General features: G+C 71.3%; 53 protein-coding genes, 1 tRNA gene, 1 pseudogene and 1 riboswitch (2 of these 56 running past the window's edge). Of the genes and pseudogenes, 31 read left to right on the top strand and 24 right to left on the bottom strand.

Annotation, left to right across the window (positions count from 1 at the left end; genetic code table 11):
• A protein-coding gene (locus ABTY59_RS06775; RefSeq protein ID WP_352017808.1) for a Strvi_7410 family MBL fold metallo-hydrolase crosses the window boundary here: on the top strand, positions 1-453 show its end. Its footprint begins 585 nt before the window's first position; the window shows 453 of its 1,038 coding nt (coding positions 586-1,038); its start codon lies off the left edge, out of view; it ends in the stop codon at positions 451-453.
• Positions 454-462: 9 nt separating this feature from the next.
• On the opposite strand, the gene ABTY59_RS06770 is transcribed toward ABTY59_RS06775, so the two are convergent.
• Positions 463-2,088: a protein kinase domain-containing protein gene (locus tag ABTY59_RS06770; RefSeq protein ID WP_502995335.1), complete on the bottom strand. Its 1,626-nt coding sequence runs from the start codon at positions 2,086-2,088 to the stop codon at positions 463-465.
• Between the two features lie 179 nt (positions 2,089-2,267).
• Positions 2,268-2,344, top strand: a riboswitch (cobalamin riboswitch).
• 95 nt (positions 2,345-2,439) lie between these two features.
• Here ABTY59_RS06770 and ABTY59_RS06765 point away from each other — a divergent pair.
• The 6 genes from ABTY59_RS06765 to ABTY59_RS06740 all read left to right on the top strand — a co-directional run bounded on the left by ABTY59_RS06765 (position 2,440) and on the right by ABTY59_RS06740 (position 9,032).
• Positions 2,440-3,690, top strand: coding sequence for an SCO2321 family membrane protein (locus ABTY59_RS06765; protein WP_352017806.1), 1,251 nt, complete (start codon positions 2,440-2,442; stop codon positions 3,688-3,690).
• A gap of 41 nt (positions 3,691-3,731) precedes the next feature.
• Positions 3,732-4,358, top strand: a complete 627-nt coding sequence (locus ABTY59_RS06760; protein ID WP_502995339.1) for an SCO2322 family protein — start codon at positions 3,732-3,734, stop codon at positions 4,356-4,358.
• 320 nt (positions 4,359-4,678) lie between these two features.
• On the top strand, positions 4,679-5,788 hold the full coding sequence (locus tag ABTY59_RS06755; RefSeq protein ID WP_352017804.1) for an energy-coupling factor transporter transmembrane protein EcfT: 1,110 nt from the start codon (positions 4,679-4,681) through the stop codon (positions 5,786-5,788).
• A complete protein-coding gene (locus ABTY59_RS06750; RefSeq protein ID WP_352017803.1) occupies positions 5,785-7,482 on the top strand; it encodes an ABC transporter ATP-binding protein in 1,698 nt (565 codons plus the stop codon). Before ABTY59_RS06755 ends, ABTY59_RS06750 begins: the two co-directional genes overlap by 4 nt.
• Complete coding sequence (locus ABTY59_RS06745; protein ID WP_352017802.1) at positions 7,479-8,345, top strand: ECF transporter S component; 867 nt, start codon at positions 7,479-7,481, stop codon at positions 8,343-8,345. Before ABTY59_RS06750 ends, ABTY59_RS06745 begins: the two co-directional genes overlap by 4 nt.
• A gap of 285 nt (positions 8,346-8,630) precedes the next feature.
• A complete protein-coding gene (locus ABTY59_RS06740; RefSeq protein WP_352017801.1) occupies positions 8,631-9,032 on the top strand; it encodes an aggregation-promoting factor C-terminal-like domain-containing protein in 402 nt (133 codons plus the stop codon).
• A 93-nt stretch (positions 9,033-9,125) separates the two neighbouring features.
• On the opposite strand, the gene ABTY59_RS06735 is transcribed toward ABTY59_RS06740, so the two are convergent.
• The gene (locus tag ABTY59_RS06735) at positions 9,126-10,295 is read right to left on the bottom strand and encodes a steroid 3-ketoacyl-CoA thiolase (protein ID WP_352017800.1); all 1,170 of its coding nucleotides are present in this window, start codon (positions 10,293-10,295) and stop codon (positions 9,126-9,128) included.
• 228 nt (positions 10,296-10,523) lie between these two features.
• On the opposite strand from ABTY59_RS06735, the gene ABTY59_RS06730 reads away from it, so the two are divergent.
• Genes ABTY59_RS06730 through ABTY59_RS06720 form a run of 3 tightly spaced genes read left to right on the top strand, consistent with a single transcriptional unit; the run spans position 10,524 to position 13,613 of the window.
• Positions 10,524-11,810, top strand: a complete 1,287-nt coding sequence (locus ABTY59_RS06730; RefSeq protein ID WP_352017799.1) for a cytochrome P450 — start codon at positions 10,524-10,526, stop codon at positions 11,808-11,810.
• 46 nt (positions 11,811-11,856) lie between these two features.
• Positions 11,857-12,948 carry a DUF2330 domain-containing protein gene (locus ABTY59_RS06725; RefSeq protein WP_352017798.1) on the top strand — a complete coding sequence of 364 codons (1,092 nt, stop codon included), beginning with the start codon at positions 11,857-11,859 and terminating at the stop codon, positions 12,946-12,948.
• The gene (locus ABTY59_RS06720; RefSeq protein ID WP_352017797.1) at positions 12,945-13,613 is read left to right on the top strand and encodes an O-methyltransferase; all 669 of its coding nucleotides are present in this window, start codon (positions 12,945-12,947) and stop codon (positions 13,611-13,613) included. The genes ABTY59_RS06725 and ABTY59_RS06720 overlap by 4 nt, the downstream gene beginning before the upstream one ends.
• 3 nt (positions 13,614-13,616) lie before the next feature.
• Here ABTY59_RS06720 and ABTY59_RS06715 read toward each other — a convergent pair whose 3' ends face one another.
• Positions 13,617-14,021 carry a hypothetical protein gene (locus tag ABTY59_RS06715; protein ID WP_352017796.1) on the bottom strand — a complete coding sequence of 135 codons (405 nt, stop codon included), beginning with the start codon at positions 14,019-14,021 and terminating at the stop codon, positions 13,617-13,619.
• Between the two features lie 103 nt (positions 14,022-14,124).
• Here ABTY59_RS06715 and ABTY59_RS06710 point away from each other — a divergent pair, with 103 nt between their 5' ends.
• Positions 14,125-14,445, top strand: a complete 321-nt coding sequence (locus ABTY59_RS06710; protein ID WP_352017795.1) for an antibiotic biosynthesis monooxygenase family protein — start codon at positions 14,125-14,127, stop codon at positions 14,443-14,445.
• Positions 14,446-14,501: 56 nt separating this feature from the next.
• Positions 14,502-14,987: a GNAT family N-acetyltransferase gene (locus ABTY59_RS06705; protein ID WP_352017794.1), complete on the top strand. Its 486-nt coding sequence runs from the start codon at positions 14,502-14,504 to the stop codon at positions 14,985-14,987.
• 12 nt (positions 14,988-14,999) lie between these two features.
• On the opposite strand, the gene ABTY59_RS06700 is transcribed toward ABTY59_RS06705, so the two are convergent.
• Positions 15,000-17,060 (bottom strand): MDR family MFS transporter, encoded by a 2,061-nt coding sequence (locus ABTY59_RS06700; RefSeq protein ID WP_352017793.1) that lies wholly within the window; start codon positions 17,058-17,060, stop codon positions 15,000-15,002.
• Between the two features lie 151 nt (positions 17,061-17,211).
• Between ABTY59_RS06700 and ABTY59_RS06695 the strand changes: the two genes are divergently transcribed.
• The 5 genes from ABTY59_RS06695 (at position 17,212) to ABTY59_RS06675 (ending at position 21,811) form a co-directional block, all read left to right on the top strand.
• Positions 17,212-18,276 carry a peptidoglycan-binding domain-containing protein gene (locus tag ABTY59_RS06695; RefSeq protein WP_352017792.1) on the top strand — a complete coding sequence of 355 codons (1,065 nt, stop codon included), beginning with the start codon at positions 17,212-17,214 and terminating at the stop codon, positions 18,274-18,276.
• Positions 18,277-18,410: 134 nt separating this feature from the next.
• Positions 18,411-19,079, top strand: coding sequence for an HAD-IA family hydrolase (locus ABTY59_RS06690; protein ID WP_352017791.1), 669 nt, complete (start codon positions 18,411-18,413; stop codon positions 19,077-19,079).
• 397 nt (positions 19,080-19,476) lie between these two features.
• Positions 19,477-20,121, top strand: a complete 645-nt coding sequence (locus ABTY59_RS06685; protein WP_352017932.1) for an HNH endonuclease family protein — start codon at positions 19,477-19,479, stop codon at positions 20,119-20,121.
• 213 nt (positions 20,122-20,334) lie between these two features.
• Positions 20,335-20,844 (top strand): DoxX family protein, encoded by a 510-nt coding sequence (locus ABTY59_RS06680; protein WP_352017790.1) that lies wholly within the window; start codon positions 20,335-20,337, stop codon positions 20,842-20,844.
• 337 nt (positions 20,845-21,181) lie between these two features.
• A complete protein-coding gene (locus ABTY59_RS06675) occupies positions 21,182-21,811 on the top strand; it encodes a DedA family protein (protein ID WP_403533286.1) in 630 nt (209 codons plus the stop codon).
• Here ABTY59_RS06675 and ABTY59_RS06670 read toward each other — a convergent pair.
• Both ABTY59_RS06670 and ABTY59_RS06665 read right to left on the bottom strand, forming a co-directional pair.
• Positions 21,771-22,034: a DUF2277 domain-containing protein gene (locus tag ABTY59_RS06670; protein ID WP_352017789.1), complete on the bottom strand. Its 264-nt coding sequence runs from the start codon at positions 22,032-22,034 to the stop codon at positions 21,771-21,773. The two genes, ABTY59_RS06675 and ABTY59_RS06670, sit on opposite strands and share 41 nt — an antisense overlap.
• Before the next feature lie 159 nt (positions 22,035-22,193).
• Positions 22,194-22,424 carry a hypothetical protein gene (locus tag ABTY59_RS06665; protein WP_352017788.1) on the bottom strand — a complete coding sequence of 77 codons (231 nt, stop codon included), beginning with the start codon at positions 22,422-22,424 and terminating at the stop codon, positions 22,194-22,196.
• Positions 22,425-22,613: 189 nt separating this feature from the next.
• On the opposite strand from ABTY59_RS06665, the gene ABTY59_RS06660 reads away from it, so the two are divergent.
• Positions 22,614-23,372: a GntR family transcriptional regulator gene (locus ABTY59_RS06660; protein ID WP_352017787.1), complete on the top strand. Its 759-nt coding sequence runs from the start codon at positions 22,614-22,616 to the stop codon at positions 23,370-23,372.
• A 71-nt stretch (positions 23,373-23,443) separates the two neighbouring features.
• On the opposite strand, the gene ABTY59_RS06655 is transcribed toward ABTY59_RS06660, so the two are convergent.
• Complete coding sequence (locus tag ABTY59_RS06655) at positions 23,444-24,211, bottom strand: MBL fold metallo-hydrolase (RefSeq protein ID WP_352017786.1); 768 nt, start codon at positions 24,209-24,211, stop codon at positions 23,444-23,446.
• A 127-nt stretch (positions 24,212-24,338) separates the two neighbouring features.
• On the opposite strand from ABTY59_RS06655, the gene ABTY59_RS06650 reads away from it, so the two are divergent.
• Positions 24,339-24,788, top strand: coding sequence for a lamin tail domain-containing protein (locus tag ABTY59_RS06650; RefSeq protein ID WP_352017785.1), 450 nt, complete (start codon positions 24,339-24,341; stop codon positions 24,786-24,788).
• 97 nt (positions 24,789-24,885) lie between these two features.
• On the opposite strand, the gene ABTY59_RS06645 is transcribed toward ABTY59_RS06650, so the two are convergent.
• The 5 genes from ABTY59_RS06645 to ABTY59_RS06625 form a co-directional block, all read right to left on the bottom strand.
• Positions 24,886-25,431 carry a DUF4231 domain-containing protein gene (locus ABTY59_RS06645; RefSeq protein WP_352017784.1) on the bottom strand — a complete coding sequence of 182 codons (546 nt, stop codon included), beginning with the start codon at positions 25,429-25,431 and terminating at the stop codon, positions 24,886-24,888.
• A gap of 55 nt (positions 25,432-25,486) precedes the next feature.
• Positions 25,487-25,951: a plasmid transfer protein KilB gene (kilB, locus tag ABTY59_RS06640; protein ID WP_352017783.1), complete on the bottom strand. Its 465-nt coding sequence runs from the start codon at positions 25,949-25,951 to the stop codon at positions 25,487-25,489.
• 39 nt (positions 25,952-25,990) lie between these two features.
• Positions 25,991-26,530, bottom strand: a complete 540-nt coding sequence (locus tag ABTY59_RS06635; protein ID WP_352017782.1) for a flavoprotein — start codon at positions 26,528-26,530, stop codon at positions 25,991-25,993.
• A 359-nt stretch (positions 26,531-26,889) separates the two neighbouring features.
• The gene (locus ABTY59_RS06630) at positions 26,890-27,138 is read right to left on the bottom strand and encodes a hypothetical protein (protein ID WP_352017781.1); all 249 of its coding nucleotides are present in this window, start codon (positions 27,136-27,138) and stop codon (positions 26,890-26,892) included.
• 139 nt (positions 27,139-27,277) lie between these two features.
• Complete coding sequence (locus ABTY59_RS06625) at positions 27,278-27,880, bottom strand: hypothetical protein (RefSeq protein WP_352017780.1); 603 nt, start codon at positions 27,878-27,880, stop codon at positions 27,278-27,280.
• Positions 27,881-30,438: 2,558 nt separating this feature from the next.
• Between ABTY59_RS06625 and ABTY59_RS06620 the strand changes: the two are divergent.
• Positions 30,439-31,523, top strand: a pseudogene (locus tag ABTY59_RS06620) (tyrosine-type recombinase/integrase).
• A gap of 119 nt (positions 31,524-31,642) precedes the next feature.
• On the top strand, positions 31,643-33,406 hold the full coding sequence (locus ABTY59_RS06615; RefSeq protein ID WP_352017779.1) for a DUF4209 domain-containing protein: 1,764 nt from the start codon (positions 31,643-31,645) through the stop codon (positions 33,404-33,406).
• 79 nt (positions 33,407-33,485) lie between these two features.
• Here the strand turns inward: ABTY59_RS06615 and ABTY59_RS06610 are convergent.
• Positions 33,486-33,560 (bottom strand) — tRNA-Val (locus ABTY59_RS06610).
• 163 nt (positions 33,561-33,723) lie between these two features.
• Here ABTY59_RS06610 and ABTY59_RS06605 point away from each other — a divergent pair.
• The 3 genes from ABTY59_RS06605 to ABTY59_RS06595 all read left to right on the top strand — a co-directional run bounded on the left by ABTY59_RS06605 (position 33,724) and on the right by ABTY59_RS06595 (position 36,164).
• Positions 33,724-34,482 (top strand): DUF4097 family beta strand repeat-containing protein, encoded by a 759-nt coding sequence (locus ABTY59_RS06605; RefSeq protein ID WP_352017778.1) that lies wholly within the window; start codon positions 33,724-33,726, stop codon positions 34,480-34,482.
• Positions 34,483-34,599: 117 nt separating this feature from the next.
• Positions 34,600-35,916, top strand: a complete 1,317-nt coding sequence (locus ABTY59_RS06600; protein ID WP_352017930.1) for a hypothetical protein — start codon at positions 34,600-34,602, stop codon at positions 35,914-35,916.
• A gap of 32 nt (positions 35,917-35,948) precedes the next feature.
• Complete coding sequence (locus tag ABTY59_RS06595; RefSeq protein WP_352017777.1) at positions 35,949-36,164, top strand: FmdB family zinc ribbon protein; 216 nt, start codon at positions 35,949-35,951, stop codon at positions 36,162-36,164.
• 20 nt (positions 36,165-36,184) lie between these two features.
• Here the strand turns inward: ABTY59_RS06595 and ABTY59_RS06590 are convergent, their stop codons facing one another.
• Genes ABTY59_RS06590 through ABTY59_RS06580 form a run of 3 tightly spaced genes read right to left on the bottom strand, consistent with a single transcriptional unit; the run spans position 36,185 to position 40,740 of the window.
• Entirely contained in the window at positions 36,185-37,009 is an 825-nt protein-coding gene (locus ABTY59_RS06590) for an HAD family hydrolase (protein WP_352017776.1), read from the bottom strand.
• Positions 37,006-39,459 carry a phosphoribosyltransferase gene (locus ABTY59_RS06585; protein ID WP_352017775.1) on the bottom strand — a complete coding sequence of 818 codons (2,454 nt, stop codon included), beginning with the start codon at positions 39,457-39,459 and terminating at the stop codon, positions 37,006-37,008. The genes ABTY59_RS06590 and ABTY59_RS06585 overlap by 4 nt, the downstream gene beginning before the upstream one ends.
• An 18-nt stretch (positions 39,460-39,477) precedes the next feature.
• A complete protein-coding gene (locus ABTY59_RS06580; RefSeq protein WP_352017774.1) occupies positions 39,478-40,740 on the bottom strand; it encodes an HpcH/HpaI aldolase/citrate lyase family protein in 1,263 nt (420 codons plus the stop codon).
• Positions 40,741-40,926: 186 nt separating this feature from the next.
• Here ABTY59_RS06580 and ABTY59_RS06575 point away from each other — a divergent pair, with 186 nt between their 5' ends.
• Positions 40,927-41,832, top strand: coding sequence for a TerD family protein (locus tag ABTY59_RS06575; protein ID WP_502995334.1), 906 nt, complete (start codon positions 40,927-40,929; stop codon positions 41,830-41,832).
• A 21-nt stretch (positions 41,833-41,853) separates the two neighbouring features.
• On the opposite strand, the gene ABTY59_RS06570 is transcribed toward ABTY59_RS06575, so the two are convergent.
• The 6 genes from ABTY59_RS06570 to ABTY59_RS06545 form a co-directional block, all read right to left on the bottom strand.
• Entirely contained in the window at positions 41,854-42,591 is a 738-nt protein-coding gene (locus tag ABTY59_RS06570; RefSeq protein ID WP_352017773.1) for a TerD family protein, read from the bottom strand.
• A gap of 103 nt (positions 42,592-42,694) precedes the next feature.
• The gene (locus ABTY59_RS06565) at positions 42,695-43,837 is read right to left on the bottom strand and encodes a DUF475 domain-containing protein (RefSeq protein WP_352017772.1); all 1,143 of its coding nucleotides are present in this window, start codon (positions 43,835-43,837) and stop codon (positions 42,695-42,697) included.
• A 29-nt stretch (positions 43,838-43,866) separates the two neighbouring features.
• Positions 43,867-44,442 (bottom strand): TerD family protein, encoded by a 576-nt coding sequence (locus ABTY59_RS06560; protein WP_352017771.1) that lies wholly within the window; start codon positions 44,440-44,442, stop codon positions 43,867-43,869.
• Between the two features lie 82 nt (positions 44,443-44,524).
• On the bottom strand, positions 44,525-45,100 hold the full coding sequence (locus ABTY59_RS06555) for a TerD family protein (protein WP_352017770.1): 576 nt from the start codon (positions 45,098-45,100) through the stop codon (positions 44,525-44,527).
• A 138-nt stretch (positions 45,101-45,238) separates the two neighbouring features.
• Positions 45,239-45,697, bottom strand: a complete 459-nt coding sequence (locus ABTY59_RS06550; RefSeq protein ID WP_352017769.1) for a peroxiredoxin — start codon at positions 45,695-45,697, stop codon at positions 45,239-45,241.
• 130 nt (positions 45,698-45,827) lie between these two features.
• Positions 45,828-46,250, bottom strand: coding sequence for a DUF3052 domain-containing protein (locus ABTY59_RS06545; RefSeq protein WP_093876287.1), 423 nt, complete (start codon positions 46,248-46,250; stop codon positions 45,828-45,830).
• 431 nt (positions 46,251-46,681) lie between these two features.
• Between ABTY59_RS06545 and aceE the strand changes: the two genes are divergently transcribed.
• Together aceE and ABTY59_RS06535 are read left to right on the top strand one after the other, a co-directional pair.
• Positions 46,682-49,414 carry a pyruvate dehydrogenase (acetyl-transferring), homodimeric type gene (gene aceE / locus ABTY59_RS06540; RefSeq protein WP_352017768.1) on the top strand — a complete coding sequence of 911 codons (2,733 nt, stop codon included), beginning with the start codon at positions 46,682-46,684 and terminating at the stop codon, positions 49,412-49,414.
• A 209-nt stretch (positions 49,415-49,623) separates the two neighbouring features.
• Positions 49,624-50,403 carry a potassium channel family protein gene (locus tag ABTY59_RS06535; protein WP_469535645.1) on the top strand — a complete coding sequence of 260 codons (780 nt, stop codon included), beginning with the start codon at positions 49,624-49,626 and terminating at the stop codon, positions 50,401-50,403.
• Here the strand turns inward: ABTY59_RS06535 and ABTY59_RS06530 are convergent.
• Both ABTY59_RS06530 and ABTY59_RS06525 read right to left on the bottom strand, forming a co-directional pair.
• Entirely contained in the window at positions 50,384-50,854 is a 471-nt protein-coding gene (locus ABTY59_RS06530) for a peptidase inhibitor family I36 protein (protein ID WP_352017766.1), read from the bottom strand. The two genes, ABTY59_RS06535 and ABTY59_RS06530, sit on opposite strands and share 20 nt — an antisense overlap.
• Before the next feature lie 131 nt (positions 50,855-50,985).
• Positions 50,986-52,608 (bottom strand): MFS transporter, encoded by a 1,623-nt coding sequence (locus ABTY59_RS06525; protein ID WP_352017765.1) that lies wholly within the window; start codon positions 52,606-52,608, stop codon positions 50,986-50,988.
• A gap of 117 nt (positions 52,609-52,725) precedes the next feature.
• Between ABTY59_RS06525 and ABTY59_RS06520 the strand changes: the two genes are divergently transcribed.
• The 4 genes from ABTY59_RS06520 to ABTY59_RS06505 all read left to right on the top strand — a co-directional run.
• Entirely contained in the window at positions 52,726-53,385 is a 660-nt protein-coding gene (locus tag ABTY59_RS06520; RefSeq protein WP_352017764.1) for a TetR family transcriptional regulator, read from the top strand.
• A 35-nt stretch (positions 53,386-53,420) separates the two neighbouring features.
• Complete coding sequence (locus ABTY59_RS06515) at positions 53,421-54,632, top strand: alpha/beta hydrolase (protein WP_352017763.1); 1,212 nt, start codon at positions 53,421-53,423, stop codon at positions 54,630-54,632.
• A 74-nt stretch (positions 54,633-54,706) separates the two neighbouring features.
• Positions 54,707-55,660, top strand: a complete 954-nt coding sequence (locus ABTY59_RS06510; RefSeq protein ID WP_352017762.1) for a DUF4429 domain-containing protein — start codon at positions 54,707-54,709, stop codon at positions 55,658-55,660.
• A gap of 104 nt (positions 55,661-55,764) precedes the next feature.
• On the top strand, positions 55,765-55,869 hold the start of the coding sequence (locus ABTY59_RS06505) for a sensor histidine kinase (RefSeq protein WP_403533338.1). It continues 1,224 nt past the right edge of the window; 105 of the gene's 1,329 nt are visible here — the first part of the coding sequence; its start codon is at positions 55,765-55,767; its stop codon lies beyond the right edge, outside the window.

The following is a 55,869-nucleotide window of genomic DNA, read 5'->3' as shown; positions in this document are numbered from 1 at the left end:
TCCCGGCTGCCCGGTCACGGCCGGCTCTTCTCCGGCGACCACCTGCTGCCCGGGATCTCCCCGCACATCGGACTGTACGAGGACCCCGACGAAGCCACCGAGACCGACCCGCTCGGCGACTACCTGGACTCCCTCGAACGGATCGGCCGGCTGGGCGTCGCCGAGGTCCTCCCCGCCCACCAGTACGCCTTCACCGACGCCGCCGGACGCGTCCGCGAACTCCTCGACCACCACGAGGAGCGCCTCACCGGCCTCCTCGGCCTCCTCGCCGTCCCGCTCACCCCGTGGCAGCTCGCCGAGCGCATGGAGTGGAACCGCCCCTGGGAGCAGATCCCGTACGGCTCCCGCAACATCGCCGTCAGCGAGGCCGAGGCCCATCTCCGCCGCCTGGTGAAGCTCGGCCGCGCCGAACCGGTGCCGGGCACGGACCCCGTCACGTACCTCGCGGTGTGAGGGCCCGCCTCAGGCCTTGAACAGCCGGACGAGGGACATGACCAGGACCAGCGGGGAGATGCCGCCGCCGAGCACCATCACCGGGATCGCCACCCACCACAGCCAGTGCTGACCACCGTGCTCGTAGGAGTCGTAGCCGTTGTGGACGAACAGGAACCAGAGGAGGTGCAGGGTCAGCACGGCGATCAGGGCGATCCAGTAGAGGGCGACCCCGGCCGACCACAGCCGGACCCGGCCGGGCCGGACCGTGAGCAGCCGCCCCCGGTAGCCGTGGAGGCCGACCGTCGCGGCGACCAGGAGCAGCGTGGCGGGGAAGCGCCACCAGTCGTCCATCGCCCACTGGTAGGGGCCCTGCGCCTGGTCGGAGAGGGACGGGTACGTCTGCGCCCGGTCCAGGAGGTCGACCCCGCCCACGAGGAAGGCCACCATCGGCACCAGGTAGAACAAGCCGAACAGGGGCCTGCCCAGACCCGTGGTCAGCGTCCGCACGGCGCGCTCCCGCGCGGTCGGCACCGCCGTCGAGCGGGCGCGGGCCCGCGGCTCGGCGGCCGGCCCCCGGACGGCGGCCCGGCTGCGGGGCGCTTCGGACGGCCGCGCGGGCGCGGGCACGGACGGCCGCGCGGCGGGTTTCGGGGCCGGCTTCGGGGCGGTCCCCAGGTCCTGCTCCTGCGGGGGCAGGACGGCCGTCGGGGGCGGGGCGGTGGGCGGCAGGGCGACGGTGACGGCGGTCGCCGGGGTCGGCGTCGGCTCCGGTTCGAGTTCCGCCTCCGCGTTGAGCAGCTCCTCCGCCTTCTGCGCGATGGCCGCGACCACGGGCGCCGGCAGCCAGCTGCCCGACTCCTCCCGGTGGGCGTCCGCCGTCGCGGCCAGCTCCGCCACCGGCGGGCGGTCGTCCGGCCGCTTGGCCAGGCAGCGCCGTACGAGCTCCGCGAACGGCCCCTCGACCCCGGTGAGGTCGGGCTCGTGGTGGACGAGCCGGTACAGCAGCTCCGCCACCGAGCCGCCGCCGAACGGCCCCCGCCCGGTCGCCGCGAACGCGAGGACCGCGCCGAGCGAGAAGAGGTCCGCGGCGGGCCCGACCGTCCGCCCCTCCGCCTGCTCGGGCGACATGAACCCCGGCGAGCCCACGACCAGGCCCGTGCCCGTCAGGGCGGTCTCGTCGGCGGAGCGCGCGATGCCGAAGTCGATGAGCAGGGGCCCGGACGGCGAGAGCAGCACGTTGGACGGTTTCACGTCCCGGTGCACGAGCCCCGCCCGGTGCACGCCGTCGAGGGCGTGGGCGAGGCCGGAGAGCAGCCGCCACAGGGCCGGTTCGGGGAGGGGTCCGTGCGCCAGGACCGCCTCGGACAGCGCGGGCCCCGGCACGTACGCGGTGGCCAGCCAGGGCACCTCCGCGTCCGGGTCGGCGTCGAGGACCGGGACCGTGCCGGCTCCGCGTAAGGACTGGGCGGCCCGCACCTCGCGGGCGAAGCGCGTACGGAATCCCGGGTCCCCGGCGAGCGCGCCGTGCACGACCTTGAGCGCGACCGTCCGGCCGCCCCGCGAGCGGCCCAGGTAGACACGGCCCATGCCGCCCTCGCCCAGTCGGTACAGGAGCCGGTAGGGACCGATCCCCCGCGGGTCGCTCTCGGACAACGCCCGCATTCCGCACCCCCGTGAAGACACCGTCGTCATGCTTCGTGGCGGCGCCAGCATGGCACAGTGATCACCTCCCGGGCAGCCGGTTCCCGCCCCCGGTGTGAGGCGCCTCGCACCCCCGGGGCGGCGGGCGTACGGGCCGGTAGAGTGAGCGGGTCGTCATCATGCCCGTACGGGGGGAAGCCGGTGCGAATCCGGCGCTGACCCCGCAGCCGTGAACCGTCTCCCCCTGGAGCGGCAAGTCGGAATGCCCCGCCCGGGACGTGACCGCCGGCACCGTCGAGGAATACGGAGCCGGAGCCTGGTGCCCCCGAGGCGTGCCGGTGCCCGGCCGCAGGAGAGGGCCCCATGAACACCGTCCGCCGCAGCGCCGCCGCGCTCGCCGCCGCCGCCGTCGTGCTCGGCACCGCAGCAGCCGTCCCGGCCGCCGCCGCGCCGTCCCCGACCCCCTCGACCGGCACGCTCCCGCCCGGCCTGTACGGCACGAAGGACCCGACGTACGACGGCGTCTGGCGGCAGTCGCTCGCCTTCCTGGCGCAGCGCACCACCGGCTACCAGCCCGCCGACCGGTCCGTGAGCTGGCTCCTGGGCCAGCAGTGCGCCGACGGTTCGTTCGCCTCGTACCGCGCGGACGTGTCGAAGCCCTGCGACGCGCAGACGATGCGGGACACCAACGCCACCGCCGTCGCCCTCCAGGCGCTCCGCGCCGTGCGCCGCCAGGCCGCCGCCCCCGAGTCGATCGACAAGGCCGTCAAGGCCGGCTCCGACTGGCTGCGGACCGTGCAGAACAAGGACGGCGGCTGGGGCTACGGCGCCGGGGGCGCCAGCGACGCCAACTCCACCTCGGTCGTCGTCGGCGCGCTCGCCGCGATCGGCGTGAAGCCCGGCTCGTTCACCTCCGCCGAGGGCCGCACCCCGTACGACGCGCTCCTCACCTTCGCGCTGCCCTGCTCGGACAAGGAGGGCGCCGGGGCGTTCGCCTACCAGCCGGACAAGACCGGCAAGCTCCTCGCGAACGCCGACGCCACGGCGGCGGCCACCCTCGCCGGGCTCGGCAAGAGCGTCGTCGCCCTGAAGGCCTCCCCCGAGCAGCCGCCGGCCTGCGCCGACCTGTCGAAGCCGACCGTCGAGCGGGCCGCGCTGAACGGCGCCTCCTACCTGGCGAAGGCCCTCGCGAAGACCGGCCACCTGACCCTGCCGCCGATGCCCGGCGCCACCGACGCCACCGAGCAGCCCGACATCGGCAACACCGCCGACGCCGTCGTCGCGCTCGCCGCCTCCGGCGCCGCGAAGCAGGCCGAACCGGCCCTGACCTGGCTGGAGAAGAACTCCGCCGCCTGGGCGAAGGAGGGCGGCCCGGCCGCGTACGCGCAGCTGATCCTGGCGGCGCGGGCGACGGAGACCGACCCGCGGGAGTTCGGCACGGCGGACCTGGTCGAGCAGCTCAACGCGACCGGCCCCGCGCCCAAGACGCCGGACACCTCCGCCTCCTCCACCAGCGACGAGGAGGAGTCCGGCTTCGACATCTGGTGGATCATCGGCATCGGCACGGTCGTCGGCGTCGGCATCGGCTTCCTCGTGAGCGGCCGCAAGAAGTGACCGCGCGGACGAAGCGCGCGGGCACGAGGCTCGCGGGCGGGATGGCCGGCGCGCTGCTCACGCTGACGGCGTTCGCCGCGGCTCCCGCGCAGGCGGCCGGTTACCGCTACTGGTCGTTCTGGGAGAGCGACGGCGGGAAGCCCTGGGCGTACGCCACGCAGGGCCCGGCGACCGCCCGGCCCGCCGACGGCGACTCCCTCGGCTTCCGCTTCGCGATCAGCAACGGCACCGAGGACACCTCCCTGCCCTCCGTGGCCCCCGACTTCGCGGGGATCTGCGAGGGCGTGGAGAAGAAGGACGGCAGCAAGCGGATCGCGGTCGTCGTCGACTTCGGCGGCCCCGTGGACGCGCCGCCCGGGGAGACGCCGCCGGAGAAGCCGGTCATGGTCGGCTGCGCGGAGGTCCGCGAGGACGCGACGGGCGCGGAGGCGCTGGCCGCGGTGGCGAAGCCGCTGCGGTACGACAGCGCGGCCATGCTGTGCGGCATCGCGGGCTACCCGGCGCGGGGCTGCGGCGAGCAGGTCGAGGAGACCGGGCAGAAGCCCCCGGAGCGGCCGGCCGCGCAGGAGTCCCAGGGCCCAGGCCCCTCCGTCGGCGTGCTCGTCGGCGGGGCGGCGGTCCTGGCGCTCGGCGGGGCGGCGATCTGGAAGGCCCGCCGACGGGGATGAGCGAGGCCCGTGGTGAGCCGACGGGGCCGGCCCGTGCCGTCCGGACGTCCCCGGCCCGTGGCGTGCACACGTCCCCGGCCCGTGCCGTGCGGGCGTCCCCGGCCCGTGGCGACGAGCCCCGCGCGTCGGCGTCCCCGGCCCGTGGCGACGAGCCCGGCCCGTCGGCATCCCCAGCCTGCGGCGACGAGCCCCGCGCGTCGGCATCCCCGGCCCGTGGCGACGAGCCCCGCGCGTCGGCATCCCCGGCCCGTGGCGACGAGCCCCGCGCGTCGGCATCCCCGGCCCGTGGCGGGTCGGGGTCCCGGCGCCGGTCCGGCCCGGTGTCCTCGGCCCGTGGTGTGTTCGCGGCCCCCGAGGCGAGCCGGGCCAACGCGCTGCACGCGGGCGCGTGGTGGCTGTGGGCCCTCGGCCTGGCCGTCGCCGCCTCCCGGACCACCAACCCCCTGCTGCTCGGACTGCTCGTCGCAGTGGCCGGTTACGTGGTGGCGGCCCGCCGCACGGACGCGCCCTGGGCCCGCTCGTACGGCGCGTTCGTGAAGCTGGGCCTGTTCGTGGTCGGCCTGCGGGTCGTCTTCTCCCTGCTCCTCGGCTCCCCCATCCCCGGTGAGCACGAGCTGTTCACGCTGCCCGAGGTGCCGCTGCCGGAATGGGCGCAGGGCGTACGGATCGGGGGCCGGGTGACGGCCGAGCAGCTGGTCTTCGCGCTGTACGACGGCGCCAAGCTGGCGACCCTGCTGATCTGCGTGGGCGCCGCCAACGCGCTGGCCAACCCGGCGCGGCTGCTGAAGTCGCTGCCGGGGGCGCTGTACGAGGCGGGGGTCGCCGTCGTCGTGGCGATGACCTTCGCGCCGAACATGGTCGCCGACGTGGCCCGGCTGCGGACCGCCCGCCGGCTGCGCGGCCGGCCCACGGGCGGGGTGCGGGCGGTGCTCCAGATCGGCCTGCCGGTCCTGGAGGGGGCGCTGGAACGGTCGATCGCGGTGGCGGCGTCGATGGACGCGCGGGGCTACGGGCGCACGGCCCGGGTCCCGGCAGCGGTCCGGCGCACCACGAACGTCCTGACCCTGGGCGGGCTCCTCGGCGTGTGCGCCGGCTCGTACGGGCTGCTGGCGGCGGAGGGCGCGACGTACGGGCTGCCGCTGCTCGGCGCCGGGCTGTTCGCCGCCATGGCCGGGCTCCGGCTCGGCGGGCGCCGCACGGTCCGTACCCGCTACCGGCCCGACCGGTGGGGCGCGCGGGCCTGGCTGGTCGCCGGGTCCGGGGTGGCGGTCGCGGTCCTGATGATCTGGGCGAACGTCTACGACCCGGAGGCGCTGCACCCCGGGGTGGTCCCCCTGGAGGCACCGGAGCTGCCGCTGTGGCCCGCGGTGTCGGTCCTGGTGGGCCTGCTCCCGGCGTTCGTGGCGCCGAAACCCAAGGAGAGCGTGTGATCCGCTTCGAGAACGTCTCGGTGACGTACGAGGAGGGCGCCGAGCCGACCCTGCGGAAGGTGGACCTCACGGTCCCCGAGGGCGAGCTGGTCCTCCTCGTCGGCCCGTCGGGTGTCGGCAAGTCGACCCTCCTGGGCGCGGTCTCGGGCCTGGTCCCGCACTTCACGGGCGGCACCCTGACCGGCCGGGTCACGGTCGACGGCCGCGACACCCGCACGCATCCGCCGCGCGAGCTGGCGGACCTGGTGGGCACGGTGGGGCAGGACCCGTCGGCGCACTTCGTGACCGACACGGTCGAGGACGAGCTCGCGTACGGCATGGAGTCCCTGGGGCTCGCGCCCGGCGTGATGCGCCGCCGCGTGGAGGAGACCCTGGACCTGCTGGGCCTCGCGGAGCTCCGCGACCGCCCGATCGCCACACTCTCGGGCGGGCAGCGCCAGCGGGTGGCGATCGGTTCCGTCCTGACCCCGCACCCCAAGGTCCTCGTCCTCGACGAGCCGACGTCCGCGCTGGACCCGTCGGCGGCGGAGGACGTCCTCGCGGTGCTCCAGCGGCTGGTGCACGACCTGGGCACGACGGTCCTGCTCGCGGAGCACCGCCTGGAGCGGGTCGTCCAGTACGCGGACCAGGTCCTCCTCCTGCCGGACGCGGTGATGGGTCCGCCGGCCGAGGTCATGTCCGTGTCCCCGGTGCACCCGCCGGTGGTGGCGCTGGGCCGGCTGGCGGGCTGGGAGCCGCTGCCGCTGACGGTACGGGACGCGCGGCGCCGGGCGGCGCCGCTGAAGGCGAGGCTGGAGGGCCGGGTCCCGGATCCCGGGCCCCAGGCGGCCCCGTCGGCGTTCGAGGCGCGGGGGTCCGGGGGCGGGGCCCCCGGTTCCGGGAAGGGGCGGGGCGGGGGAATCAACCCGTTCAAGCGGCGTCGCACCCAGCCCGCCGCCCCCACCGCGCCCCTCCTCCTCACCGATGGCCTGGGCGTGCGCCGAGGCCGCGTCGAGGCGCTCCGTCGCGTCGACCTCCAGGTCGCCCCCGGCGAGACCGTCGCGCTCATGGGCCGCAACGGCGCCGGCAAGTCCACGCTGCTGTCCACCCTCGTCGGCATGATCGAACCGACCACCGGCACCGTCCGGATCGCCGGCCGCGCACCGCACCGCACCGCGCCCGGCGAGCTGATCCGCCAGGTCGGCCTGGTGCCGCAGGAGCCTCGGGACCTGCTGTACGCGGACACCGTGGCCGCCGAGTGCGCGGCGGCCGACGGGGACGCGGGCACGGCGCCCGGGACCTGCCGCGCCCTGGTGGAGGAGCTGCTCCCGGGGGTGGCGGACGACACGCACCCCCGCGACCTGTCCGAGGGCCAGCGGCTCGCGCTCGCGCTGGCCGTCGTCCTGACCGGCCGCCCCCCGCTGCTGCTGCTCGACGAGCCGACCCGCGGCCTCGACTACGCGGCGAAGGCCCGGCTGGTGGCGCGGCTGCGCGGCCTCGCGGCGGACGGGCACGCGATCGTGCTGGCCACGCACGACGTGGAGCTGGCGGCGGAGCTGGCGCACCGTGTCGTGATCATCGCGGACGGTGAGGTCGTCGCGGACGGCCCGACGGCGGAGGTCGTCGTGTCCTCGCCCGCGTTCTCGCCGCAGGTGGCGAAGATCCTCGCCCCGCAGCCGTGGCTCACGGTCGAGCAGGTGGAGGCGGCGCTGTGAGGTCGTCTCGTCCGGTCCGTCTGGGCCCCCGCTCGGTGGCGGCGCTGACCCTGGTCTCCCTCGTCGGGGTCCTGGCCTTCTGCTGGCCGCTCTTCGCGGACGCCGGCTCGGCGGTCACCTCGCACGCCGGGGACGCGCCGTGGCTGTTCGCGGCGCTGCTGCCGCTGCTCGTCGCGGTGGTGGTGGCGACGATCGCGGACTGCGGGATGGACGCGAAGGCGGTGGCGATGCTGGGCGTGCTCGCCGCGGTGGGCGCGGCGCTGCGTCCGCTGGGGGCGGGGACGGCCGGTCTGGAGCCGATGTTCTTCCTGATGGTGCTGAGCGGCCGGGTCCTGGGGCCGGGCTTCGGCTTCGCCCTGGGCTCGGTGACGATGTTCGCGTCGGCGCTGCTCACGGGCGGTGTGGGGCCGTGGATGCCGTTCCAGATGCTGTCGATGGGCTGGTTCACGATGGGCGCGGGGCTGCTGCCGGGCCCGGACCGGCTGCGGGGGCGGGCCGAGCTGCTGATGCTGTCCGCGTACGGGTTCGTGGCGGCGTTCGCGTACGGCACGGTGATGAATCTGCAGGGCTGGGTCCTGCTCCAGGGCCTGAGCAGCGGCATCTCCTTCGTACCGGGTGCGCCGCTCGACGAGAACCTGGTCCGTTTCCTCGCCTACGTCCTCGCCACGTCCCTCGGCTGGGACCTCGGCCGGGCCGCCCTGACCGTCGTTCTGACCCTGACCGTCGGCGGCGCGCTCCTGAGGGCGCTGCGGCGGGCCACGCGACGGGCGAACTTCGAGGCCCAGGTCACATTCGAGGCGCCGGAAACGCCCTCTGCGGGTGAGGCGCCTCATAGGACCTACGTCACGTACGAGCGGGAGTAGTAGACCCACACACCGGGCCAAACCACCCCACACCCGCGTATGACCTGCACAAACGCCACACAGTCACCTGCCCCCGTTGGCCCCCCGGGTCCGAACCTTCCTCGTACAGGGGGTCATTGCGCCGGGGTTCCAACGCTGCTTCTCTGGTGGACGTCGCCAGGCAGCCGGTGCTCATCGCAGCGCCACGGACAGCCGGTCTCCCCCAGCTCCCGGGTCTCCCGGGCTCTGGTTCCGGCTTGCCGAAAACGCCTGGCGCGCCCCTTGTCCCCGACGTTAGGTCGAACCTTGATCCGCTCGCTCACCACTCGTGCCTCTGCCCGCAACAAGAAGATCGCCGTCTCCGCAGCCGTGCTGCTGGGCGCGTCGGGTGCGGTGCTCGGCACGACGGGCTCGGCTTCGGCCGCCAGCCCGCAGGAGCTCGCTCGTCAGATCGTCCCCGCCAACCAGTACGCGTCGTTCAGCAAGATCGTCGAGCACGAGTCGCACTGGAACCACACCGCGACCAACTCGTCCAGCGGCGCCTACGGCCTGGTCCAGGCCCTGCCGGCCTCGAAGATGTCCTCGGCCGGTTCCGACTGGAAGACCAACCCGGCCACCCAGATCAAGTGGGGCCTCAACTACATGAACGAGCGCTACGGCTCCCCGAACGCCGCCTGGGCGTTCTGGCAGGCCAACGGCTGGTACTAAGAAGCACCCCTGCCGCACAGCGCATCCGCAAGGCCCCGCCCTCCTCTCGGAGGGGCGGGGCCTGCGGCGTTTTCCGGGCCCCCCCGGGGCCGGTCAGAGCCGCTGGATGATCGTCCCCGTCGCGAGCGCCCCGCCCGCACACATGGTGACGAGCGCGAACTCCTTGTCGGTGCGTTCCAGCTCGTGCAGGGCGGTGGCGATGAGCCGGGCGCCGGTGGCGCCGACGGGATGGCCGAGGGCGATCGCGCCGCCGTTGACGTTGACCTTCTCCAGGTCCTGGTCGAAGACCTGTGCCCAGCTGAGCACCACGGAGGCGAAGGCCTCGTTGATCTCGACGAGGTCGATGTCCTTGAGCGACATGCCGGCCTTGCCGAGCACCGCGCGCGTCGCGTCGACCGGCCCGTCGAGGTGGAAGTGCGGGTCGGCGCCGACGAGGGCCTGGGCGACGATCCGGGCGCGGGGGCGGAGCTTGAGGGCGCGGGCCATGCGCTTGGAGGCCCACATGAGGGCGGCGGCGCCGTCGGAGATCTGGGAGGAGTTCCCCGCGGTGTGGATCGCGGTGGGCATGACGGGCTTGAGGCGGCCCAGGCCTTCCATGGTGGTGTCGCGCAGGCCCTCGTCCCGGTCGACGAGCCGCCACATGCCCTGTCCGGCGGCCTGCTCCGCCTCGGTGGTGGGGACCTGGACGGCGAAGGTCTCGCGCTTGAAGCGCTCCTCGGACCAGGCGGTCGCGGCCCGTTCCTGGGAGAGCAGGCCGAGGGAGTCGACGCGTTCGCGGGTGAGGCCGCGCCGGCGGGCGATGCGCTCGGCGGCCTCGAACTGGTTGGGCAGGTCGACGTTCCACTCGTCGGGGAACGGCTTGCCCGGGCCGTGTTTGGAGCCGGAGCCGAGCGGGACGCGGGACATGGCCTCGACGCCGCAGGAGATCCCGATGTCGATGACGCCGGCCGCGACCATGTTGGCGACCATGTGGCTGGCCTGCTGCGAGGAGCCGCACTGGCAGTCGACGGTGGTGGCGGCCGTCTCGTAGGGCAGGCCCATGGTGAGCCAGGCGGTGCGGGCGGGGTTCATGGACTGTTCGCCGGCGTGGGTGACGGTGCCGCCGACGATCTGCTCGACGCAGTCGGCGTGGATGCCGGTGCGGCCGAGGAGTTCGCGGTAGGTCTCGCCCAGGAGGTAGGCGGGGTGGAGGTTGGCGAGCGCGCCTCCGCGCTTGCCGATGGGGGTGCGTACGGCTTCGACGATGACGGGTTCCGCGGCCATGGGCTCGTCCTCTCCTCGACCGGTCGGGGTGTCCCGGCACCCCGGTCGGTCGGCGTCACGGGGAACTAGTACGCGTTCTAGTTCTGAGTGCAGTCTTATGACTGCTACCGCCGGTACGCAAGGGTCCGGGAAGCAACAGTTCCCGCTCCGCCCCTTGCTACTTGTAGAACTCGTTACTAACTTTCCCGGCAACTTCTGATGGTCCATCAGATATGGAGAGTGTTGCCGATGGCCTGCCCGCATCTCCCCGGAGGACAGCTCCCCCAGGGACTCCCCGAGGGGCTCCCCGAAGGGTTCGACGCCACCGACCCCGACCTGCTCCGCGACCGCGTCCCCTTCCCGGAGTTCGCCCGGCTGCGGCAGACCGCCCCCGTGTGGTGGTGCCCCCAGCCCGCCGGCGTCACCGGCTTCGCGGACGGCGGGTACTGGGCGGTCACGCGCCACGCCGACGTCAAGTACGTCTCCACCCACCCCGAACTGTTCTCCTCGAACGAGAACACCGCCGTCATCCGCTTCAACGAGCACATCACCCGGGACCAGATCGAGGTCCAGAAGCTGATCATGCTCAACATGGACCCGCCCGAGCACACCCGGGTCCGCCAGATCGTCCAGCGCGGCTTCACCCCGCGCGCGATCCGGAGCCTGGAGACCGCCCTCCGCGACCGCGCCCGCGCCATCGTGGAGGAGGCCGGGAACGGCACCGACGCCGACGGCACCTTCGACTTCGTCACCCGGGTCGCCGTCGAACTCCCCCTCCAGGCCATCGCCGAACTCATCGGGGTCCCCCAGGAGGACCGTTCCCGGATCTTCGACTGGTCGAACAAGATGGTCGCGTACGACGACCCCGAGTACGCCATCACCGAGGAGATCGGCGCCGAGGCCGCCATGGAACTCATCGGCTACTCGATGAACATGGCCGCCGCCCGCAAGGAGTGCCCCGCCACCGACATCGTCAGCCAGCTCGTCGCCGCCGAGGGCCAGGGCAACCTCTCCTCCGACGAGTTCGGCTTCTTCGTGCTGCTGCTCGCCGTCGCCGGGAACGAGACCACCCGCAACGCCATCAGCCACGGCATGCACGCCTTCCTCACCCACCCCGACCAGTGGGAACTCTTCAAGCGCGAGCGCCCCGCGACCGCCGCCGAGGAGATCGTGCGCTGGGCGACCCCCGTCGTCTCCTTCCAGCGGACCGCGACCCAGGACACCGAACTCGGCGGCCAGAAGATCCGCAAGGGCGACCGGGTCGGCCTCTTCTACTCCTCCGCCAACAACGACCCCGAGGTCTTCGCCGACCCCGAGCGCTTCGACATCACCCGCGACCCCAACCCGCACCTCGGCTTCGGCGGCGGCGGACCCCACTTCTGCCTCGGCAAGTCCCTCGCCATCAAGGAGATCGAGCTGATCTTCCACGCGATCGCCGACGCCCTGCCGGACCTCACCCTCGCCGGGGAACCGCGCCGGCTGCGGGCCGCCTGGCTGAACGGGGTGAAGGAACTGCGGGTCCGCACCTCGGCGTGAACCGCACGCGAGGAACCGGAATCCGACCGGCCGCGTCCGACCCCACATGCGGGGGACCCACAGAAACATCCTGACCATCGTCATCGCGCTGCTCGCGCTCCAGCTCGGCTCGCTCGTCGCACCGGCGTACGCCTGCGGCTGCGGCGCCATGATCCCGGACAAGGCCGAGCGGATCGGCGTCGACCGGGAGGAGTCGGCCGTCCGCTGGGACGGGCGCACCGAGACCGTCGTCATGCGCTTCCGCGTGCACGGCAACGCCCGTCGGGCGGCCTGGATCATGCCGGTGCCGGGCCGCGCCGACGTCACCCTCGGCGACCCGGAACTCTTCGACGCGCTCGACCGGCTCACCGAGCCCGAGCAGCGCGACCGCTTCCACTTCTGGCCGCGCGAGGGCGACTGGCCGTTCGACGCGACGAACGGGGACGGCGCCGCCGCCGCGCCACCGGGCGGGGGCGGCGTCGGCGTCGTCGGGCGCGAACGGCTCGGCCCCTTCGACGTGGCCCGGCTCACCGCCACCGACCCCGACGCCCTCGGCGACTGGCTGCGCGCCAACGGCTTCGAGCTGCCCGAGCGGCTCACCGGCGCGCTTCGGCCGTACGTCGCGCAGAAGTGGGAGTACGTCGCCGTGCGCCTGGCCCCGCAGGAGAAGGGCACGCCGCTGTACGGCGAACTGACCCCGCTGCGGATCTCCTTCGCCTCCCGCGAACTCGTCTACCCCATGCGGCTCTCCCGCCTCGCCCGGACCCCGCAGACCCTCGGCTTGTACGTCCTCGCCGACCACCGCATGGAGCCCCGCTCCCCCATCGGCGGCGACCGCCCGGAGGTCACCTTCGCGGGCCGGATCGAGCGGCCCGAGGGCCCGGTGGCGGCGCTGACGGGCGCCGCGCCCGTCCGGCTGACGGTCCTGGAGCAGACGTTCCCCGACCCGGCCAGGATCGACGACGACCACCGTCTGCGGACCGTCGCCGACACCCCGTACCGCCAGGTCGAGTACACCGACCGGCTGCTCACCGTCGGCGGCGGCATCCCGGTCTGGCTCCTGACGGTCGGCGCCGGGGCCCTGCTCGCGGCGCTGCTCGCCGTACGAGTGACAAGGCGCCGCCCGGGCGTCGGCACGGGTGTACGTTCGGCCGCATGACGAACCCTCAATGGACCGCGGTCGACCAGTACTTCGCCGGCACCATCGCCCCCGAGGACGAGGCGCTGACGGGCGCGCTCGCCGCCTCCACGGCGGCGAGCCTGCCCGAGATCGCCGTCGCCCCCAACCAGGGCAAGCTGCTCCACCTGCTCGCCCTGATGCAGGGCGCCCGGAACATCCTGGAGATCGGCACCCTCGGCGGCTACAGCACGATCTGGCTGGCCCGCGCGCTGCCCGCCGACGGCCGGCTGATCACCCTGGAGTACGACCCCGCCCACGCGGACGTCGCCCGCGCCAACATCGCCCGCGCCGGCCTCGACAAGGCCGTCGAGGTCAGGACGGGCGCGGCCCTCGACACCCTGCCCCGGCTGGAGGCGGAGGGCGCGGGCCCCTTCGACCTCGTCTTCATCGACGCGGACAAGGTCAACAACCCGCACTACGTGGCCTGGGCCCTGAAGCTCTCACGGCCGGGCACGGTGATCATCGTCGACAACGTGGTGCGGAACGGCGCCGTCGCGACCCCGGACCCCGACAACCCGGCGATCACCGGCACCCGCGAGATGTTCGACCTGATCGCCGCCGAACCCCGCCTGGACGCCACGGCGGTCCAGACCGTCGGCACGAAGGGCTACGACGGCCTGCTGCTCGCCCGCGTCGTGGCCTAGCCGCTACTTCCACTCGAAGATCGAACCGGACACCTTCCCACTCTCCTCGGTGTCGAACTCGAACAGTCCGCACACCCCGTTGAGCCGGGCGAAGTCGGCGGCGGCGGTCTCGTAGAAGAGGGCGCCCCGCCAGCTCACCCCGCCGGTTTCGTTGAAGTGCCCCACGCCGGTGCCGTGCCAGGTGATCGTCTGTCCGTCGCGGGTCATCGTGACCCCCTGCCCCTCACCGAAGAGGGTGCCGTCGGCCTGGGAGACCGACTCGTACGTCCCCATGTCCTTGACGGCCACACCGAGCAGCGTGCCCGTCGCCTGGAACGAGGCCTCGACGACGGCATGACCGCCGTCCGTGGACAGCACCCGCAGTCCGGTCGTCTCTCCCTGGATCGTGCCGAGCTCCTCGCCGAGCATGACGGGACTCCTCTCGTCCTGGAATCCCCCTGGTTCCGGACTACGCCCGCCGACGGGGATCGTCAAACGGGACGGCGGAGCCCCGGGCCCTATCCTGCCCTTCATGAGCATCGTGAAGATCAACGTCCTGACCGTCCCGGCCGAGCAGCGCGAGGTGCTGGAGCAGCGGTTCGCCGCCCGTGCCGGCTCCGTCGAGGGGTCCGACGGCTTCGAGTGGTTCGAGCTGCTGCGCCCCCTGGAGGGCACCGACCAGTACCTGGTGTACACGCGCTGGCGCAGCGAGGAGGACTTCCAGAACTGGATGAACGGCTCCATGAAGGCCGCCCACCAGGGCGGGGGCGAGGGCGGCGAGCGGCCCAGGCCGGCCGCGTCCGGCTCCACCCTGTGGTCGTTCGAGGTCGTCCAGCAGGCGTCGCCGAAGTAGCGCCTCCGCGCGGCCGCCGGGAAATTCGGGCGCGCGCCCGGGCGTGCGGGCCGAGAATGGCCCGCATGACCTGGATCTTCTCCCCCGAGCGCGTCGACACCCCGGACGCGACCTCCCTGCGGCGCGACTACTACGACGACGTCGCGAGCCGCTACTGGAAGCGGCCCGCCACCGAGGCCGAGATCGACGAGGGCCTGAGCAACGACGGGGTCGAGCAGCTGACCCCGCCGACCGGGCAGTTCCTGGTGGCCCGGTTCGAGGGGAAGCCGGCCGGCTGCGGCGGGGTCCTGATGCTGGACGGCGAACGCGCCGAGCTGACCCGGGTCTTCCTGCGGCACGCCTTCCGGGGCGCGGGCGGCGCGGGCGGTCTGCTGCGCGCGCTGGAGGCGGAGGCGCGCGGCCTCGGCGCGCGGCGGATGGTCCTCAACACGCGCCTCGACCTGGTGGAGGCGCGCGCCCTGTACACGCGGCACGGGTACGCGGAGATCCCCGCCTACTGCACCGGTCCCTACATGGACGTCTGGTACGGCAAGGAGCTCTGAGCCCCGGCGCGTTCAGGCGCGGTGGTCGCGGGGCGGTTCGGGGGTGTGGGGCCGCTCCGCGTCCGAGCCGCACAGCTCCGCCGTCAGCTCCTCGACCAGCTGCACGAGGTCGGTGGGCCGGTCGGGCCCCCACCAGTCGCCGAGGAGTTCGGCGAGCGACTCCTCCCGCGCCTCGGCCAGCACCGTCGCCGCCCGCACCCCGTCCTCGGTGAGCGTCAGCTGCACGCCCTCCCGGGTCACCAGGCGCCGCTCCTCCACCTGCCGGGACGCCTCCGTGATCACCTTCAGCGGTACGGGGGTGGTCTCGGCGAGCCGGGTGGGCTCGACGGTCCCGTGGCGGCGGACCCGCAGCAGCAGCCAGCTCGCGGCGGGCTGCAGGTCGAGCCCTGCGCGGTCGGTGATCTTCACGTAGATCTCCTTGCGGCCCTCCCTGGAGCCGAGGACGGACAGGGCGCGGGCGCACTCCTCGTACGAGGAGCGCTCGACGGGGTTGGAGGCGAGCGTCTGGCTGGTGTCGGGCGCGGTGACCGAGGCCCGCAGCTTGTCCTCCTTCAGGAACCAGGCGATGACGAAGGCGACCAGGACGACGGGGGCCGCGTACAGGAAGACGTCCGTGATGGACGTGGCGTACGCGTGCAGGACGGACGGCCGCAGCTCCGGCGGGAGCTCGGCGATGGCACGCGGGTCGGCCGCGACCTGCCCGGGGCCGACGCCGGGCGGCAGCTCCGTACCGGCGCTCGCGAACACCTCGTCGAGCTTGTCCATGAGCCGGTTGGTGAAGATCGTGCCGAACACGGCGACGCCGAACGACGCTCCGATGGAGCGGAAGAACGTGGCGCCGGAGGTGGCGACGCCGAGGTCCTCGTAGGAGACGGCGTTCTGCACGACCAGGACGAGGACCTGCATGACGAGGCCGAGGCCCGCGCCGAAGACGAAGAAGCAGACGCTCATCGACCAGGTCGAGCTGGTCTCCGTCAGCTGGTGGAGGAGGAGCAGGCCGATCCCGGTGAGGGCGGTGCCGGCGATCGGGAAGACCTTCCAGCGGCCGGTGTGGGAGACGATCTGGCCGGACGCGGTGGAGGTGATCAGCAGGCCGAGGACCATCGGCAGCATGTGGACGCCGGACATCGTCGGGGTGACGCCCTGCACCACCTGGAGGAAGGTCGGCAGATAGGTCATCGCACCGAACATGGCGAAGCCCACGACGAAGCTGATGACCGAGACGAGGCTGAACGTCCGGATCCGGAACAGCTTGAGCGGCAGCACGGGCTCGGCGGCCCGCCGTTCGACGTACACGAACCAGACGAGCAGGACGGCGCCGAGGACCGCGAGGCCGATGATCTGCGCCGAGCCCCACGCCCAGGTCGTGCCGCCGAGGGAGGCCACGAGCACGAGGCAGGTGGCGACCGCGGCGATGAGGAAGGTGCCGAGGTAGTCGATCGTGTGCCGGGTGGACCGCACGGGGATGTGCAGCACCGCGGCGATCACGAAGAGGGCGACGATCCCGATCGGCAGGTTGATGTAGAACACCCAGCGCCAGGACAGGTGCTCGGTGAAGAGACCGCCGAGCAGCGGGCCGAGGACGCTGGTGGCGCCGAAGACCGCGCCGAACAGGCCCTGGTACCTGCCGCGCTCCCGGGGCGACACGAGGTCGCCGACGATCGCCATCGACAGCACCATGAGGCCGCCGCCGCCCAGGCCCTGGAGCGCGCGGAAGGCGATGAGCTGCGGCATGTTCTGGGCGATGCCGCAGAGGGCCGAGCCGATGAGGAAGAGGACGATCGCGCCCTGGAAGAGCTTCTTGCGGCCGTACTGGTCGCCCAGCTTGCCCCAGAGGGGGGTCCCGGCCGTGGAGGCGAGCATGTACGCGGTGACCACCCAGGAGAGGTGCTCCATGCCGCCGAGCTCGCTGACGATGGTCGGCAGCGCGGTGGAGACGATCGTCTGGTCGAGGGCGGCGAGCAGCATGCCGAGCAGCAGCGCGCCGATCGCGACGAGGACGGTCCGGTGGCTCTGCCCCTCACCGGGCACGGAGGCGTCGCCGAGCTCGGACGGGCGTGTGTCCTGGGCCATGGGGTCTCCGTCTCCGTGTCCGGGTCGCGCTGGCCCCTCCATCCTGGTCGGAATGTCCCGTTACGGCCTGCGGAGGGGTACATCCGTTCGCCCGGCGGACAGGGGCGGGCTGCATAATCGCTCGCAGTTGTCTCAGGGGAGGGGACCCATCATGACCGGACATGTCTGTCCTGAATGCGGTGTACACAGACCTGGCTGCGCCTGCGCCAGGGCGGCGGGCCTGGCCGCCGAGGTGGCGGCGGCGGAGGACTTCGACCCGCTGCGGATCAGGCCGTACGTGACCCTGGACGACTCGACGGCGCACCTTCCGGCGTACGCCCCGGAGGACCCGACCGCACGCGTACCGGCCTATGCCCCGGAGGACCCGACCGCGGCCGTACCCGCCTACACGCCGGAGGACCCGCCGACCACCCAGCTGGCGGCGATCCGCCCGGAGACCGGTCACCCCGGCGCTCCCACGGGTGACGCCTCCGAGACGATGCCGCTGCTGCTGCGCGGGATCGGGGACGTACCGCCCGCGCAGGGGCACGCGACGAGCGGGCACGGGTACGGGCATGGGAACGGGCACGACCGGCGTGAGCCGGCCCGGGCACGGGGCCGGAAGCGCGGCGCGGTGGTCGCCGCGGTGGCCGCCGTCGCCGTGGCGGGCACGGCGGCCCTGGCGGCGGCCGTCCTCGGCGGCGCGGACGAGACCGACGACCGGGCGGCCGTACCCGAGGTGACGACGAGCGCGTCGCTGAACGTCGCCGTGTCGGAAGCACCGTCCCCCTCCTCCTCTTCCGCGACGCCGGAGCCGACCGCCTCGTCCCCGACCCCGGGCCGGACGTCCGCGCCGCCGTCCGCCACCCCGTCCCCGAGCCGTGGCAGCGCGAGCCCGAGCGCCTCGGCAAGCCAGGCCGCCCCTCCGGCGGCGACCGCGTCCGCGACCCCGACGGCCACCGCGCCGACGACGGACACGCCGTCCGCGCAGCCGCCCCAGGAGACCGAGGAGGTGGCGGTCACGCTGAACATCGGCTCCACGGGAGCGGAGGTCGTCGAGCTCCAGGCGCGGCTCACGCTGGCGGGGGCGTACCACGGCGACGTGGACGGGGAGTACGACCAGGAGGTCTGGCGCGCGGTGAGGAGCTACCAGAACTGGATGTACATCCAGGGCGACCCGAAGGGTGTGTACGGCCCCCACACGCGCGAGGCCCTGGAGCGGAGCACCTGGCTGTAAGGGGTGGTCGGCCGACCGGTTGGCCAAGACGGCCTCCGGTTTTGTATCGTTGAAGAACAAAGTGGCCCCGCCCGCACTCCCTGACCGGTGGGCGGGTCCACTTCGTTCTCCGCGCCACCCCCTCTGGAGACCCGATGGCCGCCACCACCCCGGCACCGCTCACCGCCCGCGCCCTCCTTCTCGACATGGACGGCACCCTCGTCAACTCGGACGCCGTCGTCGAGCGCTGCTGGCGCCGCTGGGCGGACCGCCAGGGCCTCGACGCGGACGAGGTGCTCAAGGTGGTCCACGGCCGGCAGGGCTTCGCGACGATGGCCGTCCTCCTCCCCGACCGCCCGATGGAGGAGAACCACGCCGACAACCGGGTGATGCTGGCCGAGGAGACCGCCGACCTCGACGGGGTCGTACCGGTCGGCGGGGCCGCCGCCTTCATGGCCGCGATCACGGACCTCCCGCACGCCCTGGTGACCTCGGCCGACACGGCCCTGGCCACGGCGCGGATGGGCGCGGCCGCACTCCGGATGCCGGAGGTGCGGGTCACGGCCGAGAGCGTCGGCGCCAGCAAGCCGGACCCCGAGGGCTTCCTCAAGGGCGCGGCGGCGCTCGGCTTCGAGCCGGCGGACTGCGTGGTCTTCGAGGACTCCGAGGCGGGGATCCAGGCGGGCCGCGCGGCCGGCATGCGCGTCGTGGGCGTGGGCCAGCGCGCGGCGGCCTTCGCACCGGACGTGCACATCGCCGACCTCACCCGGCTGCGGGTGGAGCAGGCGACGGACGGCTCGATCACGCTGACCGTCCTGGCGTAGCGCCTCCCCCACACCCCCCTCCCCCCCGCACCCCCTCGCACCTCCCCCACACCCCCCTCCCCCCGCACCCCCTCGCACCTCCCCCACACCCCCCTCCCCCCGCACCCCCTCACACCTCCCCCACACCCCCTCGCGCGCGACCGGACGTCCCGGTCGCGCGCGAGGCGTTTGCGGCGCCCCGCCCGCGAAGTCCGGAACCTTCCGACGCCCGGCGGAACCTGTCGCTCCATCAGGACACGTCACACCCCTTGATGTGACGTGTCCATGTCGCCACTCTGTTACCTGGCGCACCCCCCACCGAAACCTTGCGCCGCCACGATGGCCGGGCCCGCCGCCCGGCACCCCGCGGGGACGGCAGCCAGCCAAGGTCCCCCACATCAAGGGAGTTCACATGCCCATCGGCATGGTCTACGCGCGTCGACTCGCCGTGCTCGCCGCCTCCGCCACCCTCACCGTCACGGGCCTGCTCGCCACCGCCCCGGCCGCGCAGGCCGCGATGCCCACCCCGGTCAGCGCCGCGACCGCGCGCACCTACCTGGCCGCCCTCACCGTCAAGGCGGAAGGTTCCACCTCGGGTTACAGCCGGGACCTCTTCCCGCACTGGATCACCCAGTCCGGCACGTGCAACACGCGCGAGACCGTCCTCAAGCGCGACGGCGTGAACGTCGTCACCGACTCCAGCTGCGCCGCGACGAGCGGCAGCTGGTACTCCGAGTACGACGGCGCCACCTGGACGGCCGCCTCCGACCTCGACATCGACCACATGGTCCCGCTCGCCGAGGCCTGGCGCTCGGGCGCCAACTCCTGGACCACCGCACAGCGCCAGTCCTTCGCGAACGACCTCACGCGGCCGCAGCTCATAGCCGTCACGGACAACGTGAACCAGGCCAAGGGCGACCTGGACCCGGCGAAGTGGCTGCCCTCGCGGACGGCCTACCGCTGCACGTACGTCCGGGCGTGGGTGCACGTGAAGTACTACTGGAACCTCAGCGTCGACTCCGCCGAGAAGAGCGCGCTCCAGTCCGTCCTCAACGGCTGCTGACCGAAGTCCCCGCGACCGCAGCTCCACTGAGCGCACGTCAGCCACGGCCATCGAGGAGCGAACTCGGGAGTGAGCCTCGCCACACGCTCCTCGATGGCCGAATGTTGAACTTGCAAGTACTAGTGAGGGGTGCCTAACCTTACGGCCTCATCGGTTTCCGTCCCCCCGCGCCCCGTTCCCCACCGACAGGGCCAGGCCGAAGGAGTTCCCCCCATGACCGCCCAGAGCACCAGCACCCCCACGAGCGCCGCCGCGCCTCCGAGCACCAGCGCCCCCACGAGCCTCACCGCCCGCCTGAACCAGGCCCAGCCCTACGCCCTCGGCCTCTTCCGCATCGTCGTCGGCCTGCTCTTCGCCTGCCACGGCGTCGCGTCGCTCTTCGGCCTCATCGGCGGCACCGCGATACCGGCGGGCACCTGGCCGGGCTGGTACGCGGCCGTCATCCAGCTCGGCGCCGGCGTCCTGGTCCTGGCCGGACTCGGCACCCGGACCGCCGCCTTCCTCGCCTCGGGCTCGATGGCGTACGCGTACTTCAAGGTCCACCAGCCGGAGTCGCTCCTCCCGCTCCAGAACGGCGGCGAGAACGCGGCCATGTTCTGCTGGGCCTTCGCGCTGCTCGTGTTCACGGGCCCGGGCGCACTGGCCCTCGACCGACTCTTCGGCGCCGGCGAGGCAACCGAGGCGAAGGCGCGCGAGGACCGGGCGGCGCCGGTCACGGCCTGAGACGGGCTGACGCGGCCTGAGACGGCCTGTCGCTGGCTGACACGGCCTGTCACGATGGGGCCGGGATCCGCAGCACGGATTCCGGCCCTTTCCGGCCATGGGTCCGGCCCCGGCTCCGGCCACCGGTCCGGCCACGGGCCGCACATGCGGCCCGCACGGGCGAGCAGGACGCGAGCGGACACCCCACTGCGCGTGTACGACCGGGCCGCCGCCGCACCTCCCACCTCCTGTACGACAGAGCCGCCGCCGCGTCACCCGGGCATCGGCGCACACACCAGCCACCGCCCCCGGCACCCACCGACAGGGGGACTCCCGCGCCCGCGTAGGCTCTGGCCCTGTGAATCTGCTCGACAGCCTGGGCTCGCTGCGGTCGCTCACCGCCGGTCCATGGATCTATCCGGTGGTGGCGACGTCGATCCTGCTCGACGTCTTCCTTCCCGTGCTGCCGAGCGGCTTCCTGGTGATCACGGCCGCCACGGCGGCCGCCACGGCCACGGGCGCCTCCGCGGGCGTGCCGTCGCTCCTCCCGCTGCTCCTCTGCGCGGCCACCGCCTCCGTACTCGGCGACTTCCTGGCGTACCGCCTGGCCCTGCGCGGCGGGGCCAGGCTGGACAAGGCGATCGCGCGCTCCCGCCGCCTGTCGCTGGCGCAGGAACGTCTCGGCACCGCGCTCGCCCGGGGCGGCGGGCTGCTCGTGGTGCTCGCGCGCTTCGCCCCGGCCGGCCGCTCGGTGGTCTCCCTGGGCGCGGGCGCGGCGAAGCGACGGATCGAGGAGTTCCTGCCGTGGTCGGCACTGGCGGGCGTGACCTGGGCGTCGTACAGCGTGGGGCTCGGCTGGCTGGGCGGTCAGTGGCTGGGCGCGACCTGGTTCAGCGCGGGGGTGTCGACCCTCGCGCTCTTCCTGGCGGGCGGTCTCGCCGCGTACCTCATACGGCGTCCGGCTGCGGCTCCCGCGACCGCGTCCTGACGGCGGCGGAGTGCGCGCCGCGCACCTCAAGGCCGTCGAGGAGTGTCGCGGTGGCGTGGGCGATCTCGTCCACGGCCCGCTCGAAGACCTCGCGGTTGTGGGCGGCGGGGGCGCGGAAGCCGGAGACCTTGCGGACGAACTGCAGGGCGGCGGCGTGGATGTCCTCCTCGGTCGCCTCCTCGGGCAGAGCGGGCGGGCGGAGCGTCTTGATGCTGCGGCACATGCCTCCAGTGTGACGCGCCCCACTGACAATCGCCGGGGGACGGCCAGGGCGGCCACGGCGCCCCCAGCACCCAGCGGCCAGCGCCCAGCACCCAGCACCCAGCACCCAGCACCCAGAGGCGAACGCCCCCGCCCCCCACCCCCCTCCTCCCCCTTACCCCTACCCCAACCCGCCGAGTCCGCGTCTGCTCCGTGCGTTGATCTCGGCGGTGCGGGCGCGCAGCTCGTGCAGGGGCGTGGCGGGCTGGACGTCGGGGGGCTCCGCCTCCCACTCGCCGCCGCCGTGGACGGCGCGGATCCGGAAGCGCCCGGAGACGCTCTCCACATAGAAACCGACCCGCCCCGTGGCGGTGTCGCGGACGAGGTCACCGACCTCGGGCAGTGGCTGCACGCGTCCCCTCCGTCCCGAGTCCTGAAGCTTGGGGACACTCAGGGAAGCGCGGCGACCCCGCCCTGTCAACGTATCTCTAGAGATGTCCCCCGATGGATGGATCGACCGGGCGGGACGGCGTACAGGCGTGCCCCCGGGCCGAGGACCGCGCCGTAGGGTGTCCCGCAGACGAAGGGAGTGGTCCACCCCATGACTGATCAGGACAGCGCTCGCCGGCCCAAGTACCAGCGCATCGCCGACGAGTTGAGAACCGCGATCCAGTCAGGTGCCTTCGCGCCGGGCGATCGGCTCCCCGGCGAGAACGACCTCATGACGACCTACGACGTGGCCCGCATGACCGCTCGCCAGGCCCTGGCGGTGCTGCGTACGGAAGGGCTCACCGAGGCGCGCAAGGGCGCCGGGGTCTTCGTCCGGGCCTTCCGTCCGCTGCGCCGGCGGGGCATCCCCCGCCTCGCCGGGGACCAGTGGGGCAACGGCCGCTCGGTGTGGTCGGCCGAGGTGGAGGACCGGGAGCTGGTCGTGGACCAGATCGAGGTGGGCGAGACGGAGGCCGGCGAGCGGTTGGCGGGCGCGCTGGACCTGGCGCCGGGGGCGCCCGTGTGCGTCCGGAGCCGCCGGTTCGTCCTGGACGCCAAGCCGGTACTGCTGTCCGTGTCGTACCTCTCGGCGGAGCTGGTGCGCGGGACGGCGATCACCGAGCCGGACACGGGACCGGGCGGCACGTACGCGCGGCTCGCGGAGCTGGGGCACCGGCCGGTGCGGTTCCGGGAGGAGATCCGCTGCCGGATGCCGACGGCGGACGAGTCGGACCGGCTCTCCCTGGAGTGGGGGACGCCGGTGGTCCTCATCGGACGTACGGCGTTCACGGGGCCGGGGAGGGCGGTGGAGCTCAACGAGATGACGCTGGACTCGTCGTCGTACGTCCTGGAGTACGACTTCGACGCGTGACGCCCCGGACGCACCGGGCCCGGGCCACGGGGGACGCCCGAGGAGCCTGGATCTCGTCGTCCACGACGCCCTCAACCGGCGCGGACGACGTCGAACCGGAGCCCGGGGTCGGCGTGGGCGACGGGGCCGGGGAACTCGGCGGCGGCCTGGGCGACGGCCTCGGCCGGGCTCGTACCGGGTCCGACGTGGGTCACGACGAGGCGGCCGGCACGGGCCTCGGCGGCGCTGCGCCCGGCCTGCGCGGCCGAGTGGTGCCCGGAGGCCCGACCGTCGGCCTCGCAGAGGAACAGGTCGCAGTCCGCGGCGAGTTCACGGAGGGACGGGCACGGCTCGCAGTCTCCGGAGTACACGAGCGAGGCGCGTGACGCGTTCTCCACCCGCAGGGCGAAGGCGGGCATGCCGCCGTGTTCGACGGCGCGGGAGCGGAGGGTGAGCCCGCCGACGCGGGCGAGGTGTCCGTCGTACAACTCCTCCACGGCGAAGGCCTTTTCGACGGGGCTGCGCTCGGGTCCGTTGGTGAGGAAGGCGGCGAGCCGGTCGGCGGTGCCGGGCGGACCGAAGAGGGGGACGGGCAGGGGGACGTCGAGTCCCGCGTACAGCAGCGCGTAGTAGGCGGTGAGCAGGTCGGCGCTGTGGTCGGCGTGGAGGTGGGAGATCCACACGGCGTCGACCTCGCCGAGCGTCACGTACCGCTGGAGCTCGGCGAGGGTGCCGGTCCCGGCGTCCACCCAGAGCCGTACGCCGCCGCCTTCGACGAGATGGCCGGAGCAGGGGTTGCCGGGCCGGGGGAAGGGGGTGGCGGACCCGAGGACGGTGATCCGCAGAGAGCCGTCGTCCATGGGACCGAGTCTAGGCCTGATCGCGGACCGGTGGCCGGAACATGTGCGGGAGAGGTGAAGAGCGTGCGTATTCTGTGTGCTCGCCGGGCCCCATCGGCGGGCGCCCGGCAGGAACTGAGGGACATTCATGCTTCGCGTACGCACGCTCGCGGCCGTGACCGCGGCCGCCGCCTCCGGCATCCTGCTGCTGCCTTCGCAGGCGCAGGCCGCCGGATCGGTCCACCTGTACAAGATCTACTACGACAGCCCCGGCTCGGACAACCGGTCCAACGGCAGCCTGAACGGCGAGTGGGTCCAGATACGCAACACGACCGGCGCGGCGGTCAACCTGCGGGGCTGGACGCTGACGGACGCGTCCAACCACAAGTACACCTTCGGCAACTACACGCTCGGCAAGGGCAAGATCGTGACGGTCCGCACGGGCCGGGGCACGAACACCGCCGCGAACCTGTACCAGAACCGTGCCGCGTACGTCTGGAACAACGACAGGGACACGGCGAAGCTGCGCAAGTCGAACGGCACGACCGTCGACACCTGCGCGTACAACTCGACGCGGGTCGACTACAAGTGGTGCTGACCCCGCTCGACGGGTGAGGAACGTGGGCCCCGAGACCCGGGGCCCACGGGCACGCCGGCGAACCGAAGCCGCGCTCGCGCCCGCCCGGCGCGGTGGGCTACGACGCGGAGACCTCCGGCTCCTGCCGGGCACCGGGCACGCCGCCCCCGTGCTGCTGCACGTCCGTGTTGACCTGGCCGCCGAGGGTCATGACGTTGAGGGTCGCGGAGTTCTCGTTGGCGATGGCCTTCTCGACGCGGGAGACGAGGACGGCGAACGCCTCCCGCCTGGCGAGGTCGTGGTACGGCCCGACCTTGGTCTCGAAGTAGACGCGCTCGTGCCCGAGCAGCTGCTCGGTGGAGCGGTAGTTCTTCCACTGCTCCCGGTAGCGGTAGACGCTCTCCAGCGACACGGCGGCGACGACGATCACGCTGAGCACGGTGGCGGTGATCCGCGCGAAGTCCAGATCCACGTTGACGAAGACGGGCACGAGGGCCCCGCCGACGACGGAGACGGTACGCATCCGCAGATGCATCGCCTTCATCCGGGTCGCCTTGGCGTCGTACCAGGCCTGGTACTGCGCGAGCCTGGTCTCCATGTACCGCTGCGGCGTCATCTCGCCACTCTGCACGCCCGGTTCGGGCGAGTCCCCCAGCTCAGCCATGCGGGGAGTACACCGCCCAGGACGAGTCCACGTCAACTCGCACTGCCGCCCCGGCTCAGAGGTGGCTCTTGGCCTCATGGACGAGCGCACTGATCCCGTCGCGCGTCCGCACCCGCACGCGGTCGAGTTCGGCGCGCGTCCCGGCTCGCTGCAACTGCGTGATGTCGTCGAGCAGCACCTCCCCCTTCAGGCCCAGGGCTTCGTCCTCGCTCAGCATCTGCAGCCGGAACAGGGCTTCCTGGGCGACGGACCGAAGGTCGTAGGCCCGCACCCGCACGGCGTCCGGGGACTCCGGGGGCGGCGACTCGTGGCCGCAGAACCAGAGATGGACGAGGCAACGACGGTAGTTGACGAGGGCGCCGGCGTACGCGGTGTAGGCGTCGAGCCGCTCCTGCCGCAGCGTCTCACCCCGGGTGAACGCGTGCCCCTTGTCGGCCGTGCGCCGCTGGAACGCGAGCGTGATCCCCGACCCGAGCAGCGTCCCCACCACGGCCATGGCGCTGGCGATGATTGCTTCCACCCCACCACTTGATCACGACGGACGCGCCACGCCTACCCCTCATTCCGCCAGGACCCGCTCACGGACGGCGTCGAGGGCGAGACGCCAGGGGAATCGCGCGGGGTCGCCCTGCCCCGGCGGATGCGGTACGAACCCGCCGTCGCCGTGGAGCACCGTCACGCCGGCGCCGCGAAGCGTCCCGACGGACCGCTCGAACTGCGGATGCCGGGCGTAGGCGGCGTTCACGCACGGCATCGTGACCATCGGGATCCCCTTGCCGATGCCCTCGGCGACCACCCCGACGACGAACTTGTCGGCGATCCCGAGCGCCCACTGGTTGACGGTGCTGAAGGTGGCGGGCGCGACGAGAACAGCCGAAGCCGCCGGCCACTCGCCCGGCTCACCCGGCAGCCGGTAGTCCCAGCGCACGGGATGCCCGGTGAGCACGGCAAGCCCGTCGAGCGACCCCGCGAGCCAGCGGGCGGCGGTGGGCGTCAGCCCGAGACAGACGTCCCAACCGTCCGCCTGCGCTTCCTCGATGACACGGGCGATATCGAAGACGGGCTCGGCGGCGCAGGCAAACAAATACAAAGTGCTCATCCCGCAATCCGATCACAAGACCACCGAACAACCCACCACCGAACCCCTCCCCGCCCCGCAAGCCTGGCGCGACACGTCTCGGGCGCATGGAGGACCTGCAAACTACGAACAGTGCCCCCGCCCGAAGACCTCCGGCGCACGCGGTCCGGCGCCCTCGACGGCCTCCAGCGGGTTACCGGCACTGCGCTCGTGGTTGCAGCCCCCGTGCGTGAGACGCACCGCCCCACCACTCCACGGACGCGTCAGCTACACCCTGCCCGACAAAGGCCCCCAGCCATGATCGGCTGGGTGGAAGGTTCGAGCCGCCGACACCTGCTTTGCAGGTTCGATCGGACACACCGCAGTGTCAACTGCGGACGTCAGCCCTCGTCCGGCACAGCTTCGATCACGTCGGCCCACACGCGGGTGGTCCAGGGGTTGCCCTCCTCGCCAAGCCGGGCTGCCACGACATCATCGAGGAACAACGCGCCGGCGATATCCGTCGTGGTCTGCGGCCACCAGAGCGAGTCGCATTCGGTGCACAGGGAGAACGCCGCTCCATCGCTCTTGAAGCGGTAGCGGTGGAGCCGATCCTGGCCACAGCGTGGGCAGATGGGTGGCGTGCTCATGACTGTCACCCTAGGTCCAACTCTCGACGAGCACTGCCGCTGGGAGCTCGCCCGGAGTTGTCGAGCGCTCAGTCGTGGCGCCTGAGCCGATTCCGGCCGGACATCGGTAGCTCAGACGTCGTTCCCGGTCCTAGATCCTTCAAGTGCAGCTCGGCTGATCGGCTGCCCAGCGGAGGACGGCATCACGGACTGCGGCCTGGGAAATCAACCGAACCCCACCGCGCTCAGCGGCCGCACCCGCTTGGTGAACCACCTCATAGGTGTCGTCCTCATCGAGCAGGACTTGGAGGTACCAGTCGCCCTCATCGTGGTCGGTCAGCCACTGGAGAAGCAGGTGTTCCCTGTGCCGCAGCCCGGCAAGCATCGCCTCGATGGTGGGGGCGTCGGGGTCACGGACCGGCCGTCCGCTGGCGGCCAGCGCGACGAGCTTGAGCGGCCCGAGTCCCTCCTTCTGATGCCTGTCCCGGAGCCACTCCTTCTCCTGGCCTGTCAGGAGAGGCGGCGGTACGGGGGGTCCGTCAGGGTTGTAGACGGCTACGGGGTCCTCCGGATCGGACCACGAGCCCACCGTCCACAGGCGGTACGTGTGGACACCGCCCTCGGCCAGCGGCACCGCAAGCGTTTCCGGCGCGGGAGGGCCCGGGATGCAGCGACCCGCATCCTCCCCGTACGGGCCGCCATGGAAGACGGCGTGCATCCAGCCCTTCGGCGGTCTCCCGGTCGTGTCGAAAACGTCCTCCACCGTTCCCCCTTCGATGGCACCGCAGCCCACGCTCCCCAGGGGGGCAGAGCCCCGGTGACCATGGACGTTGATGTCAGATGTAGATGTCAAAGGCCCCTCGCCATGATCGGCGAGGGGCCTTTGCACTGGTGGGCGCGGACGGTTTCGAACCGCCGACATCTGCTTTGTAAGTTCGCCTGGTCACGCTGCCCGCCCCTCGGGGGCATACCAAGCCGCCACCACACTAGGTGCCAGCACGCCTCCGTGAGCCTTCAAGTGCATCGACGTTGCCGTCACAGACTTCCGTCAGCCCCGACGAGGTTTAAGGCCGCCTAGGGTCGATGCTTTTCGGCCCCGATTCGCCGCTTTCAGGCCGTTGGAGACGCACAGGGACTTCTGAATCGAACTAACGGTCGATTCCGGGAAGGCCCCCCGGGCTGGTCTTGCAACGAACTCTCGCATCCATTGGCAGGCGGCGCCGCGCAAGGTCATACTGTCCAGACGGAGCGTCAATTACCTTGGGGGGTAAGTTCAGTTGGTCGGTTCGGGGCGGAAGAAGACCGTTGCCTTCTATGAAATCGTTAGGCCGAAAGAGGCTGGCGACCCCCGATTTCCACACCTTGACTGGCCCACGGTCTTGCGGAATCTCGGGGAAATTGAAATGCGTCAGCGCCGGTACGTTCACGGCTCGGATGTGTACGTAGGTGACCCGATTTCCGTGCAAGGACGCCGCCATCTAGTACTCGCGCGGTTGAGGGATGGCGATATTCAACAAATCGATTGGGAACTCAGTCACATCTCCGACCTACGGCTTGATGGAAATCGCAGCGTCGTCGACACGACGATTGTATGCTTCCTTCCCTTCGGGAACGTAATCGGAGTCATCCAAGGTAGCGCGTCCGCGCCCCGCCCGACCGCATTGCAGCGTTGGCTTAACAGCATGAACGTTGTGCGAGAGGAGCTAGCGGTAATGCCCCTAGTGGGACAGAAAGCGTGGGAAAAGCTAAATAGCGCGGAAGCGGTCAATCTCTTTGAGATGCGACTGCGTCCCGGGCAGACGATGTTTCCATCTGACGCTGCTGGCCTAGGAGATGTTTCGCGACAGGTACACAAGCGAAACCCTGACGCTTTGATCACCCTTAATATGAAGATTCCAAAGCGGCGCGGCTTTGGCCGGGACACTTCGCGCTCACGGGGAGAGAGGCGACTTCGCGAAGATGTGCAACACTTCATTTCTGATTTCGGCAGTCTAGTTGGACCTGACGGCGCCGTCGATAGAGCGATTGCGCACGTGACGCTTTCGACCTCCGATGGGTCTCTAGTGGAAGACCAAATTAATTTCGTCTCTGACCATATCACTGCGCAAAAACCAGTCTTTCTGCGACGGAGCGAAGGGCAGGCGCCCTGGTATGAGGCTGCTGTGCACGCGGTGCTCGACGTAGCTCACGCTCACGATGCCGAGCTCCGGGACGCTGTCAGACCTATGCCCTAGGCTCTGTGCAGTCGATGGGGGGGCGTAGATGGCCAGGTGGATTCCAGGTGTTCGTAGGCTCCACAACCTGTGGAGTGAGCATCCCTCCGCGGACTGGTTGGGTGCGGCGCTCTGTGTCACTCTGCTCGGGTTCTGGCAGCAAGGTCACGTACTTAACGGCCATTCTGCCGATCAGCGAATGAACGTGTATGCGACCGTTGCCTCCGTCGCGGCCATTATTGGCGGATTCGGCACTGCCGCAATCAGTCAGTATGCAACGAGTTCCGGGCGCCGAATGACATTCCTGAGGGCCCGTTTCGGCGAAAGTCTGAGGCGTAATTGGGTTAGCATCTTGACCTCAATGACTGCCGTAGCCATAGGCCTTCTCGCCGTCATGCTGAGTGACACGAGGGAATCAATCGGGTGGCCAGGATGGGTGGTAGGGCTGCTGCTCTTCCTTGGTCTCTTTAGGGCGATTCGCTTGATCTGGCTTTTCAGGCTTCTTATCGATGTTTCGGACCACGATGGAACCAATCTGTCGACCAGTGAGCCGGTGCAAATCGTCGATCCGAGACGTGAATAAGTGCGATGTCCCATGCGCCGGTTCGATGGCAAGGGCGTGTGGATTTGGGCGCTCTATTTTCGCGAAGCCGCACGTGTGAGGGCCTGGCCGCCCTGGGACAGCAGGCCCTCGGGGCGGCGAGGCCAGAACTGTCCGGTAGTCGGATCCGGTCTACGGGGTTTTCGGGGCTCCAGCCGGGTGGTCGCCGGAGCCTCCGGGGAATGGGGCTCAAACCGTGGGCCGCACGCGGCGCTGTTCAGTCGTTTTCTGACCGCTTTGGAGCACTGTCGCTCGTGAACCCTCGGTGATGCAGGAAGGAGATCTCTTGAGCAGCTGGAGAATCAGCCGAGCTCTCCGGGTTTGTACCTGTCGATCTTCTTTGTGGCGGCGTTCCACACCCAGATCGCTGACTCTTGCCACAAGGTTGGAAGGGCATGGACCTGTTGAGCGAAGGGCGTTTCCCCAGGGCCCTCGCAAGGCAGACCGTTCTCCGGGTCTATCCAGTCGTCAGTAGGGGCCAAGGATGGTCGCCACGCGGGATCGCCGATCAAAATTGCGGCAAGACCTCCAAGCCTCCCGCAGCCCGACGGCACCCGGAAGAGGAAGACCGTGTACGGCGCGACCTGGGAGGAGTGCGACGCGAAGCGGCAGGAGCTCGTCCGACGGGACCGCCAGGGCATCCCGACCCCGACCCGCTCGGCCAAGCTCTCCGAATGGCTGCCGTACTGGCTGGAGCACTTCGTCAAGGACGACCGCAAGAAGACGACATACGCCAAGTCCGAGACCCACGTCCGCCTCTACCTGATCCCCAACATCGGGACCAAGCGTCTTGAGAACCTGGGGGCGGCGGACGTACGCCGGATGCTCGCCGCCGTCTCGGCAAAGGCGTCGCCGGCCACGGCCAAGGAGTCTCACCGCGTCCTGCGCAGCGCGCTCAGCGCCGCCTGCCGGGAGGAACTCATCAGCAGGAACGTGGTCAAGCTCGTACCGGCCCCTCGGGTGGAGCAGCGGGAGCTCAAGCCGTGGGCCTGGAACAGACGACGGCCTTCCTGGAGGCGGCGAGGGGAGACGCGCTGTACGCAGCGTTCGTCCTGGCCGTGGCGCTCGGGCTGCGCAGAGGGGAGGTCCTCGGGCTGCGCTGGTCGGACATCGATCTGGAACGCCGCACGCTCACCGTGCGGAACCAGATCCAGCGGGTGCAGAACGAGCTGTACGCGGACTCCACGAAGAACCGCCGAAGCCGTGCCATCCCCCTCCCCCTCATGTGCGTGCCACCGCTGCGCTGGCAGCGGCTCCGGCAGGCCGCACAGCGGGACGCGGCGGGGCAGGACTGGCAGGACAGTGACTACCTCTTCACCACGCGCACGGGCCGCACAGTCGAGCCGATGAACCTAAGCCGCTCGTTCCAGCGCATCACGGAGGCGGCCAGGCTCCCCCGGATCCGGCTGCACGATGCCCGGCACGGGTGCGCGACGCTCCTGTTCGCCGCAGGCGTGCCGGCGCGGGTCGTGATGGAGATCCTGGGTCACTCGCAGATCGCCGTCACGATGAACATCTACACCCACGTCTCCGACGAGCACCGGAGGGAGGCAATGGGCCACATGGACCGACTTCTGAAGCGCCGTCATTGAGTGAGCTCGCCGACGTGCCTTCCTGGTGCCTCTCCAGGAAGGCACGTCAACAGTCCCGGCCACTACGGACTTGGACAAATGGGTAGCTCCACGCACCGAAGCCCTCCACACTGAGGCGCATGCTGAGCAACGACGCCCTAGTGGACCTCGCCGCAGGGTGGATCGACCAAGCCGCCCTCAACGACACCAATCTCCAGGCAATCCGCTCCTTCAACGAGATAATCCCGATTAGCGAGCATCAGGGGAACCTCGACTCCGAACTAACCGAAGCCACGATCCGTAAAGCAACAGCGTGGGCCTTTGCCTACCGGCTGCAGATAGCCCAAAGCGACGGCAGGTGGCGGGTTCAGCTTATCCCGTACTTCGCGGACTCAAGCGGACACTCCACGCCTCCTAGAGTCGAGGATGTTTCAGAAACCGGTGTCGAAGTTTGGAGAAGGCTACACGAGAAAGTCACATCGAACTTCGGTAAGGCCCGCCTCAACCATCTCCTGTTCGACAGGAAGGTTGGCAATCCGCGTGAGCACGCTATAGCGGCCGCGCGCAGCCATCTCGACCTCTCCCGCCACTGGAGAACTGGTCTCGATAAGTCCGAGAGTTTGCATACAGCCCTTCGACTAGCGCGCGCAGTTGGAGCCGCGGAGCTCGCGAGCGAGGTAAGCAAAAGAATCCTGGAGGTGAACCGGGAGACAGTTTCAGCTGGCTACGACAAGCCTGGGGTGACACTTCGCCTACTCAGGCCACTGGCCTACGAGCGAAACCCCCCAGAAGGGCTTGCTGCCGCACTCGACTCGGCGATCGACGTATACGACTCCCCATTCACGAGGGATGAACTTCTAACCATCAAATTGAACCTTCACAAGAGCGGCGACAAAAGGAAGGAAGTCCAGGCCCATCAAGTACAGGTCTGGCTAAATGCGGCAGAGAGCGCGACAGGTCTCGTCAAAGCCGGACACCTCAAAAAGGCCCTGGAGCGGGCACAGGAATCCAACGACCCTGACCTCATCGGATGCGCAGCCTCAGCACTGCAGAAAATCCGCGAGGAGGATCTCGGTCTTTCCAGGTTCTCGACATCCAGCGCCGTCCCGCAAGAACAGTTCGAAAAAATCCTCAGCCCGATCACCGATTGCAGCGACTGGCGAGAGGCCTTGCTGAATTTCACCCTCGCCTATGGCCCAGCCGTCGGAACGGTGGACAATACGCGCACGAGGGTTCAAGAATTTATCGAGAATGCAACCTTCGCAAGCATACTCACCACTGAGATCATCGGGTCTGACGGCCTGCCACGCTTCACACCTAAGAGCGACTCCGACGTCGAAGAAATGAGGATGGCCCAACAGGAATCCTTCATGCTTCAACACACTGCACCAATCCTGGCTGCAGCCCTGCATAAAATCCCAGAAGCCCACGGCATTCCAACCGAACAGGAACTTACGGAGTTTCTCGCTCTCGGGAAATTGACGGATGAGGATCTTGCGGCCTCCATTTCTCGCTGCCTCATTCGCTATTGGACGGGAGATCCGGAGGCGGCAGCTTTCACCATCGCACCAAAGATTGAAACTCTAGTCAGGAATCTAGTAATTTCACTCGACGCTGGAGTCTACCGACTTCAGCGAAACGAGAAGCCAGGACAATATCCTGGATTGGGCTCCCTCCTGGGCACCCTCCGCGAAAAAGGACTGGATGAGTCCTGGCATCGCAACATTCTCACAATCTGCGGGAACCCTGCCGGAGGATGGAATCTAAGGAATGAAATCGCTCACGGATTCTTGGCAACCGTAGGGTCGCCGGCGGCTGCGATCTTGTTCCAGTGCGTGCTGTACCTCTGGACCCTTGGCCCCCAGTCGAGCGACGGGGCGGTGAACGAGCCCTCGGAGTCCTGACGTACGCGCTCGGACCGGACTGCCGTCAGCCGCTACCGTCAAAGGCCCCCGCAGCGATGAGCTGCGGGGGCCTTTGTACTGGTGGGCGCGGACGGTTTCGAACCGCCGACATCTGCTTTGTAAGAGCAGCGCTCTACCCCTGAGCTACGCACCCGTGGAAGAGGCAACAGCCTACATGGACCTGGGGTGGGTGCCGCAAACCGATACCTGGTGGGGGGGGTAGCCCCACCCCCGGCGCGGTGGGTCGCCGGATCGTGGGGGGTGGGGGTGCGGTCGTAGGTTCGGGGGGTCGTCGTTTCTTTCGGGGGTTGGTCGCCATGGCCGCAGGTCGTCCGTTGCTCGTGCTGCTCGCTTGTGGGGTCGCCGCGGTCTCGCTCGCGGGGTGTGGGGGTGCCGATGTCGAGGGGGCTCCGGTGGAGCGGCGGGCGTTCGCGTTCGGCGGGGACGTGCTGACCGTCGACTCGGACGATTCCGAGCTGGTGATCACCCCTGCCGACATCGACGACGTGCGGGTGGAGCGCCAGGTCGACGGGTGGGTGTTCATGGGGTCCGGGCCCGAGGCCAGCTGGAAGCTGGTGGACGGGCGGCTGACGTTGCGGGTGGAGTGCGACGCGGTCGCGGCCGACTGTTCGGCCGTGCACCGGATCCAGGTGCCGCGGCACGTCGCCGTCACCGTCGAGGACGACAACGGGGGCGTCACCGCCGAGGGCTTCGCCACTCCGCTGACCGTGCGGTCCGACAACGGGGACGTGCGGGTCACGAAGGCCGGGGGGCCGCTCGATCTCGCCAGCGGGAACGGGGGTGTCGTCGTCGAGGACGCCGTCGCCTCCCCGTCCGTCGCCGTGCGGTCCGACAACGGGGACGTGCGGATCGCCCTGCGCTCCGTCCCCCGTACCGTCGACGTCGTCACCGACAACGGGGACGTCACGGTCGAGCTGCCCAGGGCGGAGTACGCCGTCGCCGGCTCCAGTGACAACGGTGACGTACGGCTCGACGTGCCCCGCCGGGACGGGAGCCCGCACTCCGTGAGCCTGCGCAGCGACAACGGGGACGTCACCGTTCGTACGCTGAACTGACCGGGCCGTGTGTTCGTCCTTACCGGGTGGGAGAATGAACCGGACCGGGCACGGCGGACACAGCACGGGGAGTAGTACGTGGCGGCGAGTGGCGTGAGGGGCACATCGGCGCCCCGGATTTCGTCTGCGTTCCGACTGGCGGTCGCACTGCCCCTGCTGGTCGGCGCGCTGCTGCCGCACTCCTTCGCCGGTGGCGGGACCCGCCGCTGGTTCGGTGGGCGCGGGGAGAGCCAGCGGGCCGAGGCCCAGGCCGCGAAGGACGCCGCCGCCGCCGCCTTCTACGAGCTGGACACCGCTCAGCGCGGGCTCCGCATCTCCATCGAGACGATCACCGCCGTCGACAGCTCTCCCGAGGCCCGCCGCGCCGTCGAGGGGTTCGAGGCGCTCGGGCGGCGGATCGACGAGGTCAGTCATGTCTACATCGGTGCCGTCGACGCCCATGACCTCGATCGGGACGAGCTGGATGCCGCCGTCGCTTCGCGTGCCCGTGGCGAGCTGACCCGCGCCAAGGAGGAGCTCGAACGCGTCAAGGGTGAGCTGGACCGCTTCGAGGAGGGGCTCGCCCCGCTCCTCGGGCGCGCCGAGACCCAGCTCGCCCGGCTCGCCCCGGCCGTCGAGCGTGCCCGGCAGGCCCTGCGGGGCGCGAGCGGTGCCCTGGATGTCGTACGCGAGGGTGGGCTGCGCGCCGACGACCTCGCCGCGCGGCTCGCCGCGCTCGGGCCCGAGCTGACCCTGCTCAACGAGGGCGCCGGCCGCCATGGGGTCCCCGAGACCCTGCAGCGCGCCGACCGGGTGCTCCGGGACGCCGAGGCGGTACGGGCCGAGGCCGAGCGGCTGCCCGAGCGGGCGGCCGAGATCGACAAGCGGCTGGTGTCCCTCCGTACCCGCACCGAGGCGCTCACCACCCGCGCCGGCGGCGTCGAGCCCGTCCTGTCCGAGCTGCGGCGGCGGTACTCGGCCGCCTGCTGGCAGGACCTCCAGCACGTGCCGGAGCAGGCCGTCGTCACCCTGCGGCAGGCCGAGGAGCGGCTCGCCGAGGCCGGGAGGGCGCGGTCCGAGCAGCGCTGGCCCGACGCGACCTCGCTGCTGTCCACGGCCCGCGCGCTGCTGGACTCGACCGACGAGGCCGTCTCGGCCGCCGGTGAGCGGCTGCGTCGCCTGGACGCCGTCGCGAAGGACCCGAAGGCGGAGGTCGACCGCGCCCGTTTCGCCGTACGGGACGCCCAGCGGCTCGCGATGGCGGGGCGCAACACGCCCGATCCGCGGCACGCCCGGCCCCTGGACGAGGCCGTCGCCCGCCTCGACCGGGCCGTGGACGGTCTGGAGGGCCGTCACCCCGACTACTGGCACTTCCTGACCGAGCTGGAGGCCGTCCGCGCGTCGGCCGCCCGTGTCGTCGGTGGGATCCGGGAGGAGCGGGGCTCCGGCCACTGATGTCCGCCGGTCCCCGCCGCTAGCCTGTCCCCATGCCTCGTTACGAATACCGCTGCCGGACCTGCGGCGACACCTTCGAGCTCAGCCGTCCGATGGCCGAGTCCTCCGCCCCCGCGTCCTGCCCCGCCGGGCACGACGACACCGTGAAGCTGCTCTCGGCCGTGGCCGTCGGCGGGAGCGCGACCGCCGCCCCCACCGCTGCCCAAGGCGGTGGCGGTGGCTGCTGTGGTGGCGGCTGCTGCGGATAGCCCCCGCGGCGCCGTCGCGGTCAGGCCCCTGCCGCGGCTCTGAAGCGGCGCAGGATCTCCTCCCCCGCCGCGACGCCCCGCTCCGCGAGGACGTCGAGGTGGGGTGCCGTCCAGTCGCTGTCGGCCAGTTCCCCGTGGCCCGGGCGCCAGGCCCGGTCCGCGGCGAGCAGCAGGTCGGCGTCGAGGAGGGAGTCCCCGGCCGCCAGGGTGAGCGTGGCGCCGGTGCGGCGGGTGACCTCCCGGACCGCCGCGCTCTTGGTGAGCGGCTTCGGCACCGCGTACACCTTGCGGCCCTGGAGCGAGACGGTCCAGCCGCGGTCGCCCGCCCAGGCGCCGAAGCGGTCCAGCCAGTCCTCGGGGAGCCGCTCCCGTTCGACGACCAGGTAGGCGAAGAGGTCCTCGGCCACCCGGTGCTTGCGGACCCAGGACAGGTCCGTGGTGGCGGTGAGGTAGGCGCGGATCTCGGAGAGCGGCGCGCATTCGTCGGCGAGCCTGCGGACGACGGACTCGTGCCAGTCGCGGTCGGAGACGCCGTCGACGAGGATGTGCCCGCCGTTGGCGCAGATCGCGTACGCCGGGGCGGTGCCCGGGAGCTGGATGCGCTGGTACTGCTTGCGCGTCCGCGTCGTGGTCGGTACGAAGACGGTCTCGGCGGTCAGCCGCGCCAGGAGGCCGGCCGCGGTCTCGGTCATGTAGGAGAGCGGCTTCGACTCGTGGACCTCGACGCACAGCAGGCGGGGCGCCTGGGTGTCCGGCATGCCGAGGGCGAGGGCGGCGCTCGAGTAGATGAGGGTGCGGTCGAGGTCGCTCGCGACGAGGGTCGGGCCGGAGGTGGACGTGCTCACTGGGACACCACCGCCTTGCCGTCGGCGCCTGTCGCACCCCTCGTGTACTGGGGGTGGATCAGGCCGACGCAGCTGTACGGGAGTTCGTCGACCTCCTCGACCGGCACCCCGCGCTGCTCGGCGAGCAGCCGGACGTGCGCGAGGTCGGCGTCGGCGCCCCGCTTGGCGAGGATCTTCCAGGGGACGCGGCGGAGCAGGACGCGGGTGGTCTCGCCGACGCCGGGCTTGACCAGGTTCACGTCGTGGATGCCGTACTCCTCGCTGATGCGCTCGACGGCCGCCCAGCCCTCCCAGGTGGGGGTGCGGTCGGCGGTCAGGAGCTCCTTGACGTCCGTGTCGACGGTCGCGGCGACCTCGTCGAAGCGGGCGGCGACGGCGTCGAGGAAGGCCTCGGAGACGTCCGCCCCGGCCAGCTCCCGGTAGAACTTGGCGCCGTGGAAGTCGTTCGGCCCGACGAGGTCCGCGCGGAGGACCGTACGCGATATCAGGCCGGAGACCGTGGAGTTGAGGCAGGCGGAGGGGATGAGGAAGTCCTCGCGGGTGCCGTAGGTGCGGACGCAGGAGCCGGGGTCGGCGAGCACCGCGATCTCCGGGTCGAAGCCCTCGAACTCCCGCACCGCCTCGGCGAGTTCGCGGGTGATGGCGCCCTTGCCGGTCCAGCCGTCGACGAACACGACGTCCGCCGGGTCGTGGTGGGCGGCGAGCCAGCGCAGCGCGTTGGCGTCGATGCCGCGGCCGCGCACGATGGAGACGGCGTAGTGCGGCAGGTCCAGGCCGTGGCGGGCCTTCGCCCAGCGGCGCATGAGGACGCCGACGGGGGTGCCGGCCCGGGCCAGGGAGACCAGGACGGGGCGCGCGGACCGCTCGGCGAGGACGGTCTCGGTGACCGTGCCGACCGCGCGGGCGATGCGGGCGGCGGAGCCCTCCAGGGCGGAGTGGAAGAGCTCCTGGTAGCGCTCGCTGGGCTGGTACTCGACGGGGAGGGACTCGGCGTAGTGGGCGCCGCCGCTCTGGATGGCCTCCTCGCGCTCCTCGGTGGGGGCTTCGAGTTCGACGTCCGAGAGGTCCTGGAGCAGCCAGCCGACCTCTTCGGGCGCGTACGAGGAGAAGGCGGGGCCACGGAGGGGCTCGGGCAGCATGGAGCTCCTTTCGGGAGCTTCGGGAGCGTCGGTCGGTTCGGTGCCGCGGACCGCGGGGGTGTACGACGGGACGACCGCGAGCACGACGCGCGGGACGTGCGCGGCGAGCTGCGCGAGCAGGCCGTCCGGGGCGTGCAGGGCCGGGGTGTCGGCCGCGGAGTCCACGACGAGGACGACGGCGTCGAAGTCCGCGCCCGCGACGTTGTAGGCGTAGCGCTCGCCGGGGCCGTCGGCGGGGTCGTCGTGGGCGGGGAAGACGAGCCGGGTGCGTATGGCGTAGCCGGGGTCGTCGACGGCGAGGACGGGCGAGCGGGTGGTGGTGGAGCAGCGGACGTCGTGGCCGGCCTCCTCCAGGGCGGTGCCGAGGCGCAGCGGCGCGTACATCAGCTCCTCGAACCCGAGGACGAGGGTGCGGGGCCGCCCTGCGGGGGCCGGGGCGGGCAGGGCCTCGGCCAGTGCGGTCGCCATCCGCGGCAGCGCCGCCTCCAGGCGTTCCCGGTGGGAGGTCGTGAAGCCGTGCCGGCCGCCGTCGGGGAGTTCCTCGGGCCAGCCGAGCTCCACCCGTACGGGCGCGTGCCGCGGCGGGGGTACGGGGGCGGGGGCGGGGGCGGGGCCCTCCCGTTCCGCGACGAGGGCCTGGCCCTTCTCCAGGACGCCCTCCGGGAGGCGGACCGTGCCCGCGGCGCCGGCGATCAGGTCGACGCGCGCGCCGATCTCCGTCGCGAAGGCGTCCAGGCGGCCGAGGTCGGCGGCGGAGCGCATGTCGACGAGGGCCACGACCACGTACCGCCCGCGCGGGTAGCGCGCGTGCAGGGCGCGGATGGTGTTGAGGACCGTGTTGCCCGTGGAGAACTCGTCGTCGACCAGGACCAGCGGCCCGTCGCCCGCGAGCAGCTCCGGGTCCTCGGGCAGCAGCAGGTGCGAGGTCGCGTGGGAGTGGGACTCCTCGAAGCCGCCCGCGCGGGCGACTCCGGCCACCGGGCGGCGGGTGGAGTGGAGGTACGGGGCGAGGCCGAGGCCGTCGGCGACGGCGTGCCCGAGGGCGGTGGCGGTCTCCGCGTAGCCGAGGACGACGGACCGGGCGGCCTCCGCGTCGCCGAGGAGCTCCCGTACACGCCGGCCGAGGCCGAGGCCGGAGCCGTACACGACGGAGGGGCGCTGCGGCACGTGCTTGCCGAGCACGTTGGAGACCAGCAGGTGCGCGCGCTTGGGGTTGCGGCGCAGTGCGAGGCCCAACAGGGCCGGCAGCTCCTCGTCGCCGATCAGTTCGACGCCCAGTCGCTCCGCGACCCACGTTCCGGTCCACACCACGTCGTCGACGTCCCTTCGTCAGCCGGCCAGGCCGGCGGTGAGCAGATCCACGAAGCCGACGTCCTCCCGGGCGACGCCGAAGACCTCGGCGCGCAGGAGGGTGCGCTCGGCCCACGCGCGATGCGGCTTCACCTCGTTCATCTTGTTCGTGTAGGCGGAGCGCAGCACTCCGCCGCCGTCCCGGTCGGGCCGGAGGATGTCCTGGGCGTCGCTCCACTCCTCGTGGCTGACGACGGACAGGGCGTGCACCGGCACCACGTGGGTGGGGTGGATGCAGGTCTTGCCGAGCAGGCCGTTGGCCCGGTCGAGTTCGATCTCGCGCAGCAGGCCGTCGAGGTCGTGCTCGATGAGCGCGGTGCGCAGGTCCTCGGCGCGGCCTTCGAGGAAGGGGCTGCGGCGCAGCTGCGGCTTGAACATGCGCTCGCCGAGGCGGAAGTACTCCCAGACGGGCCCGGTGACGGTGAAGCCGGTGCCGTCGGAGCGGCCGAGGACGTTGACGACGTCGGCGATGACGTTCGCGACGATCTTGATGTCGTACGCGGTCATGTCGGGCGAGCGGCGCAGGCCGTAGGCGGAGCAGAAGTCGGTGACGCCGAGCCGGAGGGCGAGGACGCGGTCGCGGTACTTGTCGGTGATCGAGGCGATCCCGGCGAGGGTCTCGGCCCGGGTCTCCAGGTGGAGGAGTTCGGGGGACTCCAGGACGGGCATGGCGAAGAGGCGCCTGCCGGTCGTCCGCTCGGCCTGGGTGAGCGCTTCGAGGAAGGCGTGGCCGCGGGACTCGGTGAACTTGGGCAGTACGAATCCGGACAGCAGGCGCACGGAGTCGCCGAGGCGGTCGACGAGGTCGGTGATCTGGCGAGGTTCGCGGACCCGGATGAAGAGCAGGGGCAGGTCCGTGGCGGTGTCGGCGGCCGTCACGGTCCCCTCGGTGTCCGGGGTTCCCTCGGCGCGGGCGGCGCTCCTCGCGGTCCCGGCCGCGCCGTCCGGGTCCGTGACCGTGCCCGCCGCGAGGTCGGCGAAGTGTCGGACCAGGTTGGCCTCGCCCGCCTCGACCTCGGCGTCGCTGATGGAGTCCTCCAGGCAGAGGACCATGGAGACCACTCCGCGCCCCGCCTGTTTGCGCACGGCGTCGGCCAGCCGGGGCCGGGTGGCCGGGCTGTAGAGCGTCGCTCCCAGGGCCACGGCGAGCGTGCGGGCAGGCGAGTCGTGCGTGAACTCGGCCGGCTCGCGGTGGAACAGCCCGGCCCGCGTTGCGGCCGGGATGTGCCCGAAATGACGCATGTAAGTCCCCCGTCTGCCTCTCCGGGCCCTGATGACATGTGGCCGGTAATAGTACGTAGGTGCGGGTGTCCGTAGTTCCCTCAGTGCATGAAATTCAGGTAACTCGTCAGCATCCGTCGCCCCGCCGCGGTATCCGTGTCGCCCCCGCGTTGTCCGAGGGTCGGGCGGGAGGGCAGGATTGCGGTCATGACGCACGCGATGCTGAAGGGCTCCAACGTCCCTCTCGACACCGCGGCCGTACGGGCCGTGCTCCGCTGGACCCCGGGCCCCGGGGTCCCCGACGTGGATGCCTCGGCCCTGCTCCTCGGGCCCTCCGGCCGCGTGCGGTCCGACGAGGACTTCGTCTTCTACAACCAGCCGCGCCACCCCTCGGGCCTGGTGCGGCGGCTGCCGAAGAAGCGGGTCTCCGAGGGCCTGACGGACACCGTCGAGGCCGATCTGGCCGCACTCGACCCCGCGGTCGACCGGGTGGTGATCGCGGCCTCCTCCGACGGCGGCACCTTCCGGTCCGTCTCCGACCTGCGGATCCTGCTGTACGACGCGGTGGCCGGGCCGGAGCGCGAGCCCCTGGCGCTGTTCGACGTGACGGCGGAGACCGGCGAGGAGACGGCCGTCATCTGCGGCGAGCTGTACCGGCGCGGGGACGGCTGGAAGTTCCGGGCCGTCGGTCAGGGCTACCCGACGGGGCTCGTCGGCCTCGCGACGGACTTCGGCATCTCGGTGGACGAGGACGCCGCCCAGGACGCCGCCCAGGACGCCCAGGGCGCCTCCGGGGCCCCGGAGGCCGCGACGGCCGGCGGTTCCGCCGCCACGGGCTCCACCGGCGCGCACGACCCCGACAGCGACCTGACCGTGGTCCACACCCCCGTACCGCCGCGGCCGGCCGTGCCGCCGATGCCGGACCGGGCGCCCGCCTACGGCTACCCCCAGCCGCCCGTGGACGCCCCGGCGCCCGCCTACGGCTACCCGCAGCCCCCGGTGGACGACCCGGCCCCCGCGTACGGCTACCCGCAGCCGGTGGGCGCTCCCGAGCGGAACCCGTCGCCCGAGTTCCGCATGCCGCCGATGGGCCCCCAGTTCGTCCGGAGCTGAGCCGGCCGGCAAGACACCCCCCTAGGCCTTGGTCTTGTAGCCGCGCCCCCACTGGAGTCCCCAGCCGTACAGCCGGTCCAGCTCCGCCTGGAAGCCGTACACGAAGCGCACCTCGCGGCGGACGGTCAGCTCGCCCTTGACGTTCTCCATGGAGAAGACGGCGCAGGAGCGGGCCTGCGGGGCGCGCTCGTCGAGCTCGATCTCGATCCGCGGGCCGTTGCTCGGGTAGAGCGTGACCTTGGCGTGGGTGCGGTCGAAGGCCGGCGTCTGGTCGTAGATGTACGCGAAGAACAGCAGGCGCTTGATCTCGTCCCGGTGGTCCAGATTGACGAAGATCGTCTCGCCGGACGAGCCGCCGAAGCGGTCGTCGCCGCTGAGCTTCACGTACGGGGCGGCGTTGAGGTCGCCGAAGAAGCCGCCGAGCGGCTGGACGACGCCCTTGCTGCCGTCCGTGAGCTCGTAGAGGCAGCCCAGGTCCAGGTCGACGTTGACCATGCCCTGGGTGTGGGCCTGGACGACCTCGGGTTTGAAGAGCTGGGCGGGGTTGCGCAGCAGCCGTCCGCTCTGGCGGGAGCGGCCCTCGATGTCGGAGGTCCGCATCCGCCAGGAGAGGTTCACCCGGAGGTTGCCGGTGGCGGCGCCCTGCTGCGTGAGCGAGACGGTCGGGCGCCGTTTCGTCAGGTCGATCGCGTTCGAAGCGGAGCTGCCCGAGTCGAACTGCGCCGCCCTCCCCGGAAACAGGTTGTCCCAGAAGGCCATGCCGCCTTCACCCCCCACTGATCGTCATCACCGCGCACATGCCTGCGGGGCGGCCGGATGCACCGGCCGCCCCGCAGGGAAGCATTCCTCACCGCCGGGGGTGTCACACCCCGGACGGCACCTCGGTCTTGTCGTCCGAGGATCCGCCCTCGGCCGCCGCGAGCCGCTTGTTGCGGCGGACGGAGGACCAGAAGGACCAGGCGATCAGGATGACGCCGATGGAGCCGGTGATGACCTCGGGGATCTCGTACTGGATGGTGACCAGGAGCAGCACGGCGAGGGCGCCGATGGCGTAGTGGGCGCCGTGCTCCAGGTAGACGTAGTCGTCGAGGGTGCCCTGGCGGACCAGGTAGACGGTCAGGGACCGGACGTACATGGCGCCGACACCGAGGCCGAGGGCCATCAGGACGATGTCGTTGGTGACGGCGAAGGCGCCGATGACACCGTCGAAGGAGAAGGAGGCGTCGAGGACCTCCAGGTAGAGGAACATGAAGAAGGCGGCCTTGCCGGCGAGCTGGATCGCGGTGACCTTCTTGCCGCTGCGCTTGGCCTCTTCCTCGGCCTCGTGCTCGCGCTCCTCTTCCTCCTCCAGCTTGTTCTCGAAGTAGCCGGAGAGACCGCCGACGACGAGGTACGTGATGAGGCCGGCGATGCCGGAGATCAGGACCGTCTGCGCCTTGTCGACGTGCGTGCCGCCGTGCTGGTGGGCGTGGGTCGCGAAGGTCATCGCGCTGATCAGCAGGACGACGAGGGCGATGCAGACCGACAGCATGTCGACCTTGCCGAGCTTGGCCAGCGGGCGCTCGATCCAGCGCAGCCACTGGATGTCACGGTCCTCGAAGATGAAGTCGAGGAAGATCATCAGCAGGAACATGCCACCGAAGGCGGCGATCGACGGGTGCGCGTCGGTCACCAGCTCCTGGTACCTGTCCGCGTCGTTCAGCGCGAGGTCGACGGCCTCGATGGGGCCGATCTTCGCGCTGATGGCGACGATCACGACGGGGAAGACGAGGCGCATGCCGAAGACGGCGATGAGCACGCCGACGGTGAGGAAGATCTTCTGCCAGAAGGCATTCATCTTCTGCAGGATTCCGGCGTTGACCACGGCGTTGTCGAACGAGAGGGAGATCTCCAGGACGCACAGGATCGCCACGATCCCGAACGCCTCCCACCCCCCGTAGAGCACCGCAGCGACCAGACCGAGCGCAGTGATCGCGAACGACCAGCCGAAGGTTTTCAGAATCACTGTCTACCCCATCGTGAAATTACATGGCTTTACGAAACGTTGACCCCGAAGTCTAGAGCGATGCCCCGGAGACCGGACGCGTACCCCTGTCCCACCGCCCGGAACTTCCATTCGCCGTTGTAGCGGTAGAGCTCGCCGAAGATCATCGCGGTCTCGGTGGAGGCGTCTTCCGAGAGGTCATACCGGGCGAGTTCCTGGCCGTCGGTCTGGTTCACGACGCGGATGAACGCGTTGCTGACCTGGCCGAAGCTCTGGCCCCGGTTGTCGGCGTCATGGATCGACACCGGGAAGACGATCTTGTCGCAGTGGGCCGGCACCTTGGTGAGGTCCACGATGAGGGACTCGTCGTCCCCGTCACCCTCGCCGGTGAGGTTGTCGCCGGTGTGTTCGACGGAGCCCTCGGGGCTGCGGAGCTGGTTGTAGAAGACGAAGTAGTCGTCCCCGAGCACCCGGCCGGCCTGGCACAGCAGAGCGCTGGCGTCGAGGTCGAAGGGGGCTCCGGTGGTGGAGCGCGCGTCCCAGCCCAGCCCCACGAGGACCTGGGTGAGGTTGGGTGCGGCCTTGGAGAGGGAGACGTTGCCTCCCTTGGCGAGCGTGACGCCCATGATTCGGTTCCTCCCCGGTGGAGATGAGGCACGTCCGGCGCCGCACGGGATGTGCGGCGCCGGACGGTTCGAACGGTTCGGCTCAGACGTTGACGCCGAAGTCCTGCGCGATGCCGCGCAGACCCGAGGCGTAGCCCTGGCCGACGGCGCGGAACTTCCACTCGGCGCCGTGGCGGTACAGCTCGCCGAAGACCATCGCGGTCTCGGTCGAGGCGTCCTCGGAGAGGTCGTACCGCGCGATCTCGGCGCCACCGGCCTGGTTGACGACGCGGATGAACGCGTTGCGCACCTGGCCGAAGGACTGCTGGCGGTTCTCGGCGTCGTAGATCGAGACCGGGAAGACGATCTTGGCCACGTCGGCCGGCACGGTGGCCAGGCTGACCTTGACCTGCTCGTCGTCGCCCTCGCCCTCACCGGTGAGGTTGTCACCGGTGTGCTCGACCGAGCCGTCGGCGCTCTTCAGGTTGTTGAAGAAGACGAAGTCCTGGTCGTTGCGGACCTTGCCGGCCTCGCTCACCAGGATGGCGCTGGCGTCGAGGTCGAAGTCCGTACCGGTGGTGGTGCGGACGTCCCAGCCCAGACCGACGGTCACGGCGGTGAGGCCAGGGGCCTCCTTGGTCAGCGAGACGTTGCCGCCCTTGCTGAGGCTGACTCCCACGAGTCCCTCCATTGGTTTCCAGGGGCAGCGCCCCCAGTCGTGCGTTGGCATCGGATCAACGTCTGGATCCTAGTGACGGGTTCCCGGTCGAAACAGTCGATTCGCCCGGTGAATCCGAGGGTGTCGGCCCGGAAGCGCTCAGAGGGCTTCCAGGGCCTTGAGGTAGTCACCCGGGTCACGGGCGTCCGACAGGGCGTTGACGACGGTCCAGCGGACGACGCCGGCCTTGTCGATGACGAAGGTGCCGCGGACCGCGCAGCCCTTCTCCTCGTCGAAGACGCCATAGGCCCGGGAGGCCTCGCCGTGCGGCCAGAAGTCGGAGAGCAGCGGGAACTCCAGGTCCTCCTGGTCGCCGAAGACGCGGAGGGTGTGGATGGAGTCGGCGGAGACGGCGAGGAGCTGGGTGTCGTCGTCGACGAACGCCGGGAGGTGGTCGCGGAGCTCGCGCAGTTCACCGGTGCAGACGCCGGTGAAGGCGAAGGGGTAGAAGAGCAGCACCACGTTCTTCTCGCCGCGGAGGTCGGAGAGCCGCACGGTCCGGCCGTGATTGTCCTTGAGCTCGAAATCCGGGGCCTGGGTGCCGACCTCGATCGCCATCGCGTACGCGTCCCTTTCGACGGGGCCCGGGCCTTGGTCCGTATCGGTGAATCCGGGTGGACCCCACCCTACGGCCTGCGCACGAAAGCCCCCGCCGGCGAACCGGCGGGGGCTTCTCGCAGCGTGGGGATCAGCGCTTGGGGGCGGCCAGGCGGGTGCCCGACCAGTCCTTGGCGACGCTGATGCTCTTGGTCTGGGAGAGACCCGCTGTCTGCGCGGCATCCTGGATGTCGGACGGCTCGATGTAGCCGTCGCGGCCGGTCTTCGGGGTCAGCAGCCAGATGTTGCCGCCGTCCTCCAGAAGACCGATGGCGTCCACCAGTGCGTCGGTGAGATCGCCGTCCTCGTCGCGGAACCACAGCACGACGACGTCGGCGACGTCGTCGTAGTCCTCGTCCACGAGGTCCTGTCCGATGACGGACTCGATGCCTTCACGGAGATCCTGGTCGACGTCGTCGTCGTAGCCGATCTCCTGGACCACCTGTCCGGGCTCGAACCCCAGCCTCGCTGCCGGGTTGGTCCGCTCCTCCGCGTGGTCCGCGGTCGCGCTCACGGCTTGCCTCCTGCTCATTCGGAAAATGCTGTGGGCCACGCGTATGCGCGCGGCGCTGGCCGTAGTCCACACGTGCCGGGGCGGATCGCGCAAGTACCCGGCCGCCGAGACCGCCGAAACGGTGACGTTTGGGGCCGTCTCGCCGCAACTTCCGGCATCGTCCGTCCCTCCTCGGTGATCAGGCACACATGATTCGTCCCGGTTCATGGACTTCTGCGGTTTCAGTCTGCCGAACGCCCGGACGAAACGCATGCGCGGGTTGGGCGTAAGGTTGCGATTTGACCGCACCCGGACACCTGGAGGGCACAGCGAGGCACCCCCTGGGGGTTACCCCTGGGTAAATGTGACGTCCGGCGCCGGCGGGGTACACGATGGACATCCCCGACCACCCCGTGGCCCCGTGGGCTCCCACCGAACAGCGAAGGAAGAGCGTGGCTCCCGGATCCGATCGCAACCCGATCATCATTGGCGGCCTTCCCAGCCAGGTCCCGGATTTCGACCCGGAAGAGACCCAGGAATGGCTCGACTCCCTGGACGCGGCCGTCGACGAGCGGGGCCGTGAGCGGGCCCGCTACCTCATGCTCCGCCTGATCGAGCGGGCCCGCGAGAAGCGCGTGGCCGTCCCCGAGATGCGCAGCACGGACTACGTCAACACCATCGCCACCAGGGACGAGCCGTTCTTCCCCGGCAACGAGGAGATCGAGCGCAAGGTCCTCAACGCCACCCGGTGGAACGCGGCCGTGATGGTCTCGCGCGCCCAGCGCCCGGGCATCGGCGTCGGCGGTCACATCGCGACCTTCGCCTCCTCCGCCTCGCTGTACGACGTCGGCTTCAACCACTTCTTCCGCGGCAAGGACGAGGGCGACGGCGGCGACCAGATCTTCTTCCAGGGCCACGCCTCCCCGGGCATCTACGCCCGCGCCTACCTCCTCGACCGGCTGAACGCGACGCAGCTCGACGCCTTCCGCCAGGAACGGTCCAAGTTCCCTGACGGCCTGTCCTCGTACCCGCACCCGCGGCTGATGCCGGACTTCTGGGAGTTCCCGACCGTGTCGATGGGCCTCGGCCCGCTCGGCGCGATCTACCAGGCGCGGATGAACCGGTACATGGAGGCGCGCGGCATCGCCGACACCTCCAAGTCCCACGTCTGGGCGTTCCTCGGCGACGGCGAGATGGACGAGGTCGAGTCGCTCGGCCAGCTGTCCATCGCCGCCCGTGAGGGCCTGGACAACCTCACCTTCGTCGTCAACTGCAACCTCCAGCGCCTCGACGGACCGGTCCGCGGCAACGGCAAGATCATCCAGGAGCTGGAGTCGATCTTCCGGGGCAACGGCTGGAACGTCATCAAGCTGATCTGGGACCGCTCCTGGGACCCGCTGCTCGCGCAGGACCGCGACGGCATCCTCGTCAACAAGCTGAACACCACCCCGGACGGCCAGTTCCAGACGTACGCCACGGAGACCGGCGGCTACATCCGGGACCACTTCTTCGGCGACGACCACCGGCTGCGGGCCATGGTCGAGGGCATGTCGGACCAGCAGGTGCTGCACCTCGGCCGCGGCGGTCACGACCACAAGAAGATCTACGCGGCCTACGCGGCGGCGAAGGCGCACGCCGGCCAGCCGACCGTGATCCTCGCGCAGACCGTCAAGGGCTGGACGCTCGGCCCGAACTTCGAGGGCCGCAACGCGACCCACCAGATGAAGAAGCTGACGGTCGACGACCTCAAGCGCTTCCGCGACCGGCTGCACATCCCGGTGACGGACCGCCAGCTGGAGGACGGCCTGCCGCCGTACTACCACCCGGGCCGGGACTCCGAGGAGATCCAGTACATGCACGACCGCCGCAAGGCGCTGGGCGGGTACGTCCCGACCCGGGTCGTGCGGGCGAAGCCGCTGGTCCTCCCCGACGACAAGGCCTACGCGGCCGCCAAGAAGGGCTCGGGGCAGCAGTCGATCGCCACCACGATGGCCTTCGTCCGCATCCTGAAGGACCTCATGCGGGACAAGGAGATCGGCAAGCGCTTCGTGCTGATCGCCCCCGACGAGTACCGCACCTTCGGCATGGACGCGTTCTTCCCGAGCGCCAAGATCTACAACCCGCTGGGCCAGCAGTACGAGGCGGTGGACCGCGAACTCCTCCTCGCCTACAAGGAGTCGCCGACCGGCCAGATGCTGCACGACGGCATCTCCGAGGCGGGCTGCACGGCCTCGCTGATCGCCGCCGGCTCCGCGTACGCCACGCACGGCGAGCCGCTGATCCCGGTGTACGTCTTCTACTCGATGTTCGGCTTCCAGCGGACCGGCGACCAGTTCTGGCAGATGGCCGACCAGCTGGCGCGCGGCTTCGTGCTGGGCGCCACCGCCGGCCGCACGACGCTGACCGGCGAGGGCCTCCAGCACGCCGACGGCCACTCGCACCTCCTCGCCTCGACCAACCCGGCGTGCATCGCGTACGACCCGGCGTTCGGCTTCGAGATCGCGCACATCGTCAAGGACGGTCTGCGCCGGATGTACGGCCCCGAGGCCGAGGACGTCTTCTACTACCTGACCGTCTACAACGAGCCGATCCAGCACCCGGCCGAGCCCGAGAACGTGGACGTCGACGGCATCCTCCAGGGCATCCACCGCTTCCGGGCCGGCGAGGCCGGCACGATCCCGGCGCAGATCATGGCCTCGGGCGTCGCCGTGCCGTGGGCGATCGAGGCGCAGCGGATCCTCGCCGAGGAGTGGAACGTCCGGGCCGACGTCTGGTCCGCGACCTCCTGGACCGAGCTGCGCCGGGAGGCCGTGGCCGTCGAGGAGCACAACCTGCTCCACCCGGACGAGGAGCAGCGCGTCCCGTACGTGACGCGCAAGCTCCAGGGCGCCGGGGGCCCGTTCGTCGCGGTCTCGGACTGGATGCGGGCGGTGCCGGACCAGATCTCCCGCTGGGTGCCGGGCTCCTACACCTCGCTGGGCGCGGACGGCTTCGGCTTCGCGGACACCCGTGGTGCGGCCCGCCGGTACTTCCACATCGACGCGCAGTCGATCGTGCTGGCGGTCCTGACGGAGCTCGCCCGCGAGGGCAAGGTCGAGCGCTCGGCCCTGAAGCAGGCCGTGGACCGCTACCAGCTCCTCGACGTGACGGCCGCCGACCCGGGCGCCGCGGGCGGCGACGCCTGAGGCACGGGCGGCGACGCCTGAGGCGCGGGCGGCGACGCCTGAGGCGCGGGCGCGACGCCTGAGGCGCGGGCGCGACGCCTGAGGCGCGGGCGGGTGACGTCTGCGGCGGCGGGCGCGGGCCGCGGCTGACGGCCGCCGCCCGGCCGTAGGCCGTTCGGGCTGGTGAGGGCGGTGGGACCCGGTCCCGCCGCCCTTCGGCATTCCTTACGATGCCGGTCATGCCCGTCAAGAAGCTGCGCTGGGAAGAGCGCACCCAGACACCGCTCCTGGTGCTCGCGGTCGCGTTCGGCCTCGCCTACGCGGTGCCGATCGTGGCCCCCGGCGCCGAGCCGTGGGTGCACCGGCTGTGCACCCATGTCGAGTGGGTCGTCTGGGGCGCCTTCGCGCTCGACTATCTGGTCCGTCTCGGGCTTGCCCCCGAGCGTTGGCGCTTCGTGCGGGGCCATCCGCTGGACCTGCTCGCCGTGATACTGCCGATGGTGCAGCCGCTGCGGCTGCTGCGGGTCGTCTCCACGCTCCTCCTCGTGGGCCGGCGGGCCCGGATGGCCCCGCAGATAACGCTCACCACCTATGTGGCGGGCGCGGTGGTCGGGCTGATGATGTTCGGCTCGCTGGCCGTCCTGCACGTGGAGCGGGACGCCCCGAACGGCAACATCAAGACGCTCGGGGACGCGGTCTGGTGGTCGTTCACCACGATGACCACCGTCGGCTACGGCGACCACGCCCCGACCACCGGGCTCGGCCGGGTCCTCGCCGTGGGCCTGATGCTCTCGGGCATCGCCCTGCTCGGTGTCGTCACGGCCAACATCGCGGCCTGGTTCATCGCGCGCTTCGACCGCGACGACGCGGTGGAGCGCCGGCAGACGGAGCTGCTGGAGGCGCTCACCCTGGAGGTCCGGGAGCTGCGCGCCGAGGTGGCCCGGCTCTCGGCCCCGCCGGGACCGAACGAGCCGCGCGAGGTCCCCTCGCCTACCGCTCCCAGAGCTTGAACGCTCTGACCTCGTAGGCCGTCTGCGGCACCCAGGTCCCCCGCCCCGGGTACGTCTCGAACTCCCCCGCCTCTCCGCACTCGGCCGACTGGTAGGTCGTGACGGGCCGCCCGGTGCGGTTCGCGAGGGACTGGGCGGAGGCGCCCGGCGGCAGCGGGACGCAGCTGTCGATGTCGGTGGTGGCCAGCTCGTGCGTCCACGGGCGGCCCTTGAAGTCGGGCTTGGGCCAGAGACAGAGCCGGCCGGGCCCGCAGGCCCCGAGCGTGGTCGGAGGGGAGGCCGGGGCCGGGCGGGCGGCGGCCTCGGACGGCTGGGTCCGCTCGGACGCTGCGGCCCGCTCGGACGGCGCGGCCCGCTCGGACGGCGCGGCCCGCTCGGTCGCCTGGGCCGGTGGGACGGCCAGGAAGGCGGCCAGGACGGCCGCGAGCATGAGCGCGGTCTTCGTATACATGCTGATGAACCCCCGTTTCGTCACTCTCTGTAATCACGAGCATGACGGAGGTCCCCCGCCGACGGAAGGGGGGCCGCCCCCGTTCACGCGAACGGGTGACGGCCCCCTACGGGAACCCCGAGGACCTGGCGTCAGATGTGACCGCCCATGCCGCCGGCCTCCGCGTTCTCGCCGCGCTTGGTGAGCGTGGCGACCAGGGCCGCCACGACGGCCACGCCGCCGGCGACGGTGAAGGCGAGGCCCATCCCGTCGAGGAAGGTGTCGTGGATGACGCCGGTGATCTGCTGGAGGAGACCGGGGGTCATGCCCGGAGCCTGCGCCAGCTCCGGCGGGGCCATGCCGAACTCGGCGGCCTGCTCAAGGCGCGGGTCGGCCGGGACCGGGATGCCGGCCTCCTTCCAGTTCCCCGCGAAGGCGTCGGAGACCTTGGAGGACATGACGGCGCCGAGCACCGCCGTGCCGAGCGCGCCGCCGACCTGCATGGCGGCCTGCTGCAGACCGCCCGCCACACCGGAGAGTTCGAGCGGCGCGTTGCCGACGATGACCTCGGTCGCGCCGACCATGACCGGGGCGAGGCCCAGGCCGAGCAGGGCGAACCAGAGGGACATGGCGAGGGTGCCGGTGCCGGCGGTGAGCGTGATCATGCCGAACATCGCGACGGCCGTGCAGACCATGCCGCCGACGAGCGGCACGCGCGGCCCGAACCTGGTGATGAGCGCGCCGGCCAGCGGCGAGGAGACGATCATCATGGCGGTCAGCGGCAGCAGGTGGAGGCCGGCGTCGACCGGGCCGAGCCCCTTCACGCCCTGGAGGTAGAAGGTCACGAAGAAGAGGCCGCCCATGAAGGCGAAGGCCATCAGGACCATCAGCACCACACCGGCCGAGAGCGGAACGGAGCGGAACATGGCCAGCGGGATGAGCGGCTCCTTGACCTTGGTCTCCCAGAAGGCGAAGACCGCGAACAGGAGCACCGCGCCGAGCAGGCAGCCCCAGGTGTTGCCGCTGGACCAGCCCCAGGACTCGCCGGCCTTGATGAGGCTCCAGACGAGCAGGGCCATGGCGCCGGAGAGCAGCAGGATCCCGAGGACGTCGAAGGACCGCGGCGCGTTCTCGGCGCGGTGGTCCTTGAGGATGACCAGGCCGAGCACGAGCGCGAGCGCGCCGACCGGCACGTTGATGAAGAAGACGGACTGCCAGTTGACGTGCTCCACGAGGAAGCCGCCGAGGATCGGGCCGCCCGCCGTGGAGGCGCCGATGACCATGCCCCAGATGCCGATGGCCATGTTCAGCTTCTCGGCGGGGAAGGTGGCGCGCAGCAGTCCGAGCGCGGCCGGCATCAGCAGGGCGCCGAAGAGGCCCTGCAGGACGCGGAAGGCGATCACGGCCCCGATGGAGTGGGACAGGCCGATCGCGCCGGAGGCGGCGGCGAAGCCGGCGATGCCGATGAGGAAGGTCTGCCGGTGGCCGAAGCGGTCACCGAGCTTGCCGGCGGTGATCAGGGCGACGGCGAGCGCGAGCAGATAGCCGTTGGTGATCCACTGGACCTGGGCGAGGGTGGCGCCGAGGTCCTCCTTGATGGCCGGGTTGGCGATGGCGACGATCGTGCCGTCGAGCGCGACCATCATCACGCCGACGGCGACGCTGAAGAGCGTCAACCACGGGTGGCCGCGCAGTCCTTTCGCCGGGACCGGTACGGGTTCCCGGGCGTCCCCCTGACCCTGCGGGGCCTTTTCCACGGTGGTCTGACTAGTCATGCGAACGAGGCTAATGACAGTCACTGACAATTGACAAAGCGATTCACGCGTCGGTAACTGTCACGTAGCTCACAGGTACGCTGAGCAGGACGAAATGCCGGAAAAGAGGACCTCCACGTGACCGTGCCCGGACTGCGCGAGCGGAAGAAGCAACGCACGCGCGACGCCTTGACCCGGGTGGCCCTTGAGCTGTTCACCGACCACGGCTACGAGCGGACCACCGTCGACGAGATCGTCGACGCCGTGGAGGTCTCGCAGCGCACCTTCTTCCGGTACTTCTCCTCCAAGGAAGAGGTCGCCTTCGCGGTCCAGCACATGGTCGAGGAGCGCTTCGTGCACGCCCTCGGGCAGCGCCCGCCGGAGGAGGCCCCCCTCGACGCGATGCGCAACGCCGTCCTGAGCGCCTGGGACACCATCGGCGAGGCCATCGCGGAGGTCGTCCCCGTCGAGCTGTACCTGCGCACCTACCGGATGATCGAGTCGACGCCCGCGCTGCTCGCCGTCCATCTGCGCCGCTCCACCGAGATGGAGGAGACCATCGCGCGGATCATCGCCGCGCGCGAGGGCCTCGACGTCGACGAGGACCCCCGCCCCCGGATCGCGGTCGCGGCGTTCAGCGGGGTGATGCGGGTGACCGGCCAGATGTGGGGCCGGGGCACGGACCAGAGCCTGGAGGCCATCCGCGCGCTCACCGAGGCCCATCTCGACCACCTCGGACCGGCGCTGGCACCGCACTGGCGGGACCGCTCAGGGGGAGGGCCGGGCACCGCCCGGTAAGCCTCGTCATCTCGGCCCCGTAGGGTGGCCGCCCTATGACCTCCGTCGACACCTCGCCCGCGCTCGTCGCCACGCGCGCGCTCCTCGCGCTCGCCGTCGTGTTCGTGCTCCTCGCCACCACCGGGTGGACCACGATCCGGCACCGGCCCGTGCCGTGGCCGTCCCGTGAGGCCGCGCTCGCCGCCTGGGCCCGGGACAGGATCGGCCACCGGCCGCTGCCCGACCCCGGTGCCCCGGCCGGTACCGTCGCCGCGTTCTTCTCCGGACTCGGCCAGGCCGGTGCCGCCCGGCTCGCCGCCCGGCACCCGCTCGTCGTCGGCAACCTCAACGGCGCCCCGGTCGCCCTGCGCTACCGCGCCAACCGGATCACGCTCACGCGCGCGTACGCCGCCGAGCGGAGCAGGGTCGACGACACCCGGCTCTCCCCCGAGGGCCGCCACGAGGCCCGGCGCCGGATCGACCGCTTCGCCTCCCTGCTGCGGCCCGGCCGTCAGGTCCTCGCCTTCGACCCGACCGGTACGGGGCGGGCCGCCGAGGTCCTCGGAGACCTGGAGCACGCCCGGAACGTCTCCGTGATCGTGCCCGGCGTCGACACCAACCTGCTCACCTTCCAGAAGAGCCACGGCCGGTACGGCGCCCCCGCCGGCATGGCCGAGGCCCTCTACGCGGCCGAGCGGCGGGCCGCGCCACGCGCGCGCGTGGCGGTGATCGCCTGGGCCGACTACACCTCGCCCGCCGGGCTCGGCGTCGACGCGGTCACCGGCCGGCTGGCCGAGGAGGGGGCCGTACGCCTGGTGGGTCTCGCCGAATCCCTGCCGCCGCACGCGCGCGTGGCGCTCTTCTGCCACAGCTACGGCTCCGTGCTCTGCGGGGTCGCCGCGCCCCGGCTGCCCGCCCGGGTGACCGACGTGGCCGTCGCCGGGAGCCCCGGGATGCGGGTCGAGCGCGCCGCCGAACTCCGCAGCCCCGCGCGCGTGTGGGCCATGCGGGACGCCGACGACTGGATCGCGGACGTCCCGCACCTGGAGGTGGGCGGGCTCGGCCACGGCGCCGACCCGGTCGCGCCCGAGTTCGGCGCACGGCTGCTCTCCGCGCGCGGGGCGATCGGCCACAGCGGCTATTTCGAGCCGGGGACGGAGAGCCTCGTCAACTTCGCCGCGATAGGCGTCGGGGCGTACCCGCAGACGGTCTGCGCACGTGCCGACAGCGCTTGCCACGACGGAATATCCGGCACGGAAGGGCTCTGACGCGCGTAGATCACGCAATTTCGGGACCTTTCACAGGGGCGACGCAAAGGCACGCGCCGCTTACGATGAGGCGTATGGGTGATGTGCTGGCCGGAATTCATGCCACCTGGGAGCTCGAGAGCGACGCCCTCGTCATCCGTTTCGATCGGGGGATCCGCACGCCGAAGCTCTTCCACGCGCTGCGTGAGAGACGAGTACCGCACGAGGCGCTGACGTCGGTGACGCTCACGCCCGGGAAGCGGGGCACCGTCGTGCTCCACGCCGTGCCCCGGCCCGGCGCCGATCCGCTGATGGAGGCGGCCGCGGGGCAGCTCAAGGAGGGCAGCGATCCGTACCGCCTGGTGCTCCCGGCGGACCGCGAGACGCTCGCCGAGCACTACCGGGACGAGCTGCGGGCGCTTCTCGCGTCGCGCCCGGCGACCGCGGGGGCCGCCGGGTACGGGGCGTACGAGGCGTACGAGGCGTACGAGGCGTACGGCGCGTCCGTGCCGGACGGGGGCGACGAGGGCGTCGCGCCCGCCGAACGGTTCCTCGTCGCGCCCCCGGCGGGACCGCAGTCCTTCAAGGCGTACGACGGGAAGGCCAGCTTCGACGGGACCTCGGAGGTCGCGTTCCGCTGGTCCTGGACCGGCGCGACCTCGGAGAAGTGGAAGGCCGGCGACCAGGTCTTCCCCGTACGGGACCTCTGCGGGGTCGAATGGCGGTCACCGGACGGCGTCGACGGGTACCTGCGGCTGGTGCCCCGCGGCGGCGGGCCCCGGGCCGAACGGCCCGACCAGGACCCGGCGTGCGTCGTCTTCGGACGCTACGGGCCCGTGTACGAGTCCCTGACGTTCGCCGCGTCGGTCCTCGCGGCGATCCGGGGCCAGGACCGGGCGCCCGTGCCCGTACCCGTGGCCGTCGCGGGGGCGGGCGACCCCGGGGTGGTGGCCGAAAGGATTCGGCATCTGGGGGAGCTGCACCGGGCGGGGCTCGTGACGGACGCGGAGTTCTCGGCGAAGAAGGCGGAGCTCCTGGCGGAGCTGTGAGGCCTCCCCGTGCGGGGCGGCGGGGTCATACCCCGGTATCAGGGCGGACCTGACTCCCCGGTATGACGTTTCGGCGGGGGCGGGCTGCCTACCCTGAGGTCGTCATGGTTACCGCATCGCGGCCCCAGCCGCCCGCCGCTCCCCCGTCCGCCGCCCGTCGTCTCGGGGCCCAGGTCCGCGAGGCGTTCCAGGGGCTCGGGTCCGCGCTC

Origin of the sequence: Streptomyces sp. NPDC096079 (assembly GCF_040303145.1) — a bacterium.
In the GTDB taxonomy this organism is placed as follows: domain Bacteria; phylum Actinomycetota; class Actinomycetes; order Streptomycetales; family Streptomycetaceae; genus Streptomyces.
Note: the sequence above shows the minus strand (reverse complement) of the source record. Positions and strands in the feature narration are given on the sequence as shown.

What these genes read in the sequence shown, in the direction of transcription:
- ABTY59_RS06570 (WP_352017773.1), bottom strand. Translation starts at nt 42,591, where the DNA reads ATGGCCTTCTGGGACAACCTGTTTCCGGGGAGGGCGGCGCAGTTCGAC.
- ABTY59_RS06725 (WP_352017798.1), top strand. Translation starts at nt 11,857, where the DNA reads ATGCGGGGGACCCACAGAAACATCCTGACCATCGTCATCGCGCTGCTC.
- ABTY59_RS06535 (WP_469535645.1), top strand. Translation starts at nt 49,624, where the DNA reads ATGCCGGTCATGCCCGTCAAGAAGCTGCGCTGGGAAGAGCGCACCCAG.
- ABTY59_RS06645 (WP_352017784.1), bottom strand. Translation starts at nt 25,431, where the DNA reads ATGGCTGAGCTGGGGGACTCGCCCGAACCGGGCGTGCAGAGTGGCGAG.
- ABTY59_RS06605 (WP_352017778.1), top strand. Translation starts at nt 33,724, where the DNA reads ATGGCCGCAGGTCGTCCGTTGCTCGTGCTGCTCGCTTGTGGGGTCGCC.
- ABTY59_RS06730 (WP_352017799.1), top strand. Translation starts at nt 10,524, where the DNA reads ATGGCCTGCCCGCATCTCCCCGGAGGACAGCTCCCCCAGGGACTCCCC.
- ABTY59_RS06690 (WP_352017791.1), top strand. Translation starts at nt 18,411, where the DNA reads ATGGCCGCCACCACCCCGGCACCGCTCACCGCCCGCGCCCTCCTTCTC.
- ABTY59_RS06720 (WP_352017797.1), top strand. Translation starts at nt 12,945, where the DNA reads ATGACGAACCCTCAATGGACCGCGGTCGACCAGTACTTCGCCGGCACC.
- ABTY59_RS06525 (WP_352017765.1), bottom strand. Translation starts at nt 52,608, where the DNA reads ATGACTAGTCAGACCACCGTGGAAAAGGCCCCGCAGGGTCAGGGGGAC.
- ABTY59_RS06510 (WP_352017762.1), top strand. Translation starts at nt 54,707, where the DNA reads ATGGGTGATGTGCTGGCCGGAATTCATGCCACCTGGGAGCTCGAGAGC.
- ABTY59_RS06715 (WP_352017796.1), bottom strand. Translation starts at nt 14,021, where the DNA reads ATGCTCGGCGAGGAGCTCGGCACGATCCAGGGAGAGACGACCGGACTG.
- ABTY59_RS06660 (WP_352017787.1), top strand. Translation starts at nt 22,614, where the DNA reads ATGACTGATCAGGACAGCGCTCGCCGGCCCAAGTACCAGCGCATCGCC.
- ABTY59_RS06650 (WP_352017785.1), top strand. Translation starts at nt 24,339, where the DNA reads ATGCTTCGCGTACGCACGCTCGCGGCCGTGACCGCGGCCGCCGCCTCC.
- ABTY59_RS06735 (WP_352017800.1), bottom strand. Translation starts at nt 10,295, where the DNA reads ATGGCCGCGGAACCCGTCATCGTCGAAGCCGTACGCACCCCCATCGGC.
- ABTY59_RS06680 (WP_352017790.1), top strand. Translation starts at nt 20,335, where the DNA reads ATGACCGCCCAGAGCACCAGCACCCCCACGAGCGCCGCCGCGCCTCCG.
- ABTY59_RS06515 (WP_352017763.1), top strand. Translation starts at nt 53,421, where the DNA reads ATGACCTCCGTCGACACCTCGCCCGCGCTCGTCGCCACGCGCGCGCTC.
- ABTY59_RS06580 (WP_352017774.1), bottom strand. Translation starts at nt 40,740, where the DNA reads ATGCGTCATTTCGGGCACATCCCGGCCGCAACGCGGGCCGGGCTGTTC.
- ABTY59_RS06635 (WP_352017782.1), bottom strand. Translation starts at nt 26,530, where the DNA reads ATGAGCACTTTGTATTTGTTTGCCTGCGCCGCCGAGCCCGTCTTCGAT.
- ABTY59_RS06700 (WP_352017793.1), bottom strand. Translation starts at nt 17,060, where the DNA reads ATGGCCCAGGACACACGCCCGTCCGAGCTCGGCGACGCCTCCGTGCCC.
- ABTY59_RS06670 (WP_352017789.1), bottom strand. Translation starts at nt 22,034, where the DNA reads ATGTGCCGCAGCATCAAGACGCTCCGCCCGCCCGCTCTGCCCGAGGAG.
- ABTY59_RS06530 (WP_352017766.1), bottom strand. Translation starts at nt 50,854, where the DNA reads ATGTATACGAAGACCGCGCTCATGCTCGCGGCCGTCCTGGCCGCCTTC.
- ABTY59_RS06705 (WP_352017794.1), top strand. Translation starts at nt 14,502, where the DNA reads ATGGCCCGCATGACCTGGATCTTCTCCCCCGAGCGCGTCGACACCCCG.
- ABTY59_RS06695 (WP_352017792.1), top strand. Translation starts at nt 17,212, where the DNA reads ATGACCGGACATGTCTGTCCTGAATGCGGTGTACACAGACCTGGCTGC.
- ABTY59_RS06575 (WP_502995334.1), top strand. Translation starts at nt 40,927, where the DNA reads ATGACGCACGCGATGCTGAAGGGCTCCAACGTCCCTCTCGACACCGCG.
- ABTY59_RS06615 (WP_352017779.1), top strand. Translation starts at nt 31,643, where the DNA reads ATGCTGAGCAACGACGCCCTAGTGGACCTCGCCGCAGGGTGGATCGAC.
- ABTY59_RS06710 (WP_352017795.1), top strand. Translation starts at nt 14,125, where the DNA reads ATGAGCATCGTGAAGATCAACGTCCTGACCGTCCCGGCCGAGCAGCGC.
- ABTY59_RS06595 (WP_352017777.1), top strand. Translation starts at nt 35,949, where the DNA reads ATGCCTCGTTACGAATACCGCTGCCGGACCTGCGGCGACACCTTCGAG.
- ABTY59_RS06550 (WP_352017769.1), bottom strand. Translation starts at nt 45,697, where the DNA reads ATGGCGATCGAGGTCGGCACCCAGGCCCCGGATTTCGAGCTCAAGGAC.
- ABTY59_RS06560 (WP_352017771.1), bottom strand. Translation starts at nt 44,442, where the DNA reads ATGGGCGTCACGCTCGCCAAGGGAGGCAACGTCTCCCTCTCCAAGGCC.
- ABTY59_RS06760 (WP_502995339.1), top strand. Translation starts at nt 3,732, where the DNA reads ATGGCCGGCGCGCTGCTCACGCTGACGGCGTTCGCCGCGGCTCCCGCG.
- ABTY59_RS06655 (WP_352017786.1), bottom strand. Translation starts at nt 24,211, where the DNA reads ATGGACGACGGCTCTCTGCGGATCACCGTCCTCGGGTCCGCCACCCCC.
- ABTY59_RS06630 (WP_352017781.1), bottom strand. Translation starts at nt 27,138, where the DNA reads ATGAGCACGCCACCCATCTGCCCACGCTGTGGCCAGGATCGGCTCCAC.
- ABTY59_RS06765 (WP_352017806.1), top strand. Translation starts at nt 2,440, where the DNA reads ATGAACACCGTCCGCCGCAGCGCCGCCGCGCTCGCCGCCGCCGCCGTC.